51 protein-coding genes, 1 pseudogene and 1 riboswitch (2 of these 53 only partly in view) are annotated in these 56,577 nt (G+C 74.6%); of the genes and pseudogenes, 30 read left to right on the top strand and 22 right to left on the bottom strand.

The genetic code is table 11. The annotated features are described in order from the left end of the window. From cutA to HDA43_RS28460, 6 genes and pseudogenes are all read right to left on the bottom strand, one after another. On the bottom strand, positions 1–734 hold the 5' portion of the coding sequence (gene cutA, locus HDA43_RS28485) for an aerobic carbon-monoxide dehydrogenase large subunit (protein WP_179827123.1). It extends 1,654 nt beyond the left edge of the window; 734 of the gene's 2,388 nt are visible here — the first part of the coding sequence; the start codon lies at positions 732–734; the stop codon falls past the left edge of the window. 158 nt (positions 735–892) lie between these two features. Next, positions 893–1,369, bottom strand: a pseudogene (locus tag HDA43_RS28480) ((2Fe-2S)-binding protein); the annotation flags it as partial. A 122-nt stretch (positions 1,370–1,491) separates the two neighbouring features. Then, positions 1,492–2,361: an FAD binding domain-containing protein gene (locus tag HDA43_RS28475; protein WP_179827121.1), complete on the bottom strand. Its 870-nt coding sequence runs from the start codon at positions 2,359–2,361 to the stop codon at positions 1,492–1,494. Positions 2,362–2,557: 196 nt separating this feature from the next. Continuing rightward, on the bottom strand, positions 2,558–3,943 hold the full coding sequence (locus tag HDA43_RS28470) for a uracil-xanthine permease family protein (protein WP_179827119.1): 1,386 nt from the start codon (positions 3,941–3,943) through the stop codon (positions 2,558–2,560). Positions 3,944–4,148: 205 nt separating this feature from the next. Next, positions 4,149–4,367, bottom strand: coding sequence for an RNA-binding S4 domain-containing protein (locus HDA43_RS28465; protein ID WP_179827118.1), 219 nt, complete (start codon positions 4,365–4,367; stop codon positions 4,149–4,151). Between the two features lie 10 nt (positions 4,368–4,377). Continuing rightward, positions 4,378–5,943 carry a PucR family transcriptional regulator gene (locus HDA43_RS28460; RefSeq protein WP_179827115.1) on the bottom strand — a complete coding sequence of 522 codons (1,566 nt, stop codon included), beginning with the start codon at positions 5,941–5,943 and terminating at the stop codon, positions 4,378–4,380. Between the two features lie 137 nt (positions 5,944–6,080). On the opposite strand from HDA43_RS28460, the gene HDA43_RS28455 reads away from it, so the two are divergent. The 5 genes from HDA43_RS28455 (at position 6,081) to HDA43_RS28435 (ending at position 13,973) form a co-directional block, all read left to right on the top strand. Next, positions 6,081–7,031: an oxamate carbamoyltransferase subunit AllH family protein gene (locus HDA43_RS28455; RefSeq protein WP_179827114.1), complete on the top strand. Its 951-nt coding sequence runs from the start codon at positions 6,081–6,083 to the stop codon at positions 7,029–7,031. Further along, positions 7,028–8,623: an AllF/FdrA family protein gene (locus tag HDA43_RS28450; protein ID WP_179827112.1), complete on the top strand. Its 1,596-nt coding sequence runs from the start codon at positions 7,028–7,030 to the stop codon at positions 8,621–8,623. The genes HDA43_RS28455 and HDA43_RS28450 overlap by 4 nt, the downstream gene beginning before the upstream one ends. 94 nt (positions 8,624–8,717) lie before the next feature. Beyond that, a complete protein-coding gene (locus HDA43_RS28445) occupies positions 8,718–10,121 on the top strand; it encodes a YlbE family protein (protein ID WP_179828763.1) in 1,404 nt (467 codons plus the stop codon). 223 nt (positions 10,122–10,344) lie between these two features. Continuing rightward, on the top strand, positions 10,345–12,492 hold the full coding sequence (locus HDA43_RS28440) for a serine/threonine-protein kinase (RefSeq protein WP_179827110.1): 2,148 nt from the start codon (positions 10,345–10,347) through the stop codon (positions 12,490–12,492). A gap of 194 nt (positions 12,493–12,686) precedes the next feature. Continuing rightward, the gene (locus tag HDA43_RS28435) at positions 12,687–13,973 is read left to right on the top strand and encodes an MFS transporter (protein WP_179827108.1); all 1,287 of its coding nucleotides are present in this window, start codon (positions 12,687–12,689) and stop codon (positions 13,971–13,973) included. A 175-nt stretch (positions 13,974–14,148) separates the two neighbouring features. On the opposite strand, the gene HDA43_RS28430 is transcribed toward HDA43_RS28435, so the two are convergent. Both HDA43_RS28430 and HDA43_RS28425 read right to left on the bottom strand, forming a co-directional pair. Beyond that, positions 14,149–15,855 carry a bifunctional 3'-5' exonuclease/DNA polymerase gene (locus tag HDA43_RS28430; protein ID WP_218912667.1) on the bottom strand — a complete coding sequence of 569 codons (1,707 nt, stop codon included), beginning with the start codon at positions 15,853–15,855 and terminating at the stop codon, positions 14,149–14,151. Positions 15,856–15,890: 35 nt separating this feature from the next. Then, complete coding sequence (locus HDA43_RS28425) at positions 15,891–17,399, bottom strand: metallophosphoesterase family protein (RefSeq protein WP_179827106.1); 1,509 nt, start codon at positions 17,397–17,399, stop codon at positions 15,891–15,893. Positions 17,400–17,458: 59 nt separating this feature from the next. Between HDA43_RS28425 and HDA43_RS28420 the strand changes: the two genes are divergently transcribed. After that, positions 17,459–17,950, top strand: a complete 492-nt coding sequence (locus HDA43_RS28420) for an MSMEG_6728 family protein (RefSeq protein ID WP_179827104.1) — start codon at positions 17,459–17,461, stop codon at positions 17,948–17,950. Positions 17,951–18,239: 289 nt separating this feature from the next. Beyond that, positions 18,240–19,430: an RNA-guided endonuclease InsQ/TnpB family protein gene (locus tag HDA43_RS28415; protein ID WP_179827102.1), complete on the top strand. Its 1,191-nt coding sequence runs from the start codon at positions 18,240–18,242 to the stop codon at positions 19,428–19,430. A gap of 137 nt (positions 19,431–19,567) precedes the next feature. Here HDA43_RS28415 and HDA43_RS28410 read toward each other — a convergent pair whose 3' ends face one another. Then, the gene (locus tag HDA43_RS28410) at positions 19,568–21,148 is read right to left on the bottom strand and encodes an FAD-binding oxidoreductase (RefSeq protein WP_179828761.1); all 1,581 of its coding nucleotides are present in this window, start codon (positions 21,146–21,148) and stop codon (positions 19,568–19,570) included. Between the two features lie 49 nt (positions 21,149–21,197). On the opposite strand from HDA43_RS28410, the gene HDA43_RS28405 reads away from it, so the two are divergent. The 4 genes from HDA43_RS28405 to HDA43_RS28390 all read left to right on the top strand — a co-directional run bounded on the left by HDA43_RS28405 (position 21,198) and on the right by HDA43_RS28390 (position 25,111). Further along, the gene (locus HDA43_RS28405; protein WP_179827100.1) at positions 21,198–21,782 is read left to right on the top strand and encodes a TetR/AcrR family transcriptional regulator; all 585 of its coding nucleotides are present in this window, start codon (positions 21,198–21,200) and stop codon (positions 21,780–21,782) included. Continuing rightward, entirely contained in the window at positions 21,779–23,359 is a 1,581-nt protein-coding gene (locus HDA43_RS28400; protein WP_179827098.1) for a glycerol-3-phosphate dehydrogenase/oxidase, read from the top strand. The genes HDA43_RS28405 and HDA43_RS28400 overlap by 4 nt, the downstream gene beginning before the upstream one ends. A gap of 381 nt (positions 23,360–23,740) precedes the next feature. Next, the gene (locus HDA43_RS28395) at positions 23,741–24,691 is read left to right on the top strand and encodes a ferredoxin family protein (RefSeq protein ID WP_179827096.1); all 951 of its coding nucleotides are present in this window, start codon (positions 23,741–23,743) and stop codon (positions 24,689–24,691) included. 105 nt (positions 24,692–24,796) lie between these two features. Further along, positions 24,797–25,111: a WhiB family transcriptional regulator gene (locus HDA43_RS28390; protein ID WP_012893126.1), complete on the top strand. Its 315-nt coding sequence runs from the start codon at positions 24,797–24,799 to the stop codon at positions 25,109–25,111. A gap of 379 nt (positions 25,112–25,490) precedes the next feature. Here the strand turns inward: HDA43_RS28390 and rsgA are convergent, their stop codons facing one another. From rsgA to HDA43_RS28370, 4 genes are all read right to left on the bottom strand, one after another. Beyond that, positions 25,491–26,612 (bottom strand): ribosome small subunit-dependent GTPase A, encoded by a 1,122-nt coding sequence (gene rsgA / locus HDA43_RS28385; protein WP_179827094.1) that lies wholly within the window; start codon positions 26,610–26,612, stop codon positions 25,491–25,493. Positions 26,613–26,930: 318 nt separating this feature from the next. Then, positions 26,931–28,187, bottom strand: a complete 1,257-nt coding sequence (gene glyA / locus HDA43_RS28380) for a serine hydroxymethyltransferase (RefSeq protein ID WP_179827093.1) — start codon at positions 28,185–28,187, stop codon at positions 26,931–26,933. 33 nt (positions 28,188–28,220) lie between these two features. Further along, positions 28,221–28,302, bottom strand: a riboswitch (ZMP/ZTP riboswitch). Continuing rightward, complete coding sequence (locus HDA43_RS28375; RefSeq protein WP_246424744.1) at positions 28,296–29,276, bottom strand: YihY/virulence factor BrkB family protein; 981 nt, start codon at positions 29,274–29,276, stop codon at positions 28,296–28,298. Its footprint overlaps the riboswitch before it by 7 nt. Positions 29,277–29,444: 168 nt before the next feature. Beyond that, positions 29,445–29,843 carry a YccF domain-containing protein gene (locus HDA43_RS28370; RefSeq protein ID WP_179827088.1) on the bottom strand — a complete coding sequence of 133 codons (399 nt, stop codon included), beginning with the start codon at positions 29,841–29,843 and terminating at the stop codon, positions 29,445–29,447. A gap of 119 nt (positions 29,844–29,962) precedes the next feature. On the opposite strand from HDA43_RS28370, the gene HDA43_RS36130 reads away from it, so the two are divergent. The 6 genes from HDA43_RS36130 to HDA43_RS28350 all read left to right on the top strand — a co-directional run bounded on the left by HDA43_RS36130 (position 29,963) and on the right by HDA43_RS28350 (position 33,911). Continuing rightward, positions 29,963–30,097: a hypothetical protein gene (locus HDA43_RS36130; protein WP_281395607.1), complete on the top strand. Its 135-nt coding sequence runs from the start codon at positions 29,963–29,965 to the stop codon at positions 30,095–30,097. A gap of 99 nt (positions 30,098–30,196) precedes the next feature. Continuing rightward, positions 30,197–30,280 carry a putative leader peptide gene (locus HDA43_RS36790; RefSeq protein WP_350917820.1) on the top strand — a complete coding sequence of 28 codons (84 nt, stop codon included), beginning with the start codon at positions 30,197–30,199 and terminating at the stop codon, positions 30,278–30,280. Between the two features lie 151 nt (positions 30,281–30,431). Beyond that, positions 30,432–32,114 carry a nitrite/sulfite reductase gene (locus tag HDA43_RS28365; protein WP_179827086.1) on the top strand — a complete coding sequence of 561 codons (1,683 nt, stop codon included), beginning with the start codon at positions 30,432–30,434 and terminating at the stop codon, positions 32,112–32,114. Positions 32,115–32,153: 39 nt separating this feature from the next. Further along, positions 32,154–32,297 (top strand): Insertion element protein, encoded by a 144-nt coding sequence (locus HDA43_RS28360; RefSeq protein WP_179827084.1) that lies wholly within the window; start codon positions 32,154–32,156, stop codon positions 32,295–32,297. 127 nt (positions 32,298–32,424) lie between these two features. Beyond that, entirely contained in the window at positions 32,425–33,153 is a 729-nt protein-coding gene (locus tag HDA43_RS28355; protein ID WP_179827082.1) for a phosphoadenylyl-sulfate reductase, read from the top strand. Continuing rightward, positions 33,150–33,911, top strand: a complete 762-nt coding sequence (locus HDA43_RS28350; RefSeq protein ID WP_312873583.1) for a sirohydrochlorin chelatase — start codon at positions 33,150–33,152, stop codon at positions 33,909–33,911. Before HDA43_RS28355 ends, HDA43_RS28350 begins: the two co-directional genes overlap by 4 nt. 78 nt (positions 33,912–33,989) lie before the next feature. Here HDA43_RS28350 and HDA43_RS28345 read toward each other — a convergent pair whose 3' ends face one another. From HDA43_RS28345 to HDA43_RS28335, 3 genes are all read right to left on the bottom strand, one after another. Then, entirely contained in the window at positions 33,990–34,823 is an 834-nt protein-coding gene (locus tag HDA43_RS28345; RefSeq protein ID WP_179827078.1) for a hypothetical protein, read from the bottom strand. Further along, the gene (locus HDA43_RS28340) at positions 34,820–35,323 is read right to left on the bottom strand and encodes a SigE family RNA polymerase sigma factor (protein WP_179827076.1); all 504 of its coding nucleotides are present in this window, start codon (positions 35,321–35,323) and stop codon (positions 34,820–34,822) included. The genes HDA43_RS28345 and HDA43_RS28340 overlap by 4 nt, the downstream gene beginning before the upstream one ends. Positions 35,324–35,443: 120 nt before the next feature. Further along, positions 35,444–36,208, bottom strand: a complete 765-nt coding sequence (locus HDA43_RS28335; RefSeq protein ID WP_179827075.1) for a DUF1707 SHOCT-like domain-containing protein — start codon at positions 36,206–36,208, stop codon at positions 35,444–35,446. An 81-nt stretch (positions 36,209–36,289) separates the two neighbouring features. Here HDA43_RS28335 and HDA43_RS28330 point away from each other — a divergent pair, with 81 nt between their 5' ends. From HDA43_RS28330 to msrB, 7 genes are all read left to right on the top strand, one after another. Beyond that, entirely contained in the window at positions 36,290–37,594 is a 1,305-nt protein-coding gene (locus tag HDA43_RS28330; protein ID WP_179827073.1) for an ankyrin repeat domain-containing protein, read from the top strand. 154 nt (positions 37,595–37,748) lie between these two features. Further along, entirely contained in the window at positions 37,749–39,419 is a 1,671-nt protein-coding gene (locus tag HDA43_RS28325; protein WP_179827071.1) for an isovaleryl-CoA dehydrogenase, read from the top strand. A gap of 182 nt (positions 39,420–39,601) precedes the next feature. Beyond that, positions 39,602–40,030: an OsmC family protein gene (locus tag HDA43_RS28320; RefSeq protein WP_179827070.1), complete on the top strand. Its 429-nt coding sequence runs from the start codon at positions 39,602–39,604 to the stop codon at positions 40,028–40,030. 351 nt (positions 40,031–40,381) lie between these two features. Then, entirely contained in the window at positions 40,382–42,496 is a 2,115-nt protein-coding gene (gene glgX, locus HDA43_RS28315) for a glycogen debranching protein GlgX (RefSeq protein WP_179827068.1), read from the top strand. A 113-nt stretch (positions 42,497–42,609) separates the two neighbouring features. Beyond that, complete coding sequence (locus HDA43_RS28310; protein WP_179827067.1) at positions 42,610–43,347, top strand: pyrimidine reductase family protein; 738 nt, start codon at positions 42,610–42,612, stop codon at positions 43,345–43,347. A 147-nt stretch (positions 43,348–43,494) separates the two neighbouring features. Next, complete coding sequence (locus HDA43_RS28305; protein WP_179827065.1) at positions 43,495–43,857, top strand: hypothetical protein; 363 nt, start codon at positions 43,495–43,497, stop codon at positions 43,855–43,857. Positions 43,858–44,251: 394 nt separating this feature from the next. Continuing rightward, complete coding sequence (gene msrB, locus HDA43_RS28300; RefSeq protein WP_179827063.1) at positions 44,252–44,656, top strand: peptide-methionine (R)-S-oxide reductase MsrB; 405 nt, start codon at positions 44,252–44,254, stop codon at positions 44,654–44,656. 102 nt (positions 44,657–44,758) lie between these two features. Here msrB and HDA43_RS28295 read toward each other — a convergent pair whose 3' ends face one another. The 3 genes from HDA43_RS28295 to hemG all read right to left on the bottom strand — a co-directional run bounded on the left by HDA43_RS28295 (position 44,759) and on the right by hemG (position 47,780). Then, positions 44,759–45,367 carry a hypothetical protein gene (locus tag HDA43_RS28295; protein ID WP_179827061.1) on the bottom strand — a complete coding sequence of 203 codons (609 nt, stop codon included), beginning with the start codon at positions 45,365–45,367 and terminating at the stop codon, positions 44,759–44,761. A 186-nt stretch (positions 45,368–45,553) separates the two neighbouring features. Further along, positions 45,554–46,198, bottom strand: a complete 645-nt coding sequence (hemQ, locus tag HDA43_RS28290) for a hydrogen peroxide-dependent heme synthase (RefSeq protein ID WP_179828760.1) — start codon at positions 46,196–46,198, stop codon at positions 45,554–45,556. Positions 46,199–46,343: 145 nt separating this feature from the next. Beyond that, positions 46,344–47,780, bottom strand: coding sequence for a protoporphyrinogen oxidase (gene hemG, locus HDA43_RS28285; protein ID WP_179827058.1), 1,437 nt, complete (start codon positions 47,778–47,780; stop codon positions 46,344–46,346). A 132-nt stretch (positions 47,781–47,912) separates the two neighbouring features. Here hemG and HDA43_RS28280 point away from each other — a divergent pair, with 132 nt between their 5' ends. Next, positions 47,913–48,929, top strand: a complete 1,017-nt coding sequence (locus tag HDA43_RS28280; RefSeq protein ID WP_179827057.1) for a DUF4349 domain-containing protein — start codon at positions 47,913–47,915, stop codon at positions 48,927–48,929. A 7-nt stretch (positions 48,930–48,936) separates the two neighbouring features. Here the strand turns inward: HDA43_RS28280 and hemE are convergent, their stop codons facing one another. Continuing rightward, positions 48,937–49,974, bottom strand: coding sequence for a uroporphyrinogen decarboxylase (gene hemE / locus HDA43_RS28275; RefSeq protein ID WP_179827055.1), 1,038 nt, complete (start codon positions 49,972–49,974; stop codon positions 48,937–48,939). Positions 49,975–50,413: 439 nt separating this feature from the next. After that, positions 50,414–50,539, bottom strand: a complete 126-nt coding sequence (locus tag HDA43_RS36125) for a hypothetical protein (RefSeq protein WP_281395606.1) — start codon at positions 50,537–50,539, stop codon at positions 50,414–50,416. 174 nt (positions 50,540–50,713) lie between these two features. Here HDA43_RS36125 and HDA43_RS28270 point away from each other — a divergent pair, with 174 nt between their 5' ends. The 5 genes from HDA43_RS28270 to HDA43_RS28250 all read left to right on the top strand — a co-directional run bounded on the left by HDA43_RS28270 (position 50,714) and on the right by HDA43_RS28250 (position 55,976). Then, complete coding sequence (locus tag HDA43_RS28270; RefSeq protein WP_179827053.1) at positions 50,714–51,310, top strand: DUF3000 domain-containing protein; 597 nt, start codon at positions 50,714–50,716, stop codon at positions 51,308–51,310. Continuing rightward, positions 51,307–52,533, top strand: a complete 1,227-nt coding sequence (locus HDA43_RS28265) for a ribonuclease D (protein ID WP_179827051.1) — start codon at positions 51,307–51,309, stop codon at positions 52,531–52,533. Before HDA43_RS28270 ends, HDA43_RS28265 begins: the two co-directional genes overlap by 4 nt. A gap of 275 nt (positions 52,534–52,808) precedes the next feature. Continuing rightward, a complete protein-coding gene (locus HDA43_RS28260) occupies positions 52,809–53,951 on the top strand; it encodes a Gfo/Idh/MocA family protein (protein WP_179827049.1) in 1,143 nt (380 codons plus the stop codon). Next, a complete protein-coding gene (locus HDA43_RS28255; RefSeq protein ID WP_179827047.1) occupies positions 53,951–55,081 on the top strand; it encodes a dihydrodipicolinate synthase family protein in 1,131 nt (376 codons plus the stop codon). The genes HDA43_RS28260 and HDA43_RS28255 overlap by 1 nt, the downstream gene beginning before the upstream one ends. A 61-nt stretch (positions 55,082–55,142) precedes the next feature. After that, entirely contained in the window at positions 55,143–55,976 is an 834-nt protein-coding gene (locus HDA43_RS28250; RefSeq protein ID WP_179827045.1) for a sugar phosphate isomerase/epimerase family protein, read from the top strand. 133 nt (positions 55,977–56,109) lie between these two features. Here the strand turns inward: HDA43_RS28250 and HDA43_RS28245 are convergent, their stop codons facing one another. Continuing rightward, a protein-coding gene (locus HDA43_RS28245) for a LacI family DNA-binding transcriptional regulator (protein WP_179827043.1) crosses the window boundary here: on the bottom strand, positions 56,110–56,577 show its final stretch. Its footprint extends 540 nt past the window's final position; only the last 468 of its 1,008 coding nucleotides appear in the window; its start codon lies off the right edge, out of view; it ends in the stop codon at positions 56,110–56,112.

Here is a 56,577-nt window from a genome sequence, read left to right as displayed (position 1 = left end):
ATGACCTCGACCTTGGTCAGCGGCAGGCCCAGCCGGGCCGCGACCGCCATCCGGACGCTGGTGGAGGTCTGGGTGCTGGAGTAGATCCGCAGGGAGCGGTCGTCGGCGTCCCACCGGGCGTAGACCCCGCGGCCCTCCAGCGGCATGGAGGCGCTGCGCTCGATGTCGAGGCGGAAGGACAGGGTGTGCGGGGCGGCATCGATCGCCTCACGGGCGCCGAGCCCGGCCGCCGAGGGCACCTCCTGCACCAGGTGCGCGCCGACGTTGCCCGGCACGTCGTCGTGGACGAGCCGGGCCGAGCGCGTCGCCGTCTCCACGCCGACGACGGCCTCGGCGGGCTCGTAGTCGACCCGGATGAGCGCGCAGGCGTCCTCGGCGAGGTAGCGGTCGCGGGCGACGACCATCACGACCGGCTCGCCGACGTGCCGTACGACGTCGCGGGCCAGCGGGCGGGCGGTGCGGCCGTGGGTCAGCGCCGGATGCGGGATGAGCAGCGGCAGCGGCGCGCCGACCTCCTCCGGCAGGTCCTCCCAGGTGTAGATCGCCACCAGTCCCTCGACCTCGATCGCCGCGGAGACGTCGATGTCGAGGATGCGGGCATGAGCGTGCGGGGAGCGGACGAAGGCCGCCTCCAGCGCGCCCGCGCCGAGGTCGTCCAGATAGCGGCCCCGCCCGGTGAGCAGGCGCGGGTCCTCGCGGCGCGGCACCGGCTCGCCGAACAGCCTGGTCGTCATGCCCCCTCCGCCCCGGCGCGCTCCCCGGTCGCGCCCCCGGCGATCCCGGCACGCCCGGCACCTTCGGCGTCCCCGGCGGGCCCGGCATGGCCGGTGTCTTCGGCGTCCCCGGACGTCCGGACCGGCCCGGACGGCCACCCGGCCGGGCCGCCGTCGTCCTCCCCGGCGATGAGCTCGGCGGCGCGGCGGACGGACCTGACGATGTTCTGGTAGCCCGTGCAGCGGCAGAGGTTGCCGGAGAGCCCCTCCAGCACCTCCTCCTCGCTCGGCGCCGGGTTGTCGCGCAGCAGGGCGGTGACCGTGCACAGGAAGCCCGGGGTGCAGAAGCCGCACTGCAGGCCGTGGCACTCGGCGAAGGCCCGCTGCACCGGCGACGGCTCCCCGTCCGGCCCGGCCAGCCCCTCCACCGTGGTGATCTCGTGGCCGTCGGCGGTGGCGGCCAGCGTCAGGCAGGAACGCACCGGCTCGCCGTCCAGCAGCACGGTGCAGCAGCCGCAGACCCCGTGCTCGCACCCGACGTGGGTGCCGGTCAGGCCGAGGTCGTGGCGCAGGCAGTCGGACAGCAGCCGCCTTCCGGGCACCTCGGCCCGCCGGACCACCCCGTTCACGGTCAGTGTGACCGCGATGTTCGTCATCGGCTCACCGCTCCTCACCGCTCGTCGCCGCGTCCGGGGCCGGGCTCACCGTCTCCCGGCCGCCGCGCCGCCCGTCCCGCCCATCACGCCCGTCGCGCCGTCCGCCGGGCCGTACGGCCCGTTCACCGCCTCGTACCCACGTCGCCCGCCGCGGACGCCGCCGCCTCCCGCAGCGCCCGCTCGGCCAGGACGCCGGTCAGGTGCCGCCGGTAGGCCGCGCTCGCGTGGATGTCGTCCTCCGGCTCGACCCGCTTCGCCACGTCCCGCGCCGCCGCGGCCCAGCCGTCCGCGCAGGCGTGGCCGGTGACGTCCACCACGACCGGGACCGGGCCCGCGCTCACGCACACCGCCCGGGCGGTGGTGACGCGCAGGCCGTCGTCCAGGCGGACCAGCGCCGCGACCCCGGCCAGGGCGTAGTCGCCGTGCCGCCGCGCCACCTCGTGGAAGGCGGTGCCGCAGCGCGGGCCGAGGGCGGGGAAGAACGCCGAGAGGGCCAGCTCGCCCGGCTCGGCGGCCGACTCCAGGGGGCCGGTGAAGAAACCGGCGGCCGGGACGTCGCGGACCGCGCCGGGCCGGGCCAGCCGTACCGAACCGCCGAGGAGGGCCAGCACCGCGGGCAGCTCGGCGGCGGGGTCGGCGTGCACCAGGCTGCCGACGACCGTGCCCCGGTTGCGGATCACCGGGTGGGCGACCAGCCGCAGCGCCTGGCGCAGCAGCGGCTGGGCGGCGGCCGCCCCGGCCGACCGCTCCACGCGGGCGTGCCTGGCCAGCGCGCCGACCCGCACGCCCCCCGGTTCGACCTCGACCGTGTCCAGCCCGGTGAGCCGGTTGACGTCGACGAGGTGACCGGGGGCGGCCAGCCGCATGTTCAGCAGGGGGATCAGGCTCTGGCCTCCCGCGAGCACCTTGCCCTCCGGTCCGGCCGCGGCCAGGACCTCCATCGCCTCGGCGACGGAACGGGGGGCGTGGTACTCGAACGGGGGCGGCTTCATCCAGGTATCCCCCGCGTCCGCACGTTCGGCCCGGGGCTTCCCGCGCCCGGCCGTCCGGCCCGGGACCGGCCATGCCCGGCCGTCGGCCCGGGGCCTCTCCCGCCCGGCCGTCCGGCCCGGGACCGGCCGTGTCCGGCCGTCACCCCGAGGTCACTCCCGCCCGGCCGTCCGGCCCGGGATCCGCGGCGCCCGTCCGTCATCCCGATGCCTCCCGGGTCTGCCCGGCCCCCTCCGCCGGGGCCTCCGCGGCCCCGCTCTGCCGGGAGACGACCCGCAGCAGGTGGTAGCCGCCCACGACGACGATGGTGCCCAGGGCGATGCCCTCCAGCGCGAAGTCGGAGCCGAACATCTGCTTGACCGGGCCGATGGCGAGGATGATGCCCGCCCCGATCGGAACCATGTTGATCGGGTTGGAGAAGTCGACGCGGTTCTCGATCCAGATCTTCGCGCCGAGCAGGCCGATCATGCCGTAGAGGATCACCGTGATGCCGCCGAGCACGCCGTTCGGGGTGGCCGCCACCAGCGCGCCGAACTTCGGGCACAGGCCGAAGAGGATCGCGATGACGGCCGCGATGTAGTAGGCGGCCGTGGAGTAGACCCGGGTGGCGGCCATGACGCCGATGTTCTCGGCGTAGGTGGTGGTCGGGGAGCCGCCGAAGGCGGTGGCGACCACGGTGGTGACGCCGTCGGCGGCGATCGCCCGGCCCAGGTAGGGGTCGACGTCGGTGCCGGTCATCTCGCCGACCGCCTTGACGTGGCCGACGTTCTCGGCGATCAGCGCGATCACCGCGGGCAGCACCAGCAGCGCGGCCGAGACCTTGATGTCGGGCAGGTGCATGTTCGGCAGGCCGATCCAGTCGGCGCTCGCCACCGCGTCGAGGTTCACCCGGGGGTGGGTGTCGATCTTCCCGGTCCCGGCGTTGTAGGCGGTGATGTCGCCGAGGACGCGGTCGGCCGCCCAGGACAGCACGAAGCCGATGACCAGCCCGAGGAGGATGCCGATCCGCCCGATGAACCCGCGGAACGCCACGATGATCAGAAACGTGACGACCATGGTGATCAGCGCGATCCACTGGTCGCTGGGCCAGTAGACGTCGGCGACGACGTAGGCCAGGCCGAACCCGATCAGCATGACGACGCCGCCGGTGACGACCGGCGGGAACACCCGGTGGATGATCTGCACGCCGACGAAGTGGATGGCCAGGCCCACCAGGGCCAGCACCAGGCCGACCAGCAGGATCGCCCCGGTGACGACCGCGTCGCCGGCCGGGGTGTCGCCGCCGTACAGCGCCCGGATGGCCAGCACGCCGCCCACGAACGAGGCGCTGCTGCCGAGGTAGCTGGGGATCTTCCCGCGCACGATGAGCAGGAACATGATCGTCGCCACGCCCGAGAACATGATGGCGACGTTGGGGTCGAGCCCCATGACGAGAGGGAAGACGAACGTGGCGCCGAACATCGCGACGACGTGCTGGGCCCCGAATCCGATCATCCGTGGCCACGACAGCCGCTCGTCCGGTCGCACCACCTCGCCGGGTGCCAGGTGCCTGCCGTCACCGTGCTTGGTCCAACCTGCAACCATCAAGCCCTACCTTTCACCGGGCCGTCGGTCGGTGGCCGCCCCGTAGGCATCCCTCCCGAATCCCAAGCTGTTCGCTGCGGGCACCTTAGGCCCGCCCTGTCACTTCTCGCACTGGCACGAACTGCCGAAACCGATCATCCCGGTCGGCAGCCGGATCCCGGCCGCCGTCCCACTCCCCCGGCGGGCCCAACGGGCCGTGGCGGCCTTACCGGGCGGCGACCACCCGGATCTCGAAACCGTCGCCGGTCACGACCTGACCCCCGCGGATCTTGCGGGTCTTGCGGGTCTCGACCTCACCGTCGACCATGACGTTCCCCTCGGCGATGAAGTGCTTGGCCTGGCCCCCGGTGTCGGTGACGGCGCAGTACTTCAGCAGGTCGCAGAGCGGAATGTAGTCGGTTTCCAGCTCGAAGGTCTCGTTCACCCTCCAGAGTCTAGATGCCGCGCATCCGCAGGACGTGCAGGGCCAGCGTGAGGTTCAGCCGCAGATGGGCGTCCTCGGTGAAGCCCCCCAGCATGCGCTCCAGCTTGCCGATCCGGTAACGCAGCGTGTTGTAGTGGAAGTGCAGCCTGCGGGCCGTCTCGGCGACGTTGAGGTTGGTCTCCAGCAGCACCTGGAGGGTCCGGCGCAGGTCGGCGTTCTCGGGGTCGTCGTCGGAGGCGAGCGGGCCGAGGGTCTCGCGGACGAAGGCGTGCAGCTCGCCGGTGTCGCCGACCAGCGACAGCAGGCGGTAGACGCCGAGCTGGTCGAAGTGGGCGACCGCGCCGGGACCGTGGAGCTGCCGGCCCACCCGGGCCGCCTTCAGCGCCTGGCCGTACGCGTCGGGCAGCCCCTCGACGGCCGGGGCGGTACGGCTGGCGCCCGTGGAGAAGGTCGCGGGCGCGCACTCGGCGAAGGCCGCGGCGGCGTCCTTGGCCAGGCGCGCGACGTCGGCGGCGGCGTCCACGACGGCGACGACCTCGTGGGAGAAACCCGCCACCGCGCCGCGCGGGTCGTGGCGGCGCACCGCCGCGGCCCAGCAGGCCGGCAGGCGGTCCTGGGCGGCGCGCTCGTCGCCGCCGCCGGGGTCGAGCTCGGCCACCAGCACGGTGACCGGGCGCTCCAGCTCCCAGCCGAAGGTCCGGGCGCGCGCCGCGACGCGGGCGGGATCGCCGTCCCGGCCGGTCAGCACGTCGCGCAGGAAGTCGGCGCGATACTTGCTCTCCACCGCGTTGACCGCCTCCTGCCGGGTCACGACCAGCGCGGCGACCGTGGCGGCACGTTCCAGAATGCCGACGTCGCTGCCGGCGATCGAGCCGACCGGCCCGCAGGCGACGATGCGGCCGTGGTGGTGGCCGCCCGCGACGACGGGGACGGAGGTGCGGCTGCCCTCCGGGGCGCTGCGCAGCGCGGCCAGGTACTCGGCGGGCCCGGCGGCGGCGAGCGTGCGGTCGCCCCGGTCGAGCACGGCCACCGCCACCCCGAGCAGCCCGGCGACCTCCGCCGTCACCTCCCGCAGGCCGCCGCCGGCCAGCACGACCTGCACCAGCGCCCGGTGGGCCTCCTCGGCGCGGGCCAGCACCGCCGCCTGCCGGTTGAGGATGTCGGTGAGGACCTGGTTGAGGATGTCGTCGAACCCGACGCCGTCGGGGAGCCGGATCAGCGGGAACCCCAGGCGGTCGGCCTGCTCCGCCATCTCCGCGGGCAGCCGGTCGAGGTAACGGCCCGGCTTGACGGCGAGCGCCGCCAGGCCCCGCTCGTCGAGGTCGGCCACCAGCCGGCCGAGCGACTGCGGGGTGTTGCGCAGCGGGTAGCCGGTGGTGAGCAGCAGTTCGTGCGGCTTGACCCAGGCCAGGATGTCGGGGACCTCCATCACGTTGAGCCGCTGCACGATCCGGCCCAGCCCGCGCTCCCCGGCGATCAGCCGCGCCCCGGCCAGCGCGGAGACGCCCAGCACCTCCCCGACCGCGACACCGTGGATGATCGTTCCGGTGCTCGCCGGCCGCACGGGAGGTTCCATGCGCTGATTCTGACCGATGGGACCCCTGTCAGGAAGAGCCAACTCTCCGGCCGAGCGTTGGCATCTTTACCCGTACGGCCCGCCTCACCTGCCGTTCTACGGTCGGCTCGACGGGGGACGGCCGGCGGGGAGGCGGAATGAGCGTCACGGCATGCCCGAGGGGACCGCGGTCGTCCCCGGTGCGGGCGGACGCGACCGGCGCGGCGAGCGCGGCCCTGCGGCCGGTGCTGGAGGCGCCCCGGCGGCCCGCGCGGGTGCTGGCGGTGTTCCCCTCGGCGATCTATCTGGAGGTCCGCGCGGAGCTTGAGCCGCGCGTGGTGGCGGTGACGACCGGCGGGGCCGTCCGGCTGCCCAACGCGCTGGTGACCGCCGGGACGCCGCCGGCGGCCGCCGTGGGCGACGAGGCGTGGGTCGGCGACGGCGCGGTGGAGCTGGAACGGCTGCGCCTGGGGGTGCGGCGCTGGTGGGATCCGGCGCCGCCGCCGGGCCGGGCCGGCCCGGCGCGGCTGGCCGCCGCGCTGCCGGTGCTGGCCGGGGTGTGCGACCGGTCGCCGCGGCGGCCGGGGCTGGAGGGCTCCGACGCCACCGGGCTGCTGGCCGCCGGGTGCGCGCGGGCCTCGCCGCACGACTGCGTCACGGCCGCCGAACGCCTCGTCGGGCTGGGTCCCGGGCTGACCCCGAGCGGCGACGACGTGCTCGCCGGGACGCTCGTGGCGCTGCGCCACCTGGGGACGGCGGCCGGGGCACGCCGCGCCGTACGGCTGGCCGACCGGCTGGGCGCGGCGGTCGCCTTCGACGCGCGCGGCCGGACCACCGCGGTCTCGGCCACGCTGCTGCACTGCGCCGCGCGGGGCCAGGCGTGCGCGGAGGTGCTGGCCGTCCTCCGGGGCCTGACCGGCGGGTCGCCCCTTGAGCCCGCGCTGGAGCGGCTGCTCCGGCTCGGCCACACCTCCGGGGCCGACCTCGCGTGGGGCCTGCGCATCGGCCTGACCGCCGTCGTCGCGCTCACCGGGGACGGGGCGAACGGAGCCGCGCGGGCCGGGGACGGGGCGAACGGAGCCGCGCGGGCCGGAGGGCGGGACGGATGAGCGTCGATCTGGTCCGGGTGCGCGCGGGCGCCTACCACGACTCGGTCACCCTGATGCGGGTCAGCCGGACGGCTTCCGACCTGCCCGGCGTCGAGGTCGCCCTGGTGGCGATGGCCACCGGCCTCAACCGCGGCGTCGCCGCCGACCTGGGTTTCGGCCTGCCCGAGGCCGGTCCGGGCGACCTGCTGGTCGCGCTGCGGGGTGAGGACCCGGCCGCCCTGGAGGCCGCCGCCGCCGAGCTGGACCGGCTGCTGGCCGGCCTGGCGAGCCGTACGGCGGGCGGCGGGGGCGGTGGCCCGGCGGGCCTGGACGGCCCCGGCGGCTTCGGGGGCTTCGGGGACCCCGGCGGCTTCGGCGGTGCGGCCGGGCTCGCCCCGCGCACGGTCGGCGCCGCCGCCCGCGCCCTCGCCGCGGACCCCGGCCCGGTGCTGGCCCTGGTCTCGGTGCCGGGACCGTACGCCTTCACCGAGGCGATGGACGCGATCGAGGCCGGCCTGCCGGTGATGATCTTCAGTGACAACGTGCCCGTCGAGCAGGAGGTGCTGCTCAAGCGGCGGGCCGCCGAGCGGGACGTGCTGGTCATGGGGCCCGACTGCGGCACCGCGGTGATCGGCGGGACCGGCCTGGGCTTCGCCAACGTGCTGCGGCCCGGCCCGGTCGGGATGGTCGCCGCCTCCGGCACCGGCGCGCAGCAGGTCGCCTGCCTGCTGGACCTGGCGGGCGTGGGCGTGCGGCACGTGCTCGGCGTGGGCGGCCGGGACCTGTCGGCGGAGGTGGGCGGGCTGTCCACGCTCCGGGCCCTCGCCGCGCTCGACGCCGACCCGGCGACCGAGCTGATCGTCCTGGTCTCCAAGCCCCCCGCCCCGGAGGTGGCCCGGACGGTGCGGGACGCCGCCGCCGGGCTCGCCACGCCGGTGGTGGCCGCCCTGCTCGGCCCCGGGAACGGCGACCTGACCGCGGCGGCCGAGAGCGCCCTGCGTGCGCTCGGGGCGCCGGTCCCCGCCTGGCCCTCCTGGCCCGCCCCGGGACCGGCCGGCCGGAAGGCCGGGGACGGCGGGGCGCGGGGACCGGGCGACGGGACCGGGGAACCGGGCGGTGCGGCGACGGCCCCGCCCGCAACGGCTGAGGCGGGCGGTCCGACCGGCTCCGGCGGGCCGGCCCGCCGGAGCGGCGCGGCGCTGCACGGCCTGTACGCCGGGGGCACCCTGTGCGCCGAGGCCCGGCTGGTGGCCGGGACCGGGCGGTTCACCGACTTCGGCGACGACGCCTACACCCGCGGCCGGGCCCACCCGATGATCGACCCCACGCTGCGGCTGGAGGCCCTGGCAGGCGTGCCGGGCGGTGACGTCGCGCTCCTGGACGTGGTCCTCGGGCACGGCGCCGACCCCGACCCTGCGCGGCGGCTCGCCCCAGCCGTCGCCGCGGCCGTCGCCCGGGGGACGGCGGTGGTGGTGGCGCTGGTCGGCACCGAGGGCGACCCGCAGGGGCTCGGCGGCCAGGCCGAGGCGCTGCGCGCGGCCGGGGCGGCGGTGTTCGCCTCCAACGCCCGGGCGGCCCGGCACGCCGCCGCCCTGGCCGCGGGTGCCCGATGACGGCCCGCGAACCCTCCCGGGAACACCCGGCGACGACCCACCGGCCCGGCGACCGCCTCGCGGGCCGTTCCGCACGCGGAGGTGCCCCGTGACGATGCCCCTGCTCTCCGGAGAGCTCCGGGTGGTCACGGCCGGCGCCGAGCCGCTCGGCGAGGCGCTGGACGCGCAGGCCGTACCGAGGATCCGGGTGGACTGGCGCCCGCCGATGCCGGGCACCGGCGACGACCTCGCCCGGGTGCTGGCCGACCCGCGCAGGGCCGAGGCCAACGAGGTCGCCGTCGGCCGCCTGGTGTCCGCCCGGCCCCGCCTGGTCACCGTACGGCCGGCGCGCGAGGCGCTGGACCTGCCGCCGGGCACCTTCCTGCACGCCGGGCCGCCGATCACCTGGGAGCGGGCCTCGGGGCCGATGCGCGGCGCGCTCGTCGGGGCGGCGCTGCTGGAGGGACTGGCCGGCGACCCCGAGGAGGCCGGGAGGCTGCTGGCCGCCGGGCGCGTCCGGCTGGAGCCCTGCCACCGCCACCGGACCGTGGGGCCGATGGCGGGGGTGGTCAGCCCGTCGATGTGGATGCTGGAGGTACACGACGCCGAGCACGGCGGCACCGCCTTCTGCTCGCTCAACGAGGGGCTGGGCAAGGTGCTGCGCTACGGCGCCTACGGCCCGGAGGTGCTGCGGCGGCTCACCTGGATGGGCGAGGTCCTGGGACCGGTGCTGCGGGCCGCGCTGGAGCTGACCGGGCCGCTGGACCTCGGGGCGCTGATCGCCCAGGCCCTGCAGATGGGCGACGAGCTGCACAACCGCAACCGCGCCGCCACGTCGCTGCTGGTGCGCGAGCTGGCCGCGGCGATCGTGGACGCCGCGCCGGGCCGGGCGGCCGAGGTGCTGCGCTTCGTGCACGGCAACGACCACTTCTTCCTCAACGCGGGCATGGCGGCCTGCAAGGTGAGCGCCGACGCCGCCCGGGACGTGCCCGGCTCCACCGTGGTCGTGGCGATGGCCCGCAACGGCACCGACTTCGGGATCCAGGTCTCCGGGCTGGGCGACCGCTGGTTCACCGGCCCGGCGGGCGTGCCGGACGGGCTGTACCTCGGCGCGTACGGCCCGGCCGACGCCAACCCCGACATCGGCGACTCCACCATCACCGAGACGGCCGGCCTGGGCGGCTTCGCGATGGCGGCGGCCCCGGCGATCGTCAGGTTCGTCGGCGGCGACGTGCCGGACGCGATGCGGGCCACCCGGTCCATGTACGAGATCACCCTCGCCGAGCACCCCGCCTACCGGATCCCCGTCCTCGGCTTCCGCGGCACGCCGGTGGGCGTCGACGTCGCGCTGGTCGCCCGGACGGGGCTGCTGCCGGCGGTCAACACCGGCATCGCGGGCCGGGTCGCGGGCACCGGGCAGGTGGGCGCCGGTCTGGTGAGCCCGCCCGCGTCGGCCTTCACAACGGCCCTGACAGCCGCCGCCGAGGCGGCCGGCCCCGGCGGCGGACCGGAGCGCTGACTCCGGGGCCGGGCGGACGGTGGCCGGTCCTCCGGTCCGCCGCGGGCCGCGGCGCGTCGTACGACGTCAGCCCGGATGTCCGGGAGGCGGCGGGCCGTGGCGGACGGGCATCGGCGATGCCGTCTGCGAATGGTTCGCCAAACATCAACTTTCATTACTGAATGTAAGGCTTATATCGTGTCCAGCCTCACAGATCAGGCTGCCTGCGGGGGGACTGGAGACGATGACCGATCGCTTGACCGGTGACGCCCCTGCCGGACCCGACGGCGAGCCTCTCCCGCCGGGTGCGGTCCCGAGGCCGGACAGGCTGATCGGCAGGCGCTACCGGCTGGTGTCGCCGGTGGGCCGCGGCGGCCTGGGCCGGGTGTGGCACGCCTACGACGTGCTGCTCGACCGCGACGTCGCGATCAAGGAGCTGATCCTGCCCCCCGGGCTCGACCCCGCGGGCACGCGGGCCGCCCACCGGCGCATGATCCACGAGGCCCGTTCGGCGGCCCGGCTCAGCCACCCGGGCATCGCCGCCGTCCACGACGTCGCCGAGGAGGACGGCCGCCCCTGGATCGTGATGGAGCTGGTCCGCGGCTGGTCCCTGGAGCAGGCCGTACGGCAGGGCGGGCCGCTGCCGGTGGCGCAGGCCGCCGAGATCGGCGTCCGGGTCCTCGACGCGCTGCGCCACGCCCACGCCGCCGGGATCCTGCACCGCGACGTCAAGCCCGGCAACGTGCTGCTGACCGCCGACCGGGTGGTGCTCACCGACTTCGGCATCGCCGCGCTGGAGGACGACGGCGCCGCCCCGCTGGCCGGGCTGCTGGTGGGCTCGCCCGCCTATGTCCCGCCGGAGCGCCTGACCGGCCGGGCGGTCACCCCCGCCGCCGACCTGTGGGCGTTCGGCGCCACGCTGTACACCGCGGTCGAGGGCCGCCCTCCGTACGAGGGGCCCGACGCGATGACGGTGCTCAACGAGATCCTCTCCGGCGAGCCCGTCCGGCCGGTACGGGCCGGGACGCTGGCCCCGGTCCTGGAGGGGCTGCTGCGCAGGGACCCCGACGGCCGGATGACCGCCGCCGAGGCGGCCCGCCTGCTGGAACAGGCGCTGCCCGGCCCGTCCGGTCTGCCCGGCCCGTCCGGTCTGCCCGGCCCGTCCGGTCTGCCCGGCCCGTCCGGTCTGCCCGGTCCGTCCGACCTGCCCGGCTCGTCCGACCCGTTCGGCCACGACGCCGGGCGGGGACCCTTCCCCGCCCCCACCGCCCGGGACCCCTTCCCGAGCCCCTCCGGGCAGGATCCCTTCCTCACCTCCTCCGAGCGGTTTCCCGCCTCCGGCGCTCAGGCGTCCTTCCCCGCCGACGCCCCGGCGGCCCGCCCCACGGCCCCGCGGGCCCCTTCGCCCGGACCGATGCCGTCGCGGATCATCGAGACCCCCTCCGGCCCGGTGCGGGTGCCCTACGACCCGCAGGCCGCGTCCGGACCCGAGACCGCCCCCTTCCCGGGCCCGCCGTCCGGCGGCTCCCCGTCCGGGATGCGCGGCTACGACGCGCTGCGCAGCTCCTCCGCGGACTTCTCCTCCCCCTTTTTCGGAGACCCCCCGCCCGGCTCCCCCACCGGTACGGCCGGCTCCTCCCCGCGACCGCCCGCGGAGAACGCTCCAGCGGCCCGGCCGGCCGCCGGCGCCCCCCTGCGCGGCCGGCGGCACGCGGCGCCGGAGGACCCCGGCGCCCCCGGCGCGCGGCGGCGGGAGGGCCGGTCCGGCGGCGGCCGGCCGGCACCGCGGATGCTGGCGGCGGGCGGGGCCGTGGCGCTGGTGCTGGTGATCGCCGCGCTGGTCCTGCTGCTGCCCCGCACCTCGGACGCCCCGGCGCCCCCGGCCGCCACCACGAGCCCCGGCTCCTCCGCCGCCTCGGCACCCGCCGACCCGGCGACCCCGGACCGGCCGCGGACCGAGATCCCCGACGGATACCGGCGGCTCAGCGAGGCCGGCGTCGCGGCGGCGCTGCCCAAGGGCTGGGCCGCCAAGCCGGGCGACGACGGCGGCACCGTGTTCACCGGCCCCAGGAACAGCGGGCGGAGCGTCACCGTCACCCCCGTCCCGGTGACCGACCCGATGACCGCGCTGCGCCGCGCCGACCGGAACGGCCTGGACGAGTACACCGAGGTCGGCCTCTCCCGGGTGCCCTACCGCGACTGGAAGGCCGCCGACCTGGAGTACACCTACGCGGTGTCCGGCGGAGCCGTGCCCATGCACGGGCTCACCCGGTACGTCATGGTGGACGACGCGACCGCCTACCGGATCACGTTCGCCGTGCAGGACCTCGACTGGGGGAGGAGCGCGGCGTTCCGGCAGGTCTTCCTCGACACCTTCACCCCGAACGCCTGACCGGCCGCCCCGTCCCGCACCCGGGGGCCGGCATGGCGGGCTGGTATGGATCGCGTCGTAGACCGCCCCGTCCGCGCACCCGGCGGGGACCGGAATATCGCTTCAAATGGTGTCATGAGTGATGGCAGACTTCACTGGTGACGCGCACCCCCTCATCCATCCCAGAAAAAGACGATATTTCCCCTGAAAGCCGGATGAACATCGCGGCGGTGCAGCGGCGGACCCTCGCGGTGCTGTCCATCGCGCAGATCACCGGCGGGGTCGGGGTCGCCGTCGGCACGGCCCTCAGCTCGCTGGTGGTCGCCAAGCTGTCCGGCTCGGTGGCGATCAGCGGCCTGGCCGGGACCTCCAGCGTGCTCGGCGCCGCCCTGCTGGCCCTGCCCACCGCCGGCGCCGCGAACCGGGATGGCCGCCGGGCCGGGCTGACCCTGGCCTACGCCTGCGCGGTGCTCGGCTGCCTGGTGGCGCTGCTCGCCATCGCCACGCGCGTGTGGCCCCTGCTCCTCGCCGGCCTGGTGCTGTTCGGCGGCGGCAGCGCGGGCAACCTCGCCTCCCGCTACTCCGCGACCGACCTGTCGGCCCCCGGCCACTCGGCCCGGCACCTGGCGTGGGTCGTGTGGGCCGCCACCATCGGCTCGGTCACCGGCCCCAACCTGGCCGAACCCGCCGAACGCCTCGGCCGCCGGCTCGGCCTGGCCCCCGACACCGGCCCCTTCGCGCTCTCCCTGCTGGCGTTCGCGCTCGCGCTGGCCGTCGTGCTGGTGGCGCTGCGGCCCGACCCGCTGCTGCTGGCCCGCGCGACCTCCCAGGGCTCCCCCGCTCCGGCCGCTCCCGGCTCCCCCGCCGCCCCCGCGCCGACCCCGGCCACGGCCCGGACCCGGAGCCGGGGCGGGCTGCGCGCCGGCTGGCGGGCCCTGCGCGAGAGCCCCGCCGCCTCCCGGGCGCTCGTGGCGATCGCGGTCGCCCACACCGCGATGGTGTCGGTCATGTCCATGACCCCGGTGCACCTCGACCACGCCGGCGCCGGCTACCGGACCATCGGCGTCGTGCTCAGCGTGCACATCGCCGGCATGTTCGTCCTGTCGCCTGCGGTCGGCTGGCTGGCCGACCGGATCGGCCGGACCCGCGTGCTCGTCCTCGGCATGGGCGTCCTCCTGGCCGCCGCCCTCCTCGCGGGCGGGGCCGGGCCGCACGACATCGGCCGGGTGACCGCCGGGCTCGGCCTGCTCGGCGTCGGCTGGTCCTGCGGCCTGATCGCGGGCTCGGCGATGCTCACCGAGGCCGTGCCGCTGGAGCGCCGCCCCGCCGTGCAGGGCCTGTCGGACCTGCTGATGAACGTCTGCGGCGCGGGCGGCACGATCCTCGCCGGGCTGATCGTGAGCGGCCTGTCCTACGGCACGCTCGGCACCGCCACGGCGGTCATGGTGACCGTCACCGCCGCCTGGCTGGCCCTCACCACCCGGCCCGCGCGCGCCGCCTGACCCCCCGGCTCCCCGTACGGGCACCGGCGGCCATCGGCGCCCGTACGGTCCCGGCGCCGGCGGCAGGGGGATGCAGGGGGATGAGGCGCGCCACGTTCCGGCCGTCGGCGCCCGTACGGCCCCGGCCCCCGAACCGGCGAGCCGCCGCACGGCCCACGCGGCGCCGCGCCCGTCGTCACTTCGCGTCGGCGTAGCAGCGCACCGCGACCGCCTGCATCGGGAAGCGCACCGGCGTCGCACCGAACAGCAGGCGCGTCGCCTCCCCGGCCGCCCGGCCCACCGCCGCGACGACCTCCTCGGCCAGCTCGGCCGGGCAGTGCACCATCACCTCGTCGTGCTGGAAGAACACCAGCCGCGCCGGGTCCGGCAGCAGCCCGCGCAGCACCGCCAGCAGCGACAGCGCCCACTCCGCCGCGGTCGCCTGGACCACGAAGTTGCGGGTGAACCGGCCCCGGTCGCGCGCCGCACGCCTGCCCTCCGGGCCCGAGACCAGCTCCTTCCAGCGCGCCGACGGCGGCGGGCAGGTGCGGCCGAGCCAGGACCTCACCAGCCGCCCCTCCTCGCCGCTGCGCGCCGCCTCCTCGACGAACCGGTACGCCTGCGGGAAGCGCTGCCGCATCACGGCCAGCAGCGTGGGGGCGTCGCCGCTGGTCCCGCCGTACATGGCCGACAACATGGCGATCTTCGCGTGGGCGCGGTCGCCGCCGAACGCCCCCGCCAGAGCCTGGTACAGATCGGCCTCCCCGGCCGCGCGGGCCAGCCCGCCGTCCCCGGCCATCGCGGCCAGCACCCGCGGCTCCAGCTGCGCCGCGTCGGCCACGACGAGCATCCAGCCCTCGTCGGCCACCACCACCCGGCGCATCACCTTGGGGATCTGCAGCGCCCCGCCGCCGCTGGTGGCCCACCTGCCCGACACGACGCCGCCGACGACGTACTCCGGCCGGAAGCGGTCGTCGCGCACCCACTGGTCGGCCCAGACCCAGCCGTGGAAGCTGTGGATCCGCGCCAGCTCCTTGTAGGCCAGCAGCGGCGCGACCCCGGGGTGGTCGACCTTCCTGATCTCGTGGGCCCGGGTGGAGGCCACCGGCACCCCCGCCGCCTTGAAGGCCCGGATGATCTGCTGCGGGGAGTCGGGGTTGAACGGCGTGCCGAAGGCCGCCGACACCTGATCGGCCAGCGCCTGCAGCTTCGCCGGGCGCATGCCGTGCACCGGGCGCGGGCCGAGCAGCTCGGCCAGCAGCGCGTCGTGCGCGTCGCGCCGCCAGGGCATGCCGTCGCGGCTCATCTCCTCGGCGATCAGCGCCCCGGCCGACTCGGCCGCGGCCAGCAACCGGAACCGGTGCGGGTCGGCGGTGGCCTCGATCCGCCGGAGCTGGTCGGCGAGGACCTCGGCCACCGGCCCGGCGTCCGGCGCGGGCGGCTCATCCTCGAACAGCGCGGCCTGACGCGCCCGCTCCCCGCCGGGCGCCTGGTGGTCGTCGTCGGGCACCGGCAGGCCGTGCAGCCGGGCGTGCGCCGCCGCGGCCGAGCGGGGTTCGCCGTACCGCCCCTCGTATCCCAGCAGCAGGCCCTCGGTCAGCGCCAGGTCGTGGCAGCGGCCCACCCGCACCCCGGCGTCGAGCAGGGCGGGGTAGACCGCGCGGGTGTCGGCCCAGACCCAGCGCGGACGCCCGCCCGCCGCGCCCGGAGGCGCCCCCCGCCCGGCGCCCGGCCCCGGGACGGCCCGCGCCCCTGGCTCCGGCGCGCCCGGAACGGCCCGCGCCCCGGACCCCGTCTCAAGCTCCCGGACGGCCGCCGCCAGGTCGGCGACGGTCCGCGCCTCGCCCCCGGCGGGCAGCAGGACGCCACCGCTCCCCGGACCGGCCGCCACTGCCACGTGCATGAGGCCAGCCTCCCACGCCGCCCCGACACTTTCGCTCAGGCGAGCGGTATCACCACCTCGTCCTCGAGCGGGGGTTCGAGTTCCTGCTCCAGGCAGCCGGTCGCGGCGAAGCACCGGATCGTCAGGGCCTCCGGGGTCACCGAGACGTGCAGGAAGCTCTTGAAGAACGGCGGGGTGTCCCAGTCGGACAGCTCCGACAGGTAGCGGTGGAACGTCCGGCCCACCGGCAGCCGGAACGGCATCGGCAGGCCGCCGAGGATCCGCGCCGCCCACCTCATCCGCGCCGTGACGGGCACGGGCGGGACGTCCCGGACGGGGGCGACGCCGATCCGCCGCGACATCACCGCCGCGCTCTCGGCCGGTGTGAGGTAGAGCCAGCGCATCCGCAGCCGGTCGCTGTAGAGCCTGCTGTAGAACGACAGCGAGTCGCCGCGCAGCGGGTAGCAGCGGTAGTCGTCCTCGCTGACGCCGCCCACCGTGACCCTGGGGATCGTGTGGGTGGCGTGCATGAACGCCCCGGAGCCGCCGGCCACGATGTACTGGATCGTCCGGCCGCCCCTGCTGACCGGGAAACGCTGGTAGTTGTGCACGTCCCCGCCGATCGCGGCGACGTAGTTGTGCGCGGGGTCGGCGACGATGTCGTCGATCGTGCCGCCCCCCTCCAGCGCCGACGGCCTGTACTCGTCGCGGACGTAGACGGGCTTGCCGGTGATCAGCATCTTGGGCCGCGGATCCCGCGAGACCTCGCGCAGCCACCGCGCCTGCCCGGCGTCCAGCGTGCCGCGTATCCCGGTGTCCACCCCCACGATGAGCAGCGAGGGGGTCTCCAGCGCCCAGTACGGTCCGGGCTGCACGGCCCGCTGGCCGGGCTCGGACCGGCGCTCGCGCGCCCGCTCCAGCGCCGCCTCGTCGATCACGTCCGGCTTGCGCCACAGCAGGCCCCGCAGCCCGGAGGGCGACAGCCGGAAGCCCTGCCGCTCGGCCTTCAGCGCCGGGGCCTCGCAGAAGACGCGCATGAAGCCGCCGAGCCCGTCGTACCAGTCATGGTTGCCGGGCACGGCGTAGATCGGCGCGGGGTAGTCCTGGTACGGGCGGAAGAACTTGACGTCGTAGTCGTTGCCCGACCCGGCGGGGTAGATCACGTCGCTGGCGATGACGGCGAAGGAGGTGCCCCGCCCGATCTTCAGCACCCCCGGGACGACCGCGTACTGCGAGGCGTCCCCCTCCCCCGTGTCCCCCAGGACCAGGAAGGAGAACTCCGGGCCGACGTCCACCGGGATCCGCATGGCCGGATCCGCGCCCCGCTCCCGCTGGGCGGCCACCCAGCGGGCGCGCACCTCACCGGACGGATCCCCGAACAGTGTCGCCAGGACCTCGTTCCTCGACCGCCACAGGGTGCGCGGGTTCAGCCAGGAGAAGCTCTCCCGGCCGGGGAGCATGTCCCGGAACGTACCCACCCGGGCGCACGACCAGCCCGCGCCCTCCTCCGACACCCGGGAGGAGCCGTCACGTCCGCGTCTCGCGGCCCGACCGATATCGACCATGACCATATTTTGACGTTGATCTCGGACATGCGCAGGGTTAAGCGGGTACGGGAGCCGCGATGCAGACCTTCCTCCCCTACCCCGACTTCGCCGCCACCGCACGGGTCCTCGACCCCCTGCGGCTCGGCAAGCAGCGGGTGGAGACCATCCAGGTGCTGCGCGCGCTGACCGTCCCGGGGTACGGCTGGCGCCACCACCCGGCGGTGCGGATGTGGGCCGGGTACGAGGAGGCGCTGGTCAGGTACGGCCTGGAGGTCTGCGAGCGGTGGTGCGCCGGGGGCCGGGCCGACACCTGCGCGGACAAGCTGACGCGGGAGCTGTCCGGCCTCCTCGGCGTCGCCGCGCCCCGCTCCCAGGCGGAGCTCGCCGCCGCCGGGGAGCTGCCGCCCTGGCTGGGCGACCCGGAGCTGCACCTCAGCCACCGGTCGGCGCTGCTGCGCAAGTCCCCGGAGTTCTACCGCCCGATCTTCGGCGACGAGCCGGACGGGCTGCCCTACGTCTGGCCGCTCTCCGACCGGCCGCGGCGTCCGCCGTCCGGTGGATCGGGGTGACCGGTCGTCGGCGGGGGATCGTTCTCGTCCTGTCCGCGCCCGACGCCTTTACAATGTAGATTTTTCGTTGGCCGCAACCGGCGCCGTCAGGGCAGCCGGCCGATGGTGAAGTCGTCGACGTACACCCGCGTCCCGGTGTTCGCCGTGGGCCACTGCCCCGCCGTCACCATGAATCTGCAGCGTGAAAGCCCCGCCCTTCAGGACGGGGAGGAAACGCGGAGCGGCCGGACACCGGGAACTTCCCCGTTTCGCCGGTAGCGGTCCGGTAACAGTCGGTAAAATTCCGTGCGTGTCCCGTTACCGGCTGCAGCCCACCCCCGTCCAGGAGGCGGCGCTGGCCGAGCACTGCCGCCATGCCCGGTACGTGTGGAACCTCGCGGTCGAGCAGCATTCGTTCTGGTGGCCCGGACGCGGCGGTGCTCCGGGGTTCGCCGAGCAGTGCCGCCAGCTCACCCAGGCCCGCGCCGCCTGCCCGTGGCTGGCCGATGGGTCGGTCATCGTGCAGCAGCAGGCGCTGAAGGACTTCGCCCAGGCGATGGCGAACTTCTTCGGCGGCACTCACAAGCGGCCCACCTGGCGCAAACGCGGCCGCAGCGAAGGCTTTCGGATCGTCGCCGTCAAAGCCGAGGACGTGCGGCGCCTGTCGCGCCACGTCGGCGAGGTCCGCGTCCCCAAGGTGGGCTGGGTGCGGTTCCGCTGGTCGCGGCCCGTTCCGGCCGGGGTGAAGTCCTACCGGGTGACCCGGGACCGGTCCGGGCGCTGGCATGTCGCCTTCGCCGCCGTCCCCGTCCCGGTTCCCGCACCCGGCAACGGCGAGGTCGTGGGGGTGGATCGGGGCGTGGTGGTCTCGGCGGCGTTGTCCACCGGTGAACTGCTCACCGTCCAACCCCTGCGGCAGACCGAGCAGGCGCGGCTGCGGCGCTTGGAGCGCAGGCTCGCCCGCGCCAAGCCCGGCTCGGCCCGGCGGGCGAAGGTCAAGGCCGCCCTCGCCCGGCTCAAGGCGCGGCGCAAGGACCGGCGTAAGGACTGGGTGGAGAAGACCAGCACCGATCTGGCCCGCCGGTTCGACGTCATCGCGGTCGAGGACCTCAAGATCGCCGCGATGACCCGATCGGCCCGCGGCACGGCCGAGAAGCCGGGCCGCGGGGTGCGACAGAAGGCCGGGCTGAACCGCGGCATCCTGGCCAATGGCTGGGGTCTGCTCGTCACCCGCCTGGAGGACAAGGCGCCCGGCCGGGTCATCCGGGTCGATCCGGCGTTCACCAGTCAGCGCTGTTCGGCGTGCGGGTTCGTGGACCGGAGGGCGCGTGAGAGCCAAGCGCGCTTCCGGTGCCGCTCCTGCCATCACGCCGGGCACGCCGATGTGAACGCCGCACGCAACATCGCACACGCGGCAGGGCATGCCGTGGCTGCGCGGGAAGGGCCCCGGGTCACCGGGCCGGTGCACCGCGAACCCCATCCCGCTCTCCTCATCGCGTAGGAAGCGGGTTGGAATCCCCCGCCCTTCAGGCGGGGAGGATGTCAAGGCAGATGATCATAGATCGGCCGCTCCGGCGGGGGTAGATAATTCCCCGGAAAATCCCGGGAAGTCCGAACCGGCCGGCGCCGGCCCGCCGCTCAGTCCGGCGCCGGGGCGACCAGCGCCCCCGGGTTGAGGACGCCGTCCGGGTCAAGCCGGTCCTTGATCCCCCGGAGGATCTCCACGCCCAGCTCGCCGATCTCGGCGGCGTAGGCGTCCCGGTGGTCGCGGCCGACGCCGTGGTGGTGGGAGATCGTGCCCCCGGCCGCGACGATCGCCTCGTTCACCGCCTTCTTGGCCGCCTCCCACTGCCCCAGCGGGTCGGCCGACTGGGCCGTGACGACCGTGAAGTACAGCGAGGCGCCGGTGCCGTACACGTGGGAGACGTGGCACATCACCAGCGGCGAGCCCAGGGAGCCCTGGAGCGACAGCCGTACGGCGTCGTAGAGGCCGGGCAGGGCGGACCAGAACCCGGCCGTCTCCAGCGTCTCCACGGTGGCCCCGGCCCCGAGCAGGGAGTCGCGCAGGTAGGGGGCGGAGTAGCGGCCCCGGGCCCACGACTCGCCCGGGTCCGGGCCCAGGCAGGTGCCGCCGAGCCCGGCCAGCATCTCCGCGGCGGCGTCCCGCCGCGCCCGCGCCTCCCCCGGCTCGCCCTCGTAGCCCGTGACGGCCAGGCAGCCCGCGCCGGCCGCGAGGCCGCCCAGCTCGTCCGGCCTGGCCAGGCCGACCATCGTCTCGGTCTCGTCGGACAGGCGCAGCACGGTGGGCACGGGGCCGTCCTGGGCGAGACGCCGCAGCGCGGCCGTCCCCTGCGCGAACGACGGGAACCGCCAGCCCTCGTAGAGACGCTCGGCGGGGGCCCGGCGCACCCGCAGCCGCAGCGAGGTGATCACCCCGAACGCGCCCTCGGAGCCGAGGATCACCTGGCGCAGGTCGGGCCCGGCGGCCGACTTGGGCGCGCGGCCCAGCTCCAGGGTGCCGCGCGGAGTGGCCACGGTCATGCCGACGACCATGTCGTCGAACCGGCCGTAGCCCGCCGACGCCTGCCCGCTGGAGCGGGCCGCGGCGAAGCCGCCCAGCGTCGCGTACTCGAACGACTGGGGGAAGTGCCCCAGGGTGAACCCGTGCCCGGCCAGCAGCCGCTCGGCCTGCGGCGCGCGCAGCCCCGGCTCCAGCTCGGCGACCATGGACTCGGCGTCCACCGACACCAGCCGGTTCAGCCGTGAGACGTCCAGCGCGACGACCCCGGCGAAGCCGCGCCGGTCGGCCGCCAGGCCGCCGACGACCGAGGTGCCGCCGCCGAACGGCACGACGGCCACCCGGTGCGCGGCGCAGATCCGCAGCACCGCCAGCACCTCGTCGTGGGAGCCGGGCAGCACGACGGCGTCGGGGGCGTCCGAGCCGTCCCCGGCGCGGATGCGCAGCAGGTCGGGGGTGGACTTGCCCCGGGTGTGCCGGACGCGGGTCTCGTGGTCGCGGCGGACGTGCCCGGCGCCGACGGCCTCCTCCAGCTCGGCCACGACCGGCGCGGGGAGCGCCGTGCCGGGCAGCCGCACCTCGTCGAGGGCCGCGGCGGGGGTGTCCGGCGCGCGGACGCCCAGCAGGTCGCCCAGCAGGCGGCGGACCGGTTCGGGCAGCTCGGCGGCCCGCGCGGGGTCGCCCCAGCCCGACCAGAGCATCGGTTCGGCGGCGGCGGTCATCGGAGTCTCCACGTCTACACTGTGACAGATGACGTCCATCCGTCACAATGTGGTCATGGACACCGGCGGCCCCGCCCGCGACCCCGATCCCGTTCTCGACGCCGCCCGCGAGATGGTGCTCGCGGTCGGCGTGCGGCGCACCACGCTCACCGACGTGGCGCGGCGGGCCGGGGTCTCCCGGATGACGATCTACCGCCGCTGGCCGGACGTCCGCGCGCTGGTCGCCGACCTGATGACCCGCGAGTGGACGCTCGTCGCCGGCCGGTTCGCCGGGGACGACCCGGTCGCCGCGGCGGTCGGGGTGGTGCGGGCCCTGCGCGGCCACCCGCTCTGGCGGAAGATCGTCGAGGTGGATCCCGAGCTGCTCCTGCCGTACCTGCTGCGCCGCCGGGGAGCCAGCCAGGACGCCATGCTGGCGCTCGTGGCGGAGTCCGTCGCGCGCGGGCAGGAGCTGGGCGCCGTACGGCCCGGCGACCCGGCGCGGCTGGCCGGGACCGTGCTGCTGACCGCCCAGTCGTTCCTGCTGTCGGGTCCGGCGGTGCTCGCCCCGGCCTCCCCCGGCGAGCTGGACGACGAACTCGCCACCCTCCTGGAGAGGTACCTGCGACCGTGAGCTCCCCCGCCCCCGGCTTCCCCGGCCCGTCGCTTCCGGGCTCCTCCCTCAACGCCGCCCGCCGGGCGCGCGAGCTGGCCGAGACGCGCGGCCTCGTGGTCGACGTGCTGGTGGTCGGCCTGGGCGCGACCGGCGCCGGGGCGGCGCTCGACGCCGCCTCCCGCGGCCTGTCGGTGGCCGCGATCGACGCCTGCGACCTGGCGTTCGGCACCTCCCGGTGGAGCTCGAAGATGATCCACGGCGGGCTGCGCTACCTGGCCAGGGGGCAGGTCGGGGTGGCCCGGGAGAGCGCGGTGGAGCGCGGTGTGCTGCTCGCCCGCACCGCCCCGCACCTGGTGCGGGCCGCGCCGTACCTGCTGCCGCTGACCCCGCGGGTCTCCCGTTCCCGGGCGGCGACGGTGATGGCCGGCTACCGGCTCGGCGACGGGCTGCGGGCGGCGGCGGGCACGCCCCGCGCGCTGCTGCCCGGCCCCGCGCGGATCCCCGCCCGGCGGGCGCTGGAGCTGGCCGCGCCGCTGGCGCCGGACGGCCTGCGCGGCGCGCTGCTGTCCTGGGACGGGCGGCTGAACGACGACGCGCGCCTGGTGGTGGCGCTGGCCAGGACGGCCGCCGCGCACGGGGCCAGGATCCTGACCCGCTGCCGGGCCCTCGCGCTGGCCGGGGACGGCGCCGAGGTCCGCGACGAGCTGACCGGCGACGTCTTCACGATCCGCGCCCGGGCGACGGTCAACGCCACCGGGGTCTGGGCCGCCGGCCTCGACCCGGGCATCCCGCTGCGGCCCTCGCGCGGCACCCACCTCGTGCTGCGCCCGGAGACCCTCCCCGGTCTGCGGGCCGGGCTGCACGTGCCGATCCCCGGGGAGAGCAACCGGTTCGCGCTGGTCCTGCCCCAGGACGACGGCCGCGTCTACGTCGGCCTGACCGACGAGCCGGTGGACGGGCCGGTCCCCGACGTGCCGGAGGCGCCGGAGGAGGACGTGGCGTTCCTGCTCGGCGTGCTCAACTCGGTGCTGGCCGCGGAGATCCGGCGCGAGGACGTCGCCGGGGCCTTCGCCGGGCTGCGCCCGCTCCTCGGCGGAGGCGGGCGCGACGGGATCGGCGGGCGGGACGGGGACGGCGGGCGCACCGCCGACCTGTCACGGCGGCACGCGCTGCTGGCCTCCCCCGGCGGGGCGGTCACGGTCGTGGGCGGCAAGCTGACCACCTACCGGCGGATGGCCGAGGACGCGGTCGACCTCGTGGTGCGGCTGCGGGGCCTGCCCGCCGGGGCGAGCCGTACGGCGCGGCTGCCCCTCGTCGGGTACCTCCCGCCGGGCGTGGCGGCGCGGGGGCGGCTGGTGGCGCGGTACGGCGCCGAGGCGGCGGCGGTGCGGTCGCTGGCGGCCGGGGACCCGGCGCTGGCCGAGCCGCTGCCGACCGGCGTCACCGGCGCCGAGCTGGTCTGGGCGGTCCGGCACGAGGGGGCGCTGGACGCCGGGGACCTCCTCGACCGCCGGACCCGGATCGGCCTCGTGCCGGAGGACAGGGCGGCGGCCATGCCCGCGGCCCTGGCCGCCCTGGAACGCGGGACCGGCTGACTCCGGCCGCTCCGGAACGCGGAACCGGCCGGCCCCGGCCGACCCGGAACGCGGAACCGGCCGGCCCCGGACGCCTTCCGGCCCTGGACACCTTCCGGCCCCGGACGCCGTGGGACGCGGTACCGGAGGCCCCGGAGTACGGGCCGTTCGGCCCTTGACGGCGTACGGATTTCCGTCCGCCTCTTGACAGGATCTCCTGACCATGCTTGGGGCGGGAGATTTCTCACAGAGATCTCTCAGCCCCGAAGCCTTGACACCGGACCTCCGTCGACCCTTCTCCGGCCGCGCCGCCCGGGGCGCGACGGAACAGAGCACACTCACACCTCACGCCACACCCGCCGATCAATTAGGTTAGTCTCACCTAAGTCGAAGGAGGGGTGCGTGAGCTCGGGGTGCGTTTCGGGAACGGACAGGCGGGCGTGGGCAGGAAGTTGCTCGCATCCCGCGGGCTGTCACACCGGTGACCTGCCGGTTCTCGCCAGCGCGACGGTGGGGGCCCGCTTCTGGCTGCTCATCGAGCACTCCGGCCCGTGGGCCTCGCACCTGGAGGACTGCCGGCTGCCCGAGGAAATTCACGCGCTTATCAGACGGGCGCAGAACCTCGGCATCCGGCCCCAGCTCATCCGCCGCCCGGGGCACCGGAAGCCCGTGACGGGCGGGATCCACGTCATGGTCGCCGACGCCACGGCCCCCGAGCCGTGGATCGCCGAGGGCGTCATCGCAGGTCCATCCGATCTTGACATGGACGCGCTGGTGGCCGGAGTGGTCCCGGAGTCCTGCATACTTGTGAGTGAGCCGGTTTTTCTGGTGTGCACGCATGCCAAGCGCAACGCGTGCTGCGCCCGCATTGGACTGCCCCTGGCTCGGTCCTTGGCAGAGGTTTTGCCGGACAGAATATGGGAAACATCACATGTTGGCGGCGATCGCTATGCCGCCAACCTCGTGTGCTTGCCACACGGGCTTTACTACGGCAGCATGTCTCAGGCTGCTGCGATCGCGGCAGTCGATGCGTACCGGTCCGGCGAGGTCATCCTCGACCGTTTCCGGGGACGCGCGGGCATCCCCGAGCCGTCGCAGGCCGCTGAGCATTTCGTCCGCGCCCATACGGGCGAGCTCTCGGTCGGTGGAGTGGCCGTGGAGTCCTCCAGGTCGGACGGCGTCACCACCGAAGTCCTCGTGCGCGGTGGCGACGCTCGTTTCCGGGTGGTGGTCGAGCCCATGACGCTCACAACGCCATGTGGTACGGCTTGCGCCGAGACGGTCACCACCTATCGGCTGGTCACGCTGGACAGGCTCACGCCTGTGCGGTACGCCACGCCCGCTCTCGCCTGACCTGAGGGAACATCACGGGCAATCCCGGCGTTGGAATCAGGGACGCCACAAACGTCCAATGCGGCATCAACCCGAATTACCTCTCACGTAAAAGGTGGTTTTCTCATGTCTCAGGTACGCCGGCAGACCGCCCGTCCTCGGCCCAGCTGGGGCTGGCAGGATGACGCCGCGTGCCGGGGTGAGGACCTCGTGCTCTTCTTCGGTCCCGACGGCGAGCGCCAGCCTGAGCGCGACATCCGCGAGCGGAAGGCCAAGGCCATCTGCGCCCAGTGCCCCGTCCGCGCCGAGTGCCTCGACTACGCGCTGTCGCGTCCGGAGAAGTACGGCACCTGGGGCGGCCTGAACGAGGACGAGCGCGCCTCCGAGCGTCGCCGTCGCATGCGTCGTGCCGCCAGCGCCGGCATCAGCGCCGTCGCCTGAGCAACACCTCCACCCGGCTTCCCCCGCGTGTGATCCCGCCGTTCCGGCGCGGGATCACACGTCGCCGCACGATCAGGGTGTTCCGCCCAGGAGGCGGAACACCCGGCAGGTAAGGTCCTTCCCGGTTCCGCCTCCCGCGGCTCCCTTCCGGCGATCCCGCCGGATACGCCTCCCGCGGCCTTCGGTCCGGCCGGTCGTCCCGGTGGACCCCTCCGCTTCCCGAAGCCCCCGCCCGGCCCTCCGCCGGGCGGGGGCTTCGGCGTCTCACCCCCGGGACGGGCCCGGCCGGCCCCGCGCGCAGGGCGTTCCCGGCCGGACCCGCCCGCGGATCCCGCTCGGACCGGGCGGCGCGCCGGGCCCGCCCGGCCGGGCGACACGCCTAGGGCCGGATCCGGCCGGGCTTGCGCATCTCCTTGTGGATGGTCTTCCACCTGTTCTGCAGTTCCTTGCGCAGCCGCGGGTCGCTCCGCGACGCCATCCAGGCGGCCTCGCGCCGCAGCTTGTGCCAGCTCACCAGCCGCCGCTCGGGCAGCGTGCCGTCCTCGATGGCGGCGATCACGGCGCAGCCCGGCTCGGCGCGGTGCGAGCAGTCGGCGAACCGGCACTCCGCGGCGAGGTCCTCGATGTCGGAGAAGGCCAGGTCCACCCCCTCGCCCATGTCGTACAGGCCGATGCGCCGGATCCCCGGCGTGTCGATGATCAGCCCGCCGCCGGGCAGCCGGATGAGCTCGCGGTGGACCGTGGTGTGCCGGCCGCGGCCGTCGCCCGCCCGGACCCGCTGGGTCTCCATGATCTCCTCCCCGGCCAGCGCGTTGACCAGCGTCGACTTGCCCGCGCCGGAGGCGCCGAGCACGACGGCGGTGTGCCTGCCGTCCAGGTGGCCGCGCACGATGTCCACGCCCTCCCCGGTGACGGAGCAGACCGCGTGCACGTCCACCCCCGGGGCCGCCTCGGCGACCTCCTCCAGCAGGTGGGGCAGGGCGTCCCCGATGAGGTCGGACTTGGTGACGAGCACCACCGGCCGTCCCCCGCTCTCCCAGGCCAGCGCCAGCAGGCGCTCGATCCGGCCCAGGTCGGCGGTGTCGGTGGCGTGCAGGGCGGGCTCGGCGATGAACACGATGTCGACGTTGGCGGCGAGCACCTGCCCCTGGGAGTCGCCGGACAGGCCGCCCCGCGACGTCCTGCCGACGCCGCCGCGGACGAAGGCGGTACGGCGGGGCAGCAGCGCCGCGAGTTCGAAGCGGCCCTCGGGCAGCCGGCGCAGTCCCGTCCAGTCGCCGACGCAGGGCAGCGCGACGGGGTCGGCGGCGGCGGCCCGCCGTACGGAGGCGCCGTAGTGGGCCTGAAGGGAACCCTCGGCGGTCAGCACCTCGGCGGCGCCGCGGTCGACGCGGGCCACCCGGGCGGGCAGCAGGCCGTCGGGGAGATCGGCGGCGAGGGAGTCGTCCCAGCCGAGGCGGGACAGCGATACGGAAGAAGCGAACAGGTCCGGAGCGGACAACGTGGGTACACCCTTTGCGAGAGGGGCGCCCGCGGCCAGGAGTCGGTCAGGCGGGCACCCGGAGGTCGATTGACGGCAGGCTGCTCAGAAAGGCCCGCATAGTCCTCACCTCCGTTGCTCGTGGCCGCCCGTCCTCGGGCGGCGCCGTGACCGGAATCCCGTGGGTTCCGTCGCGCGGACGATCCGCACGACGGAACCTATCGCGAAACCCACCCCCGGGCGCAAACCCTTTTTTTCCGCCCCGTTCCGGCACCCGGCCCGTTCCGGCACCCGGCCCGTTCCGGCACCCGGCCCGTTCCCGCGCCCGGCGCGGGCGGCCTACAGGCCGGGGGCCGGGAAGCGGGCGGTGAGCTCCCGGACCTCGCCCTGCACGCGGGTGATGACGCGCTCGGCCTCGTCCTGGTCCTTGGCCAGCGCGGAGACGACCTGGTCCATCCAGGCGCCGATCTGCCGCATCTCGGCGACGCCCATGCCCCGGCTGGTCACACCGGCGGTGCCGATGCGGATGCCGGACGGGTCGAACGGCTTGCGCGGGTCGAACGGCACGGTGTTGTAGTTGGTCTCCAGCCCGGCCCGGTCCAGCGCCTGGGCGGCGGGCTTGCCGCCGATGCCCTTGGGCGTCAGGTCCAGCAGGATGAGGTGGTTGTCGGTGCCGCCGGAGACGAGGTCGAAGCCGCGGCCCAGGAGCTCCTCGGCCAGCGCCTGGGAGTTCACCACGACCTGGCGGGCGTAGTCCTTGAACTCGTCGGCCGCCGCCTCCTTCAGCGCCACCGCGATCGCCGCGGTGGTGTGGTTGTGCGGGCCGCCCTGCAGGCCGGGGAAGACGGCCTTGTTCAGCGCGGTGGCGTGCTCGTCGGCGGTGGCCATGAGCATGGCGCCGCGCGGACCGCGCAGCGTCTTGTGGGTGGTGGTGGAGATGACGTCGGCGTGGCCGACCGGCGAGGGGTGGGCGCCGCCGGCCACCAGGCCGGCGATGTGGGCGATGTCGGCGGCGAGCACCGCGCCGACCTCGCGGGCGATCTCGGCGAAGGCCGGGAAGTCGATCGTGCGCGGGATCGCGGTGCCGCCGCAGAAGATCAGCTTGGGCCGCTCGCGCAGGGCGATCTCGCGGACCTCGTCCATGTCGACGCGGCCGGTGTCGCGGCGCACGCCGTAGCGGACCGGGTTGAACCACTTGCCGGTGGCCGAGACCGACCAGCCGTGGGTGAGGTGGCCGCCGAACGGCAGGCCCATGCCCATGACGGTGTCGCCCGGCTGGAGGAAGGCGAGGTAGATCGCCAGGTTGGCGGGCGAGCCGGAGTAGGGCTGGACGTTGGCGTGGTTGACGCCGAACAGCGACTTGGCCCGCTCGATGGCGAGGGTCTCGATCTGGTCGATGACCTGCTGGCCCTCGTAGTACCGCTTGCCCGGGTAACCCTCGGAGTACTTGTTGGTGAGAACGGTTCCGGTGGCCTCGAGAACCGCCTTGGAGACGTAGTTCTCGGAGGCGATCAGCTTGACGGTGTCGGCCTGACGGCGCTCCTCGGCCTTGATCAGCTCGGCGATCTGCGGATCGACGCTCGAAAGAGAACTCATGCGCCTTCACTCCCCTGTCGGCATTGACATCGTGCGGAGGACCCAGGCGCGCGGCCCTCCGCTTTCCGCTCCCCGGTGGTCTCTCCCACCCAATGCGCCAGTCGCGCTTCAGACGATAGCGGACTGACCGGTGCGAGTGGCCCGGCCTGCGCCGTCGACGGGCCACAGGCGGTCCACCTCGGCGTTCAGCGTGGCCCCGATGAGGACGGCCAGCGCCGTGATGTACAGCCACAGCAGCACCGCGATGGGGGCGGCGAGCGAGCCGTAGACCGACACCGGGGAGAACCACGCGGCGAGGACCTCCCGCAGCACGGCGGCGCAGGCGATCCAGATGATCAGCGCGAGCACGGCCCCCGGCAGCTCCCGCCACCAGCGCGTCCGCACCGGGACGCTCACGTGGTAGAGCAGGGTCAGGAAGATCACCGATCCGATGACGACGACCGGCCAGTAGAGGCCGTCGACCAGGGCGGCGTACTCGCGGGGCAGGACGCCGTGCAGCACCACCGGCCCCAGGACGAGCACCGGCATGATCAGCAGCCCGATGAGCAGGCCCGCGACGTAGAGGCCGAAGGACATCAGGCGGGTGCGGATGATGCCGCGCTCGTCGCCGAGTCCGTAGGCGACCGAGATCAGGTCCACGTAGACGAACAGGGCGCGCGAGCCGGACCACAGGGCCAGCAGGAAGCCCAGGGAGATCAGCGGGACCTGTTTCTGCGGGTTCAGGACGTCGTCGACGAGCGGTGTGACGACGGTGTTGACGGCGTTGTCGGTGAACAGCAGGTGGGCCTGGGACTGGATCCAGGCCCGGACGGCCTGGACCGCGTCCGGGCCGATCGCCCCGGTGAGCCGGCCGACCAGGCCGATCAGGCCGAGGGTGAACGGCGGCAGCGACAGCAGCGCGAAGAAGGCCGCCTCCCCGGCCAGGCCGGTGACGCGGTAGGCGATGCCCGCGTTGGTGGTCGCGGTGGCGAGGGCCCAGGTGCCCGTGCCGCGCAGCCAGGTCAGCCCGGCCCGCAGCCGGGCCACGCGTCCACGCGATGTGGGCTTCTCCGGCCCCGGCCGGTGCGCCTGGGCATCAGTGGACGTCATGCCACACAACGGTATGCCCAGCGCCTCTTGATCACGAACCCCCGGGTGCCGGTCCCGGCATGTGTCCGCAGGCAGGCCGCCGGGTCCCGTCCGCGGCTCCCCGGGTCTCGGTCCGGGGAGCGCGCCGCGGGACGCCGTCGGCCCCGGTCCCCCGGGCTGGGGGGCGTGTCAGCGCCGGTAGATCGACTCCGGGTCGTCCACCGGGACGATCCGGGCGCCCAGCGGCAGCAGGGAGACGGGGATCAGCTTGATGTTGGCGATCGCCAGCGGGATGCCGATCACCGACAGGAAGAGCGGTATCGACGTCAGCAGGTGCCCGATGGCCAGCCAGATCCCGGCCACGACGCACCAGATCACGTTTCCGATCGCCGACATCGCGCCCGCCCGGGGATCGCGCACCACGGTCCGGCCGAAGGGCCACAGCGCGAAGGCGGCGATCCGGAACGAGGCGATGCCGAACGGGATCGTGACGATCAGAATGCAGCAGATGATGCCCGCGAGGACGTAGCCGGCGGCCATCCATATCCCGGCGAACACCAGCCAGATCACGTTGAGCAAGGTCCTCATTCTTCGAGGATGGCAGGCCGGATCGGCATGGTTCCATCGGGTACATCCCGGACCTTCCCCCGAGGCCGTCCGGTCTCCTCTCCTGGCCGCCCCGGGGGGGCGGACGGCACAATGGAAGAATGATCTGCGACCGGTGCAAGGAGAGCCACCACGACGAGTGCCGGGGCGGCTCGTGGTGCGACTGCCAGCACAAGACCCCCGAGCAGGCCGGGAAGGTCAAGGAGTCGGGGCTGGGCTGGCCGCGCCAGGGGTGAGGGCGAGGGTTCCGCGCCGGGCCAAGGTTGGCCCTGGCGGCGGTCCAGAGTGTGGACCACACATTGGACATCTCCCACCATCACGGTATCGTCTTAGACATGCCAGCGGACCCGTTGCTCGTCGTGCGACGCCACGTCGACCTCCTGCGTGTCCGCAGCGCCATCTGTTGTGACGTCCGTTGACCGACGCCCACCGCTGATTCCATCCGGCTGCGGGCGCGCGACAGGCGTCCTTCTTCCCTGAAGTGAAGCGACCCCCGTACTCGACGGCGAGGCGGGAGGTTCGCCACCTGCGCGTGCCCAAGATCATTTAATCGATCGTAAGGACGCGCACATGACGACCCCGGCCAGGCCGATCAACCGGCACCACAAGCGCCCGCGCGGCGAGGGTCAGTGGGCTCTCGGTTACCGCGAACCGTTGAACAAGAACGAGGAGAACAAGAAGAACGACGACGGGCTCAACGTCCGTCAGCGGATCATCGACATCTACTCCAAGTACGGCTTCGACTCCATCGACCCCGCCGACCTGCGGGGCCGGATGCGCTGGTACGGCCTCTACACCCAGCGCCGGCCCGGCATCGACGGCGGCAAGACCGCGATCCTGGAGCCGGAGGAGCTCGACGACCGCTACTTCATGCTCCGGGTCCGCATCGACGGCGGCCGCCTGGACCTGCGGCAGCTGCGTACCATCGCCGACATCTCCAACCTGTACGGCCGCGGCACCGCCGACGTCACCGACCGGCAGAACATCCAGCTCCACTGGATCGAGATCGAGTCCGTCCCCGACATCTGGGAGCGGCTTGAGGCGGTGGGCCTGTCCACCACCGAGGCGTGCGGCGACACCCCCCGCGTCATCCTGGGCTGCCCGCTGGCCGGGATCGACGGCGAGGAGGTGCTCGACGGCACCCCGCACATCCGCGAGATCCACGACGCCTACATCGGCGACCCGGCGTACTCCAACCTGCCGCGCAAGTTCAAGACCGCGGTGAGCGGCTGCCCGGCGCACTGCACGGTGCACGAGATCAACGACGTGGCGTTCGTCGGCGTCGTCAACGAGCGAGGCGAGGCCGGCTACGACCTGTGGGTGGGCGGCGGCCTGTCCACGAACCCGATGCTGGCCAAGCGGCTGGGCGTCTTCGTCACCCCCGAGCAGGTCTCGGCCGTCTACGGCGGCGTGATCGGCATCTTCCGCGACTACGGCTACCGCCGCCTGCGCCACCGGGCGCGGCTGAAGTTCCTGGTCAACGACTGGGGCGTGGAGCGCTTCCGGGAGATCCTCCAGACGGAGTACCTCGGGTACGCCCTGCCCGACGGCCCGGCTCCCGAGCAGCCGCGCGGCGGCCGCCGCGACCACGTGGGCGTCTTCCCGCAGAAGGACGGCAACTTCTACGTCGGCTTCGCGCCCAGGGTCGGCCGGCTCAGCGGCGACGCGCTGCACCTGATCGCCGACATCGCCGAGCGGCACGGCTCGGACCGGGTGCACACCACGGTCGAGCAGAAGATGGTCATCCTGGACGTCGCGCCCGACCGGGTGGACAGCCTCGTCGCCGAGCTGGAGGCCAACGACCTGCGGGTCAACCCCTCCACCTTCCGCCGCCAGACCATGGCGTGCACCGGCATCGAGTTCTGCAAGCTGGCGATCGTCGAGACCAAGGCCACCGCGTCCGACCTGATCGACGAGCTGGAGCGGCGGCTGCCGGACTTCACCGAGCCGCTGACCATCAACGTCAACGGCTGCCCCAACTCCTGCGCGCGCATCCAGGTCGCCGACATCGGCCTGAAGGGCCAGCTCGTCGTCAACGACGAGGGCGAGCAGGTCGAGGGCTTCCAGATCCACCTGGGCGGCTCCCTGGGGGTCAACGCCGGCTTCGGCCGCAAGGTCCGGGGGCTGAAGGCCACCGCCGCGGAGCTCCCCGACTACGTCGAGCGCGTGGTGCGCAACTTCGAGAAGCAGCGCGACGAGGGCGAGACGTTCTCCGAGTGGGTGCAGCGGGCCGACGAGGCGGACCTCAAGTGAGGCGCGGCGCCGTACGGCGGGGCCGCCGGAGGGGCGGCGATGAGCGAGCGGGCGGTCCCCTTCCACTGCCCCTACTGCGGCGAGGAGGACCTGGAGCCCTACGAGGGCGACGGCGGCTGGTACTGCCGCTCGTGCGCCCGCGCCTTCCGGCTGAAGTTCCTCGGGATCGGGGTGCGGTCGTGACCGGCCGCGGCGCGGCGGACGGGACGGGCCGGCGCGGGCACGGCGCGACGGGCGGGGCGGTGAACGGGGCGGCCGGTGCGGTGCGAACGGCACGGGCGGCCCGTACGGCGGATTGGGAGTGATGAGCGTGAGCATCGTTGACATCGAGATCGGCCTGAACCGGCAGCGGGCCGGGTTCGACCTGCAGGACATCGCCGAGTCCGCGGCGGTGTTCCTGGAGGACGCCCCCGCCCTGGAGATCATCCGGTGGGCGGCGGCCACCTTCGGCGACCGCCTCTGCCTGACCTCCTCGATGAGCGACGCCCTGCTGATCGACCTGGTCAGCCGGGTGAAGCCGGGGATCGACGTGTTGTTCATCGACACGGGTTACCACTTCGCCGAGACGATCGGCACCCGTGACGCGGTGCGGCAGGTCTACGACGTGAACGTGATCGACGTCAAGCCGTCCCGCACGGTCGCCGAGCAGGAGCGTGACCTCGGGCCGCGGCTGTTCGGCCGCAACCCCGACCTGTGCTGCTACCTGCGCAAGGTGGAGCCGCTCAACCGGGCGCTGGAGCCGTACCTCGCCTGGGTGTCCGGCATCCGCCGCGACGAGGCGGTCACCCGCTCGGACGTCAAGGTCGTGGAGTGGGACACCAGGCGCCAGATGGTGAAGATCAACCCGATCGCCCGCTGGACGCAGGACGACGTCGACAACTACATGGCCGACAACGGCGTGCTGATCAACCCGCTGCACTACGACGACTACCCCTCGATCGGCTGCGCCCCCTGCACCCGGCAGGTCGCCCCCGGCGAGGACCCGCGCAGCGGCCGCTGGTCCGGGATGGCCAAGACGGAATGCGGGCTTCATCTGTGACGCCGCCCGTCCCCGGCGCCCCGCCGGTGACGCCGCTGGTCGCGGTGGCGCACGGGTCGCGTGACCCGCGCGCCGCGGCGACGGTGGAGGCGCTGCTCGGTCTCCTGCGGCGGGCGCGGCCGGAGCTTCCGGTGCGCGCCGCCTATCTCGACCACGCCGCCCCGACGCTCGCCGCGGCGCTGTCCGGGCTGGACGAGGCGGTGGTGGTGCCGCTGCTGCTCACCGCGGCCTACCACAGCCGGGTGGACATCCCCGGGGCGCTGGCCGAGATCACCTCCCGCCGCCCGGCGCTGCGCGTCCGGGTCGGCGGCACTCTGGGGCCGCACCCGCTGCTGGTCACCGCCCTGGAGCGCCGGCTGGCCGAGGCCGGGGTCGAGCCGGGCGATCCGGACACCGCGGTGGTGCTGGTGTCGGCGGGCTCCAGCGACCGGCGGGCCAACGCGACGGTCGCCGCCGTCGCCGCGGACTGGGCGCGCCGGCGCGGCTGGTGGTCGGTGGGCGTCGCCTACGCCTCGGCCGCCGAGCCCTCGACGGAGCGGGAGGTCCGCCGCCTGCTCGCGGCGGGGGCCCCGCGGGTGGCGGTGGCGCCGTACCTGCTGGCCCCGGGCCACTTCGCCGACCGGACCCGCGACGCCTCGCTCGCCGCGGGCGCGGCCGTCGTCGCCGAGGTGCTCGGCGCGTCCCCCGAGGTCGCGGCCGTCCTGGCGGAGCGCCACGACGAGGCCGTACGGCACCGCCCGGCGTCCGTGCCGGCCTGACCCCCTTGGACGGCCGGGGCCTGCGAACCCCGGCGGCCCTTGGTTCTCCGAGGCTCAGGGACCCCTGGGACCCGCGCCTCAGCCGTCGCCCCCGTCGCTCCCCGAACTCGGCTTCCCGCCGTCCCCGGGGCAGAGCGTCCTGATGATCCGGCCGTTGAGCGGGTCGGTCTTGACGACGGTGCCCGGACAGGGCGTCGCGACCGGGGGGGTCGCGACCCCGATCTCGTCCGGGAACCGGCAGCCGGGGCCGCCCTCGCAGGGCACGTACCGGCTGAACGTGACGCTGACGCTCATGTCGGCCCGGGTCTTCGGAGCGTCCGCGACGACCTGCCGGGCGTCCCGGTCGCCGGTCACCGGCCGGCCCAGTTTCCGTACCGAGCCGGGCGGGACCACCGCGATCTCCATCCGCCCGACGTCGGACTCCGGGAACAGGCTGGCCACGGTCTTCGAGCGGTCCAGGTCCGCCGGCAGCTCGTTGCAGGACAGGGCGTTGCGGTACCTCCCGTTCTCCCAGTAGACGAGCTCCGCGCCGGGCGGGCAGCGGACCACGACCAGCGTCATCGTCCCGGGCGGCCGTATGGGCAGGTCGAAGGACAGGCGCTCGCCCATGGTGGAGAACCGCTTCTCCAGGCCGACTTCGTTGACCAGGCGGGCGCCGTACCGGGGCGTCGGCTGGGCCATGACGCCGGTCCAGACGTCGTCGGGGACGGCGGTGCCGGCGCCTGCCCCGGGCAGGGTGAGCGCCGCGACGGCGGCGAGGCCCGCCGCGAGCGTCCCGCCCAGCGCCGCGGCGCGGCGGCGCCTGATCCGCCGGACCCGCCGGTCGACGTCGGCGACGGTCACGCCCCCGCGGCGGCCGTCGTCGCCCTCCGCCGCCAGGATCTCGCGCAGTTCCGGCTCTGTGATCGTCAACTCGGCTCCCCTGAGGTGGTCGCGGCGATCGCCGCGGGATCGACGCGCAGCTTCGCCAGGGCCCGGCTGGCCTGGCTGCGGACGGTGGCCACCGAGCAGCCGAGGATCTCGGCGATCCGCGGGTCGGGCAGGTCGGCGAAGTAGCGCAGCACGACCACGGCCCGCTGCCGGTCGGGCAGCGCCGCCAGGGCCTGCCGTACGGCCTCGCGCGTGCCGACCTCGCCGGTGCGGTCCTCCCCCGCCGTGTCGGGCAGCGTCCCGATGGGCACCTCGCCCCGCCAGCGGCGCCGCCACCAGGAGGCGTGGGTGTTGGTGAGGATGCGGTAGACGTAGGGGTCGGGGTCGTCGCCCACCCGCCGCCAGGCGAGCCACGCCTTGGCCAGCGCCGTCTGCAGCAGGTCCTCGGCCGTGCCCCAGTCGCGGCACAGCAGGTAGGCGGCCTGCAGCAGGCGGGCCGAGCGCTGCTCGACGTACCGCTCGAAATCGGCTCTGTCTCGCACGCGCCGTCCTCGGTGTCTCGGTGACCTTCCACCGATCACTACGCTCCGGCCACCCCGGGACGTTGCACGCCTCGGACGGATCTTCCCGGAGGCGGCCCGGGACGGGGGCGGCCGGGAGGATCAGTAACCGCGGTCGCGCCGCTCCTCACGCTCCTGGGCGCGGCGCTCCCACCGCTCCTCGCGGTGGGAGTCCCAGCCGTGCGGGGGCAGGGGTGGCCGCGGCCGCTCCGGCAGCTCGCCGTACGCCCGCTGCCAGTGCTCCTTCCAGGCCGCCCACGCCTTCTCGATCGGGCGCGCCCGCGAGTCGCCGACCACCTTGATCTCGCCCATGAGCGCGTAGGCCCGCACCCGGACGAGCGGCGCCCGCATGCCCTCGGGGGCCTCGATGACCTGGACCTTCTTCTCCCCCATGAACACGAAGCCGTCGATCTCGACGTCCACGCCGTCGGGAACGATGATCTTCACCGATCCCATGACCGCGGCGGCGAAGATGTCGACCACGTCGGTGCGGACCTCGGCCTGGCGCAGGTCGATCGTGACCTCGCCCATCACCGCGGCCGCGCCCAGCTCCCGGTCGATCCGCCACTTGCCGCGGCGCTTGGACTCGCTCATGACGGCCACGAGCCAGCGCCGCGCCCGGCCGCCCTCCGGCCGCGCCGGAGCCGGGGCGGGAGCCGGGGCGTGGGCGGGCCCCGGGCCCTGCGCCGAGGGCAGGTCGGAGGTGAGGACGGCGAGGTCGGCGTGGGTGACGGCGGTGTAGGCGGCCTCGGTGCGCTCGGTCAGCTCCCCGAGGGTCAGCCGCCCCTCGACGGAGGCGACGCGCAGCAGCTCGACCGCGGCCTCCCGCTCGGCGTCGGAGACACGCATCCCACCCGGATCACTCATGCATCACAACATATCGCGATATAGGCGTTCGGTGGATCCCCATCGGGCAGGAGAACACGCCCGCCGCCTATCATCCGGAAGATGTACGCAGAACTTCTGGACGCGGTGACCGGGAACGACGCCGAGAAGGTCGAGCGCCTGCTCCGGGACGGCGCAGCCCCCGACCCCGACGGCCCCGGGGAGACGACCGCCCTGTACCGGGCCGCCACCGGCGGCCACGTGGCGATCGCACGGGCCCTGCTGGCCGCCGGGGCCGACCCGAACCGGATCGGCGGCGGCGAGGACGAGGGCCTGCCGCTGTGCGGCGCCGCCGCCTGGGGCCGCACCGAGACCGTGGAGGCGCTGCTGGCCGCCGGGGCCGACCCGAACCTCCGGGAGAGCCACGGCTGGACCGCCCTGCTGTGGGCCGCGGCCAACGGACACGCCGGGACCGCCCGGGCCCTGCTCGCGGCCGGAGCCTCCGCCGAGGACGCCAACGACGGCGGGGAGACCGCGCTGACCCTGGCCACCCGGCGCGGCGCGCTGGGCGTGGTGCGCGCCCTGCTGGACGCCGGGGCCGACCCCACCCGGGCCGACGGCGAGGGCGACACGCCCCTGTCCATCGCCTACGACTGGCTCGGCACCCACCTGGAGAGCGCGCTGCTGGAGCAGCTCGCCGAGCAGGCGCCCGAGGACGCGGACCTCACGGTGAGCCGCGCCCGCGCCGAGGACGGCACCGACCTGGTGACCGTCACGGCGGCGCGGCCGGACGGCGGGGCCTCCGAGATCGTCTGCCAGCGCGGTCACGCGGCCGTCGCGACCCTGCTGGAGGACGCGACCGGCGAGCGCCTGCCGTTCGGGGACCTGGTCGAGCGGGCGATGCCGTACCGGGACGTCGACGAGGAGGCCGAGACCTGGTGGACGGTGGCCGACTCGCTGAGCCGGCGGGCCGACGAGGAGACCTTCGAGGCGGCGGCGGAGCTGTCCGTGAGCGAGGACCCGCGGCGGCGGGAGTTCGCCGCCGACGTGCTGTCGCAGTTCGGCTTCGACGGGGACGAGCGGCCGTTCCTGGAGCGGACGCTGCCGATCCTGCGGCGGATGGCCGTGGCCGACGGCGACGAGCGGGTGCTGCGCTCGGTGCTCGGCGCGCTCGGCAACCACGCCGACCCGCGCGCCCTGCCCGAGGTGCTGTCGGTCATCACCGCCGAGGGCTGGACCCGTACCCAGGCCGACCCGGCCGCGCTGGCCGCCGTCCTGCCGCCGGGCCACGCCGAGGGGCTGGCGCTGCTCGTCTCGATGACGGAGGACCCCGACGAGGAGGTGCGCGACTGGGCCGTCACCGCCCTGACCGGCCTGGCGGAGCACCGCGAGGAGGTCCGCGCCGCGCTGGCCGCGCGGGGACTCTGAACGGAACACCGCGAGGAGATCCGCATCGCGCTCGTGGCGCGGGGACTCTGAACGGAGCACCGCGAGGAGGTCCGCGCCGCGCTCGCCGCGCGGGACTTTGAGATGATGCCGGAACCCGGCGAAAAGGGCCGGGCCGGCATCCTCGGAGGCACCCGTGACCCCTGATGCGACCCACGAGGTCTTCAACCAGGCACCCCCGTTCATCGGCCACGACGTCTCGGCCGATCCGGCGCTCCTCGAAGGTGTGACGCGCGAGGGCGCCGGCTGGGCCGTCGGCGAGCTGGGCCGGCTCGGCGCGCTCGCCGGCTCCGAGGAGGCCGCCGAGTGGGGGCGGCTGGCCAACGAGCACCCGCCGGTGCTGCGCACCCACGACCGCTACGGCAACCGGATCGACGAGGTGGAGTTCCACCCCGCCTGGCACGAGCTGATGACGGTCGCCGTGGAGAACGGCCTGCACGCCGCCCCGTGGGCCGACACCCGGCCCGGCGCCCACGTGGCCCGCGCCGCCAGGTTCCACGTCTGGAGCCAGGTCGAGGCCGGGCACGGCTGCCCGATCTCCATGACCTACGCCTCGGTCCCGGCGCTGCGCCACTCCCCCGACCTGGCCGCCGAGTGGGAGCCCCTGCTGGCCTCCTGCCACTACGACTTCGGGCTGCGCCCCCCGCTCGGCAAGCGCGGGTTGCTCGCCGGGATGGGCATGACCGAGAAGCAGGGCGGCTCCGACGTCCGCGCCGGCACCACCCGCGCCGAACCCCTGGGCGACGGCACCTACGTCCTGACCGGGCACAAGTGGTTCAACTCCGCCCCGATGTGCGACGTGTTCCTGGTCCTGGCCCAGGCGCCCGGCGGGCTGACGTGCTTCCTGCTGCCCCGCGTGCTGCCAGACGGCACCCGCAACGCCATGCGGCTGATGCGGCTGAAGGACAAGCTGGGCAACAAATCCAACGCCAGCGCCGAGGTGGAGTACCACCGCGCGCTCGCCTGGCCGGTCGGCGAGGAGGGCCGGGGCGTACGGACCATCCTGGAGATGGTCAACATGACCAGGCTCGACTGCGTGATCGGCTCGGCGGCCGGCATGCGGTACGGCGTGACCCGGGCCGTCCACCACACCGCGCACCGCACCGCGTTCGGCCGGAGGCTGGCCGACCAGCCGCTGATGCGCAACGTCCTGGCCGACCTGGCGCTGGAGTCGGAGGCCGCGACCACGCTGATGACCCGGCTGGCCGGCGCCACCGACCGGGCCGTCGCCGGGGACGCCGCCGAGGCGGCGCTGCGCCGTACGGCGCTGGCGGTCGGCAAGTACTGGGTCTGCAAGCGCGGCCCGGCGCACGCGGCCGAGGCGATGGAGTGCCTGGGCGGCAACGGCTACGTCGAGGAGTCGCAGATGCCCCGGCTGTTCCGCGAGTCGCCGCTGAACGGCATCTGGGAGGGCTCGGGGAACGTGGCCGCGCTGGACGTGCTGCGCGCCCTGCGGCGCGAGCCGGAGGCGCTGGACGCCTTCCTCGCCGAGGTGGCGCTCGCCGCCGGGGCCGACCGGCGCCTGGACGAGGCCGCGGAGCGGCTGGGCAAGACCCTCGCCGACCCGGCCGAGGCCGAGCTGCGCGCCCGCGCCGTCGCCGAGGACATGGCGCTGGTGCTGCAGGGATCGCTGCTGGTACGGCACGCGCCCGCGGCCGTCGCCGACGCCTTCTGCGCCTCCCGCCTCGCGGGCGGGGGCGGCCGGGCGTTCGGCACGCTCCCGGCGGGCCTGGACCTGGACGCGATCATCGAGCGGGCCGCCGTACGGCCCGCCGCCTCCTCCGAGGGCTCCGGCGCCGGGTCCTGAGCCGGACGAGCGCCGGCGCCGGGCCCTGAGCCGGCCTGGGCGCCGGCGCCGGGTCCTGAGCCGGCCTGGGCGCCGGCGCCCGGGACGGCGGGCGCGAGATCTCCGGGAGCGGCGGGCCCGGCCGCCGCGGCGGCGGCGAGTAGGGTCGGTCGGGTAAGCCCATGATCGAAAGGATTACCGCAATGGCGACGACTCGTACCGCGACGACCCAGTGGAAGGGCGCCCTCCTCGACGGCTCGGGCACCGTCTCGCTCGACACCTCGGGCGTGGGCAGGTTCGACGTGTCCTGGCCCTCCCGGGCCGAGCAGGCGAACGGCAAGACCTCGCCCGAGGAGCTGATCGCGGCGGCGCACTCCGCCTGCTTCTCGATGGCCCTGTCCCACGGCCTGGCGCAGGCGGGCACCCCGCCGCAGACGGTGGAGACCAAGGCCGACGTGACCTTCCAGCCGGGTGAGGGCATCACCGGCATCGTCCTGTCGGTCCGCGCCCAGGTGCCGGGCCTGTCCGCCGAGGAGTTCCGGACCGCCGCCGAGAACGCCAAGGCGAACTGCCCGGTGAGCAAGGCCCTGGCGGGGACGACCATCACCCTGGACGCCGAGTTGGTGGGCTGACCGCCGCCCTGCCGCCCTGCCCGCCCGGCTCCCCCGGTCCCCCCGGTTCCTCCCGGGCGGGAGGACGCGGGCGAGCACGTAGACTCTGCCGGAAGCTCTCCGGCGGCACGCCGCGCGGGGGATCGGGCGCCCGGTGTCGTGCCCCCGGTCCCCGCGGGCCGGCCGGGGCCCGCCGCCCACCGGGGTGAGGAACGGGCGGCCGGGGAGCCCCCGTGAGCGCGGCGTCGCCGCCGAGGACGGACCACGACGGCGTGGCCGTCCGTCTCCCCTCATGCTCCCCCATGGCGCGAATGGGACACGGGTCCACGACACCCTGCACACGAAGGTGTGATTGGAGGAGAATAGGGCTACATGCGCGAAACATGGCCGGGCGAGCCGTACCCCCTCGGCGCCACCTGGGACGGTGCGGGGACCAACTTCTCCCTGTTCTCCGAGGTGGCCGAGCGGGTAGAGCTGTGCCTCTTCGACGACGAGGGCCGCGAGGAGCGGATCGACCTCCCCGAGGCCGACGGGTTCGTCTGGCACGGCTACCTCCCGGGCGTCATGCCCGGCCAGCGGTACGGCTACCGCGTCCACGGCCCGTACGAGCCCTCCCAGGGGCACCGCTGCAACCCCGCCAAGCTGCTCATCGACCCCTACGCCAAGGCCGTCGAGGGCGAGGTCGAGTGGAACGAGGCGCTGTTCTCCTACGCCTTCACCGACCCGTCCGTGCGCAACGACGACGACAGCGCCCCGTTCATGCCGAAGAACGTGGTGGTCAACCCGTTCTTCGACTGGGGCGACGACCGGCTGCCCCGCACGCCGTACCACCAGACCGTGATCTACGAGGCGCACGTGCGCGGGCTGACCATGCGCCATCCGGCCGTCCCGCCCGAGCAGCGCGGCACCTACGCGGGGCTCGCCCACCCGGCGGTCATCGAGCACCTGCGGAGCCTGGGCGTCACCGCGGTCGAGCTGATGCCGGTGCACCAGTTCGTGCCCGAGCACGCCATGGTCGCCCGGGGGCTGACGAACTACTGGGGCTACAACACCATCGCCTACCTCGCCCCGCACGCCGCCTACGCCTGCTCGGACCGGCGCGGCGAGCAGGTGATGGAGTTCAAGGCGATGGTGCGGTCGCTGCACGAGGCGGGGATCGAGGTCATCCTCGACGTGGTCTACAACCACACCGCCGAAGGCGACCACATGGGCCCCACACTGGGCTTCCGGGGCATCGACAACGCCGCCTACTACCGGCTGCACGACGGCGACCGGCGCTACCACCTCGACTACACCGGCTGCGGCAACTCCCTCAACGTCCGCTCCCCGCACGCGCTGCAGCTCATCATGGACTCGCTGCGCTACTGGGTGCTGGAGATGCACGTGGACGGCTTCCGGTTCGACCTGGCCGCCGCCCTGGCCCGGGAGCTGCACGACGTCGACCGGCTGAGCGCGTTCTTCGACCTGATCCAGCAGGACCCGGTGATCTCCCAGGTGAAGCTGATCGCCGAGCCGTGGGACGTCGGCCCCGGCGGCTACCAGGTCGGCAACTTCCCGCCGCTGTGGACGGAGTGGAACGGCAAGTACCGCGACACCGTCCGCGACTTCTGGCGGGGCAACGGCTCGGCGCTGCCGGAGTTCGCCTCCCGGCTGACCGGCTCGGCCGACCTGTACGCCTCCTCCGGGCGCCGCCCGGTGGCCTCCATCAACTTCGTCACCTGCCACGACGGGTTCACGCTGAACGACCTGGTCTCCTACGACCGCAAGCACAACGAGGCCAACGCCGAGAACAACCGCGACGGCACCGACGACAACCGGTCGTGGAACTGCGGCGCCGAGGGCCCGGTGGACGACGAGGAGGTCAACCGCCTGCGCCGCCGCCAGCGCCGCAACTTCCTGACCACCCTGTTCGTCTCGCAGGGCGTGCCGATGCTCACCGCCGGGGACGAGTTCGGCCGCACCCAGGGCGGCAACAACAACGCCTACTGCCAGGACAACGAGGTCTCCTGGGTCGACTGGTCGCTCGCCGGGTGCGAGCGCGACCTGCTGGAGTTCGTCCGGAGCCTGTCGCGGCTGCGGCGCGAGCATCCCGTCTTCCAGCGGCGCCGGTTCTTCCACGGCCGCCGGGCCGACGACGGCACGCGCGACATCGTCTGGTTCACCCCGTCGGGCGAGGAGATGACGGCCTCCGACTGGCACACCGGCTACGCCAAGTCGCTCGCGGTCTTCCTGAACGGCGACGCCATCACCGAGCCGGGCCCGCGCGGCGAGCGGATCACCGACGACTCGTTCCTGCTGCTGGTCAACGCCCACCACGAGGACATGACGTTCACCGTCCCCGGGGAGCGGTACGGCAGGCGGTGGGAGTCCGTGCTGGACACCGCCGAGGAGCGGCCCGCCGAGGCGGCCGGGGAGTCCTGGCCGGCCGACGCCAAGGTCACGGTGACCTCGCGCTCGGTGCGGATCCTCCGCGGCCGCCGGGACTGACCCCGCGGCCGGCACGGCCCGTCCGGTACCGCACGTCCGGCCCGGCCCCGCGGACGGTACGGCGCGGGCCCGCCGCCGGACCCGGGGCGCGGGGAGTGTGTCAAGGTAGGGGAATGCGCCTCATCCATCCCGTCCCCGCCTCCGGGCCCGCCGACGACGCCGAGCCCGACCTCGCGGAGCTCTACGCCTACCCCGGCGACCGGTGGCTCCGGGTCAACATGGTGGCCAGCGCCGACGGCGGGACCTGGCTGGACGGAGCGTCCGGCGGGCTGTCCGGCCGGGGCGACCGGAAGGTCTTCGGGGTGCTGCGCGGGCTGGCCGACGTCGTCGTGACCGGGGCGGCGACCGTGCGGGCCGAGGGGTACGGCCCGGCCAGGCCCAGGAAGTCGTGGGCGGCGCTGCGCGCGGGCCGTACGGCCGTCCCGCCGATCGCGGTGGTCACCGCGAGCCTGGAGCTGGACCTGTCGGGCCCGCTGTTCACCGAGGCCGGCCCGGACGCCCGGACCATCGTCGTCACCTGCGAGGCGGCCCCCCGCGACCGGCGCGCCGAGGCGGCCCGGCACGCCGAGGTGATCGTCACCGGCCGGGACCGGGTGGATCTCGCCCTGGCGGTCAAGGAGCTGGGCGGGCGCGGCCTGGGGCGGGTGCTGTGCGAGGGCGGGGCGAAGCTCAACGCCCAGCTCGCCGCGGCAGGTCTGATCGACGAGCTGTGCCTGACGGTGAGCCCGCTGCTGATCGGCGGGGACGCCGCCCGGGTCCTCGACGGCCCGGCCTCGCTGACCCGGCTGCGCCTGGCCCACGTCCTGGAGGACGAGGGGTTCCTGCTCACCCGTTACGTCAGGGAGGGCTGAGCGGCGGCGATCCCGGGCGCCGTTTCCCGTGAGCGCAGATCTTCCCCGGGTGCCGGGCTCCCGTGAGCGTCGGACTCTCCGGACGCCGTTTCCCGTGAGCGTCGGCTCTCGTGGACATCGGGCGAAATAAACGATATATCTCGCTCCATGGAGAAGAGTTCCCCCGCCGGCGACGAGCTGCGCGCCTCCGTCGAGGCCCGCCGGGAGCTGGGACCCGAGTACGAGGACTCCCTCATCGAGGGGTTCCTGGACAAGATGGACCAGGAGATCGACCGGCGGGTGGAGGAGCGGGTCGCCGCCCGTGTCCCGCAGCAGGAGCCGAAGGCCCCCGCAGTCCGGCCGGGCGTGGACGCCGGGCAGCGCCTGGCCCTGGCGATCGTCTCCATCGTCCTCGGCGTCGGCAGCACGGTCGCCTTCGCCATCACCGACAGGCGCGCCGGCCCGATGATCCTCATCTGGGTCGGGATCATCGTGGTGAACATCGCCTTCGCCCGCGGCTCCCGCCGCTGACCTTCCGCGCGGAGCCGCGGACCGGGAAGGGGGCGCGGGCAGGGGTTCGCAGGACATGCCGGGTCCGGGACCGTACGGAGGCGAGGGGGTCGGGCGGCCCGCCCCGGAGTCACCTCGGCGGCGGGACCGGGCTCTCGACGGGGCGGACCGCGCGACCACCCGTCCGCTCACCGGTCCGAACGCTGGCGCATCGTCCGGCCGACGGCCACCTGACCGCCCGGTTGGCCCATGGGCGGCCCGACGGATGGTCCGACCCCTCAGCGGGAGGGTGGAACCCTCCACATCTGCTAAGACGCAAAACCCGACATAAATGGATGCTTCACCACAAAGATTTTTTTCCCGGCATTTCGGATGCCCTGTCCCGGCGGGAACACCCTCCGCATAGGCTGAGGGGATGGACAAGGTGGTCAAGAGCGACGCCGAGTGGCGCGCCCAGCTCTCTCCCGAGGAGTATCAGGTACTCCGCCAGGCAGGCACCGAGCGCCCCTTCACCGGGGAGTACGTCGACACCAAGACCGTGGGCGTCTACAGCTGCCGGGCCTGCGGCGCCGAGCTGTTCCGGTCCGACACCAAGTTCGAGAGCCACTGCGGCTGGCCGAGCTTCTACGAGCCGTCGAAGTCGGACGCGGTGACCCTCATCGAGGACCGCTCGCTCGGCATGGTCCGGGTCGAGGTCCGCTGCGCCACGTGCGACTCGCACCTCGGGCACGTCTTCCACGGCGAGGGGTACGACACCCCCACCGACGACCGCTACTGCATCAACTCCGTGTCGCTGCGACTGGAGCCGGCCGGCGGCTGACGGCCGACGGTCCCGCCGGGCCGGGCGCCGCACGAACGGCCCGGTGCCCGGCCGGTCCCGTCCCGGCGGACCCCCGGTACGGCGAAGGCCCGCGGGGCGGGCCTAGCCCCCGGGCCTGGGATAGGTGACGCGGCAGTCGGAGTCGCCGGGGCCGAGGATGTTGGCCAGGACGGGGTTGCCGTTCTCGCCGAACTTCGCCTGGACGAAGACGACGGGGTTCACCGAGCCGAGCTCCCCCACGAGATAGTCGAGGCCGGTCTCGCACAGCTTGATCGCCTGCTTGGAGTTGTCCGCCGAGTCCGGCAGGTCGGTGTAGATCCGCAGGTAGCCGCCGACGACGCGGATGTCCTTGACCCGCTTCGTCGCCTTGTGCGCCGCGAAGTAGGCGAACGCCCTCGGGTCGCTGTGCTTGGACGGACCGTCCGCCTTGGCCCCGTCGCCGGACCCGTTGCCGCTGCCCGCCTTGCCGCCCGGCAGCACGCCCACCGCCCTGCCGTTCCCGGCGCCCTGCTGCGGCGCGGCCAGGAGGTGCTTCTGCGCCTCCGGGACGGGCGGCGGGTCCGCGGCGAGCATCGAGCGGCCCAGCGCCAGGACCGCGACCGCCAGCGCGGTCGCGCCGACCGAGATCTCCAGTGCCCGCGGCCGGGCCCTTCTCCTGCGGCGCCCGCCTCCGCGCCCCGTGGACCGTGCCAGACCCGCGCCCGTGTTCACCTTTGGCCTCACATCGACAGGTGTTTTCCCCGAGTATGACAACGCCCGGGGAACTAATCGAGCGTTTCACCGGATTCGCCGGGCGTCCCCGCGCCGGGACCGGTCCTGGGCGGGGCCGCCCGGACCGGCCGTCTCCGGCGGGCACACGCAGGCCGGGCGGGACCGTACGGAGGGTCCGGCGCGGGCCTACGGCAGCGCCGCCACCAGCTCGCCGACGGGCTTGCGGATGCCGGTGTAGAAGGGGATCTCCACCCGGGTGTGCCTGCGGGCCTCGGCGCCGCGCAGGGTGCGCATCAGGTCGACGATGCGGTGCAGGTCGTCGGCCTCGAAGGCGAGCATCCACTCGTAGTCGTTCAGCGAGAAGCAGGCGACGGTGTTGGCCCGCACGTCGGGGTAGTCGCGGGCCATCCGGCCGTGCTCGGCCAGCATGCGGCGCCGGTCGGCGTCGTCCAGGAGGTACCACTCCAGGGAGCGGACGAACGGGTAGACGCTGACGTAGCCCCGCGGCTCCTCCTCGGCGAGGAACGCCGGGATGTGGGACTTGTTGAACTCGGCCGGGCGGTGCAACGCCATGGCCGACCAGACCGGCTCGGTCAGCTCCCCCAGCGCGGTGCGGCGGAAGCGCGAGTAGGTCTCCTGCAGGTCCTCCGGGGTCGGCGCGTGCCACCAGAACATGAAGTCCGCGTCGGCCCGGAAGCCGGCCACGTCGTACAGGCCGCGGGTGACCACGTCCTTCTCCGCCGCCTGCGCCAGGAGGGCCTCGACCTCCTCGGCCATGCCCTCGCGTCCGGTCGCCGGGCAGCGCTCACGCAACCTGAAGACCGACCACATCGTGTAGCGGATCACGTGGTTCAGGTCGCGCGCCTTGGGCCTCGGGTTCCCGTCCGTCGTCCTCACCCCTCCGGGAGCCCCTCGGGCTCCGTCGTTCCAGTCGTGTTCGTCGCGTTCGTCGTGTCGGCCGTCTCCGGCCGCCCGTTCAGCGGGCCTTCGACTCTTCCTTCCGCCATTCTCCCGCGGGGTCCAGGTGGTCCAGAATCCGGGCCGCCGCCGTACGGGCGGTGGAGATGACGGCCGGGATGCCGACGCCGTCGTAGGCGGCGCCGCACAGCGCCAGGCCGGGCCGGTCCGCGACGGCCGCGCGGATGCGGGCGACCCGGTCGAGGTGGCCCACCTCGTACTGCGGCAGGGAGCCGCCCCAGCGGGTCACCCGGGAGTCGAGCGGCAGCCCGCACACGCCCATGACCTCGGCCATCTCGGCCGTCGCCAGGGCCACCAGCTCGGTGTCCTCGCGCTGGAGCACCGCCTCCTCGCCCAGGCGGCCGATCGAGCAGCGCAGCAGGACGATATCGGGGTCGGCCTCGGCCAGGTGCGGCCACTTGACGGAGCTGAACGTGACGGCCTTGACCGGGCGGCGGTCGACCGCCGGGACGAGGTAGCCGCTCCCCTCGGGCAGCCGGGGGAACGCCGCGCGCGGGTAGGCCAGGCTGACGATGGCCATGCTCGCGTACTCGATCCGGGCCAGCTCGGCCGCGGCCGCCGGAGCCTCCTCCGCCAGCAGGCGGCCCGTCGGGGTGGCCGGGGTGGCGAGGACCACGGCGTCGGCCTCGACGACCTCCGGATCGGGCACCGGCCCGGTCACCAGCCGCCAGCCGTCCGCGGTGCGGCGCAGCTCCCGCACGGTGACGCCGGTCCGCACCAGCGCGCCGGAGGCGGCGGCCACCGCCCCGGGCAGGCTGCCCATCCCCTCGCGCAGGGAGGTGAAGACGGGCCCGGCGTCCTTGGGCGCCTCGGCGGCGATGCGGCGGGCGGCGTTGAGCAGCGACCGCTCCGAGCGGGCCGCCATGGCGATCTTCGGCATCGTCGCGTCCAGCGAGAGCCGTTCGACCCGGCCCGCGTAGACGCCGCCGAGCAGCGGCTCGACCAGGCGGTCGACCACCTCGGTGCCCATCCGGGCACGGATGTAGGCGGCCACCGACACGTCGGTGTCGATGAGCGTGGCCGGCAGCACGAGGTCCAGCGGCGTGCGCGCGAGGCCGCCCGGCGACAGGATGCCCGACCTGGCCAGCGCCCCCAGGTCGGAGGGGACGCCCATGACCTGCCCGGCGGGCAGCGGCCGGGGCGTGCCGCGGGTGAGGATGGCGCCCCGGGTGGTGCCGGGCGTCCGCAGTTCGTCGCCCAGGCCGGCCAGCCGGGCCAGTTCCTTGCCCTCGGGCCGCCGGGCGAGCATCGCCTCGGCCCCGACGTCCGTCTGGACCCCGGCGACCTCGGCGGCCAGGAGTTTCCCGCCGACCCTCGGGGCGCTGTCGAGCACGGTCACCCGCACGCGGTCCCCGGCTCGCCCGAGATACCATGCCGCGGCCAGTCCCGCGATCCCCCCGCCGACGACCACCACGTGGTGACGCTTGCGTTCCATGGGTGTTGACCGTACCCCCCTCCGTGGCCGCCCCGGCATCCGCCACCCCCGTGATCGCGCGGTGCGGAGACCGAGACGGCATCGTGACCGCGCGTGCTCAACCCCGCCGGACGAACCTCCGTCAATCAGGACATGAACAGATTCCGGTACGGCTTACGGCCGGCGATCGCGCTGACGGCCACGATGCTGGCGCTGACCGCGTGCGGCGGCGGGGCCGCCCAGATGAGCTCGCAGTCGGGTGAGGCCGCGCCCGCCGTGGCCAGGGACGTCGCGCAGGACCAGGGTCTCGCCGACTCGGCGGCCTCCGGGGGCGGCGCGGAGAGGAAGAGCTCGGCCGCCACGGGGGCGCCGGCCGAGCGGGTGGACCCGGTCCCGCAGGACCGGCAGATCGTCTACACGGCCGAGCTGACGGTCCGGGTCAAGGACGTCGCCGCCGCGTCGGACCGGGCGCGCGGGCTCGTCGACGCCTCCGGCGGCTACCTCGCCACCGAGCGGTCCGGCTCCTCCAACGGCGACCAGGGCAGCGCGAACCTGGTCTTCAAGATCCCGCCGTCGGCCTACCCCGGCGTGCTGGAGCGCCTGGGCAAGGAACTCGGCGTCCGCGAGGCGGTGCGGCAGAACACCAAGGACGTCACCGAGCAGGTGGCCGACGTCGACAGCCGGGTGCGGTCGGCGAAGGCGTCGCTGGACTCGCTGCGCGCGCTGCTGAAGCGGGCGAACAAGATCGGTGAGGTTCTGGAGATCGAGCGGGAGATCTCCAGCCGCGAGACGGAGCTGGAGGCGCTCCAGGCCCGGCAGCGGTCGCTCGCCGCCAGGACGAGCATGGCGACGCTGACGCTGAACCTGGTCGGCCCCGAGGTAGTGGTCCCCGAGCCGGAGGACGAGTCGTCGGGCTTCCTCGGGGGCCTGCGGACGGGCTGGCGGAGCTTCGTCGAGGCCCTGAAGATCGGTCTGACCGTGCTGGGCGTGCTGCTGCCCTGGACGATCGCGGCCGGGCTGGTGTGGCTGGTGGTGGCGTTCGTGCTGCGCCGTACCCGCCGCAACCGTCCGGGCCGCCCGACCCCGCCGCCCGCGGCGCGGGAGGAGGAGCCGGCGGCGCAGGAGGAGCCGGCGGCGCAGGAGGAGCCGGCGGCCGCCGGGGAGCCGTAGAGGCGGGTCAGCGGGCGGACGTCTCGTGCACGAAGTCGGTGAGGCGGGCGAGCTGGCCGGGGTCGGCGCCGGGCGGCACGCCGTGCCCGAGGTTGAAGATGTGGCCCTCGGCCTTGGCGCCGCGGGCCAGGACGTCGGCCGCTCGCCGCTCGACGACCTCCCAGGGGGCGAACAGGACCGCCGGGTCGAGGTTGCCCTGCAGCGCCCGGCCCGGCCCCACGCGCCGGGCGGCCTCGTCGAGCGGGACCCGCCAGTCAACGCCGACCACGTCGGCGCCGGCCTCGCCGAGCAGGCCGAGCAGCTCGCCGGTGCCGACCCCGAAGTGGATGCGCGGGATGTCCAGGTCGGCCAGGGCGGCGAAGATGCGGCTGGTGTAGGGCAGGACGAACTCGCGGTAGTCCTCGGGGGCGACCGCGCCCACCCAGGAGTCGAACAGCTGGACGGCCGAGGCTCCGGCCTCGGCCTGGACGCGCAGGAAGCCGACGGTGATCCCGGTCAGCCGGTCCATCAGGGCGTGCCACAGCCGCGGCTCGCCGTACATCATCGCCTTGGTGCGGTCGTGGCTCTTGGAGGGGCCGCCCTCGATGAGGTAGGAGGCCAGGGTGAACGGCGCGCCCGCGAAGCCGATGAGCGGGGTGGCGCCCAGCTCGCCGGTCAGCGCCCGGACGGCCTCGGTGACGTAGGTGACGTCGCCGGGTTCGAGGGGGCGCAGCGTCTCGACCGCGGCGGCGTCCCGGATCGGGTCGGCCACCACCGGGCCGACGCCGGGCTTGATGTCGAGGTCGATCCCGATCGCCTTGAGCGGCACCACGATGTCGCTGAAGAAGATGGCCGCGTCCACGCCGTAGCGGCGGACCGGCTGCATCGTGATCTCCACGATGAGGTCCGGGGTGGCGCACGCGGCGAGCATCGGCACCCCCTCGCGCACGGCCCGGTACTCGGGCAGTGAGCGGCCGGCCTGGCGCATGAACCACACGGGGGTGTGGGGGACGGGCCGTCGGCGGCAGGCGCGCAGGAACGGGGAGTCGGCAAGCTCGGGATTCACCCTTCCAGGGTGCCATGCCCAGGTCCCGGTCCGCTCACCCAGGCCACCCACGGGCGATCTAGGACGAAATCACCAGCTATTCACTGAGATCATCCATAACAACGCCCAGGCACTTTCAAGTCGTGATGACGATAGTGTTCTACCGGTTTGGGTTCTTCGTCCCCCAGTTGAGAGCCGATCCGAAGCGCCAGGCGGCCGGGTCCGCCGTCCGGAGGGCACGAAGCGATCATGTTTCCGGGTACAGTTCCTCCCATCGACGAACCTGGCCCGGCCCCCGGCTGATCCAAATGTTCGTCAAGTCACCGCGCGGCACCGATTCCGGCACCACTTTCGGGACACGCCGAGCACGTTGCGCGGAAATGTCGGCGCGACGTGCCAACGTCGGACCACGACCCGACGAAAGGCCTGTGCGATGTCCACGATGTCCATAACGTGGCGTTCACTCGAACACCGCGATGAGCACTGTGCTTCCTGCGCCGGCGACCGGGTTTTCGAGCAACCTCCCTGCCCCGACGGTCACGATCCCGGCGAGTGCCCGGAGTGGGCGTGCGTCGAGTGCGGCCACGCGCTGCTCCTCGCGCCCCGGGCGTTCTCCGGGCCGCCCGGGCCCACCGGCCCCCGCGACGGCGGGGTCTCCCGCGTCTCCTGCTCGCCGGCGGCGTCGGCTTGATCGCTTCCGATGGCTCCTACACCCACCCCAATGGTCCCCATGCGCTCACTTCCGACCTACGCTTCCGGTATGACCATCGGTGACGCCGCGCCCGTTCCCGCCGCCTTCCGGCGGGCGGCGGCCACGCTGCGCCCCACGGAGGTCAGACCGGAGATCGAGCTGGAGGACATCCCGGCCCCGCAGCGGCTGGCCCCGTACTCGGCCGCCGTCGGCGCGTCGGTCTACCGCGACGACGACGAGCTGGCCGTCGGCCGCCTCATCATGCTCTTCGACCCCGACGGCCAGCGCGGCTGGGACGGCCAGTTCCGGCTCGTCGCCTACGTCCGGGCCGACATGGAGCCGGAGATCACCGAGGATCCGCTGCTGGGCCCGGTCGCGTGGAGCTGGCTCACCGAGTCGCTCGACGCCCACGGCGCCGCCTACGCCGCGGCCGGCGGCACCGTCACCAGGGCGGTGTCGGAGGGCTTCGGCAACAAGGCCGAGGATCCGGTGACCACGGAGCTGGAGCTGCGCGCCTCCTGGTCCCCGCTGGAGGAAGACCTCTCCGGCCACGTCGCCGCCTGGTGCGACCTGATGTGCCTGGCGGCGGGCATGCCACCCCTGCCACCTGGCGTGGCGGCCCTGCCGCAGCGCCGTCGCGAAGATCCGGAGTCCTTTCGAACGTGACCGACGAGACAACCATCGTTCCGCTGCTTGAGCCCAGGGAGGGTATACCTCCCGTCGTCGAGAATCCCGCCGAGCTCGCCCGCGTCGTGCGCGCCTTCGCCGCGGGCACCGGCCCCGTGGCGGTGGACGCCGAGCGGGCCTCCGGCTACCGCTACAGCGGCCGCGCCTACCTGGTGCAGCTGCGCCGGGCGGGTGCGGGCAGCGCGCTGATCGACCCGATCCGCTGCCCCGACCTGTCGGAGCTGGACGCGGCGCTGGCCGACGCCGAGGTGGTGCTGCACGCCGCCTCCCAGGACCTGCCGTGCCTGGCCGAGCTGGGCTTCCACCCGCGCGCGCTGTTCGACACCGAGCTCGCCGGCCGGCTCCTCGGCTACGAGCGCGTCGGGCTCGGCCTGATGGTGGAGAACGTCCTCGGTCTCAGGCTGGAGAAGGGGTACTCCGCGGCCGACTGGTCCACCCGGCCGCTGCCCGAGGACTGGCTGCGCTACGCCGCCCTCGACGTCGAGGTGCTCGTCGAGCTGCGCGACGTGCTGTACGAGGAGCTGAAGGCGACCGGCAAGCTGGCGTGGGCGCAGGAGGAGTTCGCCGCCGTTCTGGCCCACCGGGCCCCGGCCCCGCGCTCGGACCCCTGGCGGCGCACCTCCGGCATCCACAAGGTCCGCTCGCTGCGCGGGCTGGCCGTGGTCCGGGAGCTGTGGACGCTCCGCGACGGGTTCGCCCGCGAGGCCGATCTCGCCCCGGGCCGGGTGCTGCCAGATTCGGCGATCGTCACCGCGGCCCTGGAGCTGCCCCGCACCACCAAGGCCCTCACCGAGATCCCCCCGTTCACCGGCCGCAGCGCCCGCAAGCACCTGCGCGAGTGGCTGGCCGCGATCGGCAGGGCCCGCACCCTGCCGGAGTCGCAGCTCCCCCAGCCGAGCACGCCGGGCGACGGGCCGCCGCCCGCCAACCGGTGGATGGACCGCGACCCCGTGGCCGCCCGGCGGCTGGCCGCCGCCCGGACCGTGGTGACCTCCCTGGCCGAGGAGCACCACATGCCGGCGGAGAACCTCGTCCAGCCGGACGCCGTGCGCCGCCTGACGTGGGAGCCGCCCCCGGTCGTCGACGAGGAGACCGTGGCGTCCCGGCTGCGCGAGCTGGGCGCCCGGGAGTGGCAGATCGAGCTGACCGCCGGTCCCGTCGCCAAGGCCCTGACGGAGCTGGAGGCCAAGGAGCTGGGCTGAGCGCCCCGGAACCGCCGGGGCGCCCGCTCCTGAGCCCGCCGGCGGTTCCGCCGCGTCCCCGCCGGGGCCGGGCACGTTCCGGGGCGCCTTCGCCCGCGCTCCGGAACGCCCTTTCGTGCGTACTCCGGGTGCCCTTCCACACGGTCCCCGGAGCGCTCTTCCGGGTGGGCTCCCGCCGCGGGTAACCGGGAAAACCCCCCGGGGATTCTTGCCGAGGAGACGGCGGCTGCCGTACGGTGACTCGGAAAGCGCTTTCCATAGAAGGCAGGAGAAGGATGTCCCACCGAAGCATCGGCGTCGTGATGAACGGCGTCACCGGCCGCATGGGCTACCGCCAGCATCTGGTCCGCTCGGTCCTGGCGATCAACGAGCAGGGCGGCGTGACGCTGTCCGACGGCGGCCGGGTGACGCTCAGGCCGGTGCTGGTGGGCCGCAACCCGGACAAGCTGGCCAAACTGGCCGCCGACCACGGCATCGAGGAGTGGACCACCGAGCTCGACGCCGCCCTCGCCGACGAGTCCAACCTGATCTACTTCGACGCCCAGGTCACCCAGGCCCGGGTGAAGGCCGTCCTCGCGGCGATCGAGGCCGGCAAGCACGTCTACGCCGAGAAGCCGACCGCCGAGAACCACGGCGACGCCGTGGCACTGGCCGAGGCCGCCGCCGCCCGGGGCGTCAAGAACGGCGTCGTGCAGGACAAGCTGTTCCTGCCGGGCCTGCTCAAGCTCAGGCGGCTGATCGACGGCGGCTTCTTCGGCCGGATCCTGTCCGTGCGCGGCGAGTTCGGCTACTGGGTCTTCGAGGGGGACTGGCAGGCCGCGCAGCGCCCGTCGTGGAACTACCGCGCCGAGGACGGCGGCGGCATCGTGCTGGACATGTTCCCGCACTGGACCTACGTGCTGGAGAACCTCTTCGGCCGGATCGAGTCGGTCTACGCCCACGCCGTCACCCACGTCCCCGAGCGGGTGGACGAGCGGGGCGAGACCTACCCCGCCACCGCCGACGACGCCGCCTACGGCGTCTTCGAACTGGAGGGCGGCGTCGTCGCCCAGATCAACTCCTCCTGGACCGTCCGGGTGAACCGGGACGAGCTGGTGGAGTTCCAGGTGGACGGCACGCACGGCAGCGCCGTCGCGGGGCTGCGCAACTGCCGGATCCAGCACCGGGCGGCCACCCCCAGGCCGGTCTGGAACCCCGACCTGCCCGTCACGGCGCGGTTCCGCGACGGGTGGCAGGAGGTGCCGGACAACGCCGAGTTCGACAACGGCTTCAAGACCCAGTGGGAGATGTTCGTCCGGCACGTGCTGGAGGACGCGCCGTTCCCGCACGACTTCGCCTCCGGCGCGCGCGGCGTCCGCGTCGCCGAGCTGGCCCTGCGCTCCTCCGCCGAGGGCCGCCGTCTGGCGATGGAGCGGTGATGCGGATCGATCTTCCCGGCGGGGAGCACACCCTGCGCGAGCCGGTCGCCTGGGAACGGCCCGCCGGCCCGCCCCGTGGCCGCGTCGTCTACGCCGCCGCGCACGTGGTGGCCGACCCGCTCGGCGACAACACCCCCGGCGCGCCCGCCGCCGTCGACTGGGACGCCACGCTGCGCTTCCGCCGCCACCTGTGGTCGTACGGCCTGCGCGTGGCCGACGCGATGGACACCGCGCAGCGCAACATGGGCCTGGACTGGCCGGCCACCCGCGAGCTGATCCGGCGCAGCGCCGCCGCGGCCGCGGAGCTCGGCGACCCGGCCGAGCTGGTGGCCTGCGGCGCGGGCACCGACCACGCGCCGGGCGCCGCGACCCTGGAGGAGGTCACGGCCGCCTACACCGAGCAGGCCGAGACCGTCCGCGAGGCCGGGGCCGGCGTGATCCTGATGGCCAGCCGGCAGCTCGCCGCGATCGCGCGGGGCCCGGAGGACTACCACGCGGTCTACGGCAAGCTGCTGTCGCAGGCCGACCGCCCGGTGATCCTGCACTGGCTGGGCGAGATGTTCGACCCGAACCTGGCGGGCTACTGGGGCTCGCGGGACGTCGCCGAGGCCACCGCCTCGTTCCTGGAGCTGATCCGCGAGCACGCGGCGGTGGTCGAGGGCGTCAAGGTCTCGCTGCTGGACGCCGGGCACGAGGTCGCGCTGCGCGCGGCGCTGCCGGAGGGCGTGCGGCTCTACACCGGCGACGACTTCAACTACCCGTCGCTGATCGCCTCGGGCAGCCACGCCCTGCTGGGGATCTTCGACGCGATCGCCCCGGCCGCCGCGGCGGCCCTGGCCGCGCTCGACGCCGGGGACACCGCCCGCTACGACGAGATCATGGGCCCGACGGTCCCGCTCTCCCGGAAGATCTTCGAGACGCCGACCTACCACTACAAGACCGGCATCGTCTTCCTGGCCTGGCTCAACGGCCACCAGGACGCCTTCACCATGGTGAACGGCGCCCAGGCGTCGCGCTCGCTGCCGCACCTGGCCGAGGTGTTCCGCCTGGCCGACCGGGCCGGGCTGCTGGCCGACCCGGAGATGGCCGTGCACCGGATGCGGTCGCTGCTGGCGGTGCACGGATGCTGAGCGGACGGGCACGGACGCGGGCGGACCGGGCGCGGGCCGCGGCGGGAGAGGAGGCGGCGCGATGAGCCGTCTGTCGCTGAACCAGTGGACCACCAGGCGGTGGTCGGTGGCCGAGGCCGTCGAGGGCTGCGTACGGCACGGCGTCGGGGCGATCGGCCTGTGGCGGCAGGACGTCGCCGCGCAGGGGCTGGACGAGACCGTGAAGCTGGTGGCCGACGCGGGCCTGCGGGTGTCGTCGCTGTGCCGGGGCGGCTTCCTGACCTCCGGGGACAGGGAGGCGCTCGACGACAACCGGCGGGCGATCGACGAGGCCGCCACGCTGGGCGCGGCGTGCCTGGTCATGGTGGTCGGCGGCCTGCCGGGCGTGACGCCCGGCGAGCCCTCCCCCGCGGTGGACCGCGACCTCGCCGGGGCCAGGGAGCGCGTCGCCGGGGCGCTGGCCGAGCTGGTCCCGTACGCCGCCGAGCGGGGGGTACGGCTGGCACTGGAGCCGCTGCACCCGATGTACTGCGCCGACCGGGCGGTGCTGTCCACCCTCGGGCAGGCGCTCGACCTGGCCGAGCCGTACCCGGCGGAGCGGGTCGGCGTGGTCGTCGACACCTTCCACGTGTGGTGGGACCCGCAGGTCCTGGCGCAGATCGCCCGGGCGGGCGACCGGATCGCCTCCTACCAGGTGTGCGACCACCTGCACCCGCTCCCGGCCGACGTGCTGCTCGGCCGGGGCGTGATGGGCGACGGCGTGATCGACTTCGCGCCGCTGACCCGGGCGGTGGCCGAGGCGGGCTACACCGGGGACATCGAGGTGGAGATCTTCAACGCCGACGTGTGGGCCGCCGACCCCGACGAGGTCCTGGCCCGGGTGAAGGCGAGGTTCGCCGAGCTGATCGAGCGCTGAGGCCCGGCCCCGGAGACGGCCGGACGGCCGGGAGGTCGTCCGGCATGTCCTGCGCTGTTCCGCCGTCCGCGCGGCGGGAAGGCCCGCGGGGACGGCCCGGGGCGCGCGGTGCCCCGGGCCGGAGCGGGCCGGCTCAGCCGAGGCGGCGGGTGCTCTCGCGGAGGACGACCTCGCCGGCCACGGCCTCGATCCGGGGCTCGGCGTCCGCGCCGTCCCCCGGCGGGGTGAGGGCCAGCTCCATCGCCCGCGCCCCCATGTCCGCCAGCGGCAGCCGTACGGTGGTCAGCTGCGGGACCAGGTCCCGCAGGGTGGAGATGTCGTCGAACCCGGCCACCGAAACGTCGCCGGGCACGCCGACCCCCCGGTCCCGGAAGGACGCCAGCGCGCCCACCGCCATCACGTCATTGACCGCGAACACGCAGGTGGCGTCGGAGACCTCGGTCGCCGCGGTGTGGCCGCCGTCGCGGTCGAAGGAGCCGTGGACGACCTGCGGGGCGGGCAGGCCCAGTTCGGCGAGCGCCCCGGCGAACCCCTCCAGCCGGTCCCGGGCGGTGAGCAGCCGCTCGGGACCGGCGAGCACGGCGAAGCGGCGGTGCCCCAG

The sequence above is a fragment of the Streptosporangium sandarakinum genome (genome assembly GCF_013409935.1).
Classification (GTDB): Bacteria; Actinomycetota; Actinomycetes; order Streptosporangiales; family Streptosporangiaceae; genus Streptosporangium; species Streptosporangium nondiastaticum.
The sequence above is the reverse complement of the archived record's forward strand: the minus strand, read 5'-3'. Positions and strand labels throughout refer to the sequence as shown.

Coding starts and splice junctions, on each gene's coding strand:
- HDA43_RS28475 (WP_179827121.1), bottom strand. CDS start 2,361: ATGAAGCCGCCCCCGTTCGAGTACCACGCCCCCCGTTCCGTCGCCGAG.
- HDA43_RS28470 (WP_179827119.1), bottom strand. CDS start 3,943: ATGGTTGCAGGTTGGACCAAGCACGGTGACGGCAGGCACCTGGCACCC.
- HDA43_RS28460 (WP_179827115.1), bottom strand. CDS start 5,943: ATGGAACCTCCCGTGCGGCCGGCGAGCACCGGAACGATCATCCACGGT.
- HDA43_RS28455 (WP_179827114.1), top strand. CDS start 6,081: ATGAGCGTCACGGCATGCCCGAGGGGACCGCGGTCGTCCCCGGTGCGG.
- HDA43_RS28450 (WP_179827112.1), top strand. CDS start 7,028: ATGAGCGTCGATCTGGTCCGGGTGCGCGCGGGCGCCTACCACGACTCG.
- HDA43_RS28445 (WP_179828763.1), top strand. CDS start 8,718: ATGCCCCTGCTCTCCGGAGAGCTCCGGGTGGTCACGGCCGGCGCCGAG.
- HDA43_RS28440 (WP_179827110.1), top strand. CDS start 10,345: ATGACCGATCGCTTGACCGGTGACGCCCCTGCCGGACCCGACGGCGAG.
- HDA43_RS28435 (WP_179827108.1), top strand. CDS start 12,687: ATGAACATCGCGGCGGTGCAGCGGCGGACCCTCGCGGTGCTGTCCATC.
- HDA43_RS28430 (WP_218912667.1), bottom strand. CDS start 15,855: ATGCACGTGGCAGTGGCGGCCGGTCCGGGGAGCGGTGGCGTCCTGCTG.
- HDA43_RS28425 (WP_179827106.1), bottom strand. CDS start 17,399: ATGGTCGATATCGGTCGGGCCGCGAGACGCGGACGTGACGGCTCCTCC.
- HDA43_RS28420 (WP_179827104.1), top strand. CDS start 17,459: ATGCAGACCTTCCTCCCCTACCCCGACTTCGCCGCCACCGCACGGGTC.
- HDA43_RS28410 (WP_179828761.1), bottom strand. CDS start 21,148: ATGCTCTGGTCGGGCTGGGGCGACCCCGCGCGGGCCGCCGAGCTGCCC.
- HDA43_RS28405 (WP_179827100.1), top strand. CDS start 21,198: ATGACGTCCATCCGTCACAATGTGGTCATGGACACCGGCGGCCCCGCC.
- HDA43_RS28390 (WP_012893126.1), top strand. CDS start 24,797: ATGTCTCAGGTACGCCGGCAGACCGCCCGTCCTCGGCCCAGCTGGGGC.
- glyA (WP_179827093.1), bottom strand. CDS start 28,187: ATGAGTTCTCTTTCGAGCGTCGATCCGCAGATCGCCGAGCTGATCAAG.
- HDA43_RS28375 (WP_246424744.1), bottom strand. CDS start 29,276: ATGACGTCCACTGATGCCCAGGCGCACCGGCCGGGGCCGGAGAAGCCC.
- HDA43_RS28370 (WP_179827088.1), bottom strand. CDS start 29,843: ATGAGGACCTTGCTCAACGTGATCTGGCTGGTGTTCGCCGGGATATGG.
- HDA43_RS36130 (WP_281395607.1), top strand. CDS start 29,963: ATGATCTGCGACCGGTGCAAGGAGAGCCACCACGACGAGTGCCGGGGC.
- HDA43_RS36790 (WP_350917820.1), top strand. CDS start 30,197: ATGCCAGCGGACCCGTTGCTCGTCGTGCGACGCCACGTCGACCTCCTG.
- HDA43_RS28365 (WP_179827086.1), top strand. CDS start 30,432: ATGACGACCCCGGCCAGGCCGATCAACCGGCACCACAAGCGCCCGCGC.
- HDA43_RS28360 (WP_179827084.1), top strand. CDS start 32,154: ATGAGCGAGCGGGCGGTCCCCTTCCACTGCCCCTACTGCGGCGAGGAG.
- HDA43_RS28335 (WP_179827075.1), bottom strand. CDS start 36,208: ATGAGTGATCCGGGTGGGATGCGTGTCTCCGACGCCGAGCGGGAGGCC.
- HDA43_RS28330 (WP_179827073.1), top strand. CDS start 36,290: ATGTACGCAGAACTTCTGGACGCGGTGACCGGGAACGACGCCGAGAAG.
- HDA43_RS28320 (WP_179827070.1), top strand. CDS start 39,602: ATGGCGACGACTCGTACCGCGACGACCCAGTGGAAGGGCGCCCTCCTC.
- glgX (WP_179827068.1), top strand. CDS start 40,382: ATGCGCGAAACATGGCCGGGCGAGCCGTACCCCCTCGGCGCCACCTGG.
- HDA43_RS28310 (WP_179827067.1), top strand. CDS start 42,610: ATGCGCCTCATCCATCCCGTCCCCGCCTCCGGGCCCGCCGACGACGCC.
- HDA43_RS28305 (WP_179827065.1), top strand. CDS start 43,495: ATGGAGAAGAGTTCCCCCGCCGGCGACGAGCTGCGCGCCTCCGTCGAG.
- msrB (WP_179827063.1), top strand. CDS start 44,252: ATGGACAAGGTGGTCAAGAGCGACGCCGAGTGGCGCGCCCAGCTCTCT.
- hemQ (WP_179828760.1), bottom strand. CDS start 46,198: ATGTGGTCGGTCTTCAGGTTGCGTGAGCGCTGCCCGGCGACCGGACGC.
- hemG (WP_179827058.1), bottom strand. CDS start 47,780: ATGGAACGCAAGCGTCACCACGTGGTGGTCGTCGGCGGGGGGATCGCG.
- HDA43_RS28280 (WP_179827057.1), top strand. CDS start 47,913: ATGAACAGATTCCGGTACGGCTTACGGCCGGCGATCGCGCTGACGGCC.
- HDA43_RS28270 (WP_179827053.1), top strand. CDS start 50,714: ATGACCATCGGTGACGCCGCGCCCGTTCCCGCCGCCTTCCGGCGGGCG.
- HDA43_RS28260 (WP_179827049.1), top strand. CDS start 52,809: ATGTCCCACCGAAGCATCGGCGTCGTGATGAACGGCGTCACCGGCCGC.
- HDA43_RS28255 (WP_179827047.1), top strand. CDS start 53,951: ATGCGGATCGATCTTCCCGGCGGGGAGCACACCCTGCGCGAGCCGGTC.
- HDA43_RS28250 (WP_179827045.1), top strand. CDS start 55,143: ATGAGCCGTCTGTCGCTGAACCAGTGGACCACCAGGCGGTGGTCGGTG.